This window comes from Neotabrizicola paludis (genome assembly GCF_044142105.1).
Classification (GTDB): Bacteria; Pseudomonadota; Alphaproteobacteria; order Rhodobacterales; family Rhodobacteraceae; genus Pseudogemmobacter.
The window spans coordinates 56,536-104,918 of the sequence record NZ_JBGTYM010000013.1; the positions used below are offsets into that span (position 1 = coordinate 56,536).

46 protein-coding genes and 2 riboswitches (1 of these 48 running past the window's edge) are annotated in these 48,383 nt (G+C 66.0%); of the genes, 22 read left to right on the top strand and 24 right to left on the bottom strand.

The window, feature by feature from the left end; translation table 11 throughout:
- Both ACED67_RS20330 and ACED67_RS20335 read left to right on the top strand, forming a co-directional pair.
- Positions 1-227, top strand: partial view of an ATP-binding protein gene (locus tag ACED67_RS20330; RefSeq protein ID WP_395543563.1) — the 3' portion only. 1,354 nt of this gene lie to the left of the window's left edge; the window shows 227 of its 1,581 coding nt (coding positions 1,355-1,581); its start codon lies off the left edge, out of view; its stop codon occupies positions 225-227.
- Positions 190-651, top strand: a complete 462-nt coding sequence (locus ACED67_RS20335) for a response regulator (RefSeq protein ID WP_395543564.1) — start codon at positions 190-192, stop codon at positions 649-651. The genes ACED67_RS20330 and ACED67_RS20335 overlap by 38 nt, the downstream gene beginning before the upstream one ends.
- Before the next feature lie 163 nt (positions 652-814).
- On the opposite strand, the gene ACED67_RS20340 is transcribed toward ACED67_RS20335, so the two are convergent.
- The 3 genes from ACED67_RS20340 to ACED67_RS20350 form a co-directional block, all read right to left on the bottom strand.
- Positions 815-1,147, bottom strand: coding sequence for an Hpt domain-containing protein (locus ACED67_RS20340; RefSeq protein WP_395543565.1), 333 nt, complete (start codon positions 1,145-1,147; stop codon positions 815-817).
- A 54-nt stretch (positions 1,148-1,201) separates the two neighbouring features.
- Positions 1,202-2,209 carry a response regulator gene (locus ACED67_RS20345; protein ID WP_395543566.1) on the bottom strand — a complete coding sequence of 336 codons (1,008 nt, stop codon included), beginning with the start codon at positions 2,207-2,209 and terminating at the stop codon, positions 1,202-1,204.
- Positions 2,210-2,567: 358 nt separating this feature from the next.
- Complete coding sequence (locus ACED67_RS20350; protein WP_395543567.1) at positions 2,568-3,821, bottom strand: response regulator; 1,254 nt, start codon at positions 3,819-3,821, stop codon at positions 2,568-2,570.
- Between the two features lie 411 nt (positions 3,822-4,232).
- Between ACED67_RS20350 and ACED67_RS20355 the strand changes: the two genes are divergently transcribed.
- On the top strand, positions 4,233-6,080 hold the full coding sequence (locus ACED67_RS20355) for a sensor histidine kinase (protein ID WP_395543568.1): 1,848 nt from the start codon (positions 4,233-4,235) through the stop codon (positions 6,078-6,080).
- 21 nt (positions 6,081-6,101) lie between these two features.
- On the opposite strand, the gene ACED67_RS20360 is transcribed toward ACED67_RS20355, so the two are convergent.
- Both ACED67_RS20360 and cobO read right to left on the bottom strand, forming a co-directional pair.
- A complete protein-coding gene (locus ACED67_RS20360; protein ID WP_395543569.1) occupies positions 6,102-7,547 on the bottom strand; it encodes a cobyric acid synthase in 1,446 nt (481 codons plus the stop codon).
- A 100-nt stretch (positions 7,548-7,647) separates the two neighbouring features.
- Positions 7,648-8,298 carry a cob(I)yrinic acid a,c-diamide adenosyltransferase gene (gene cobO / locus ACED67_RS20365; protein ID WP_395543570.1) on the bottom strand — a complete coding sequence of 217 codons (651 nt, stop codon included), beginning with the start codon at positions 8,296-8,298 and terminating at the stop codon, positions 7,648-7,650.
- Between the two features lie 48 nt (positions 8,299-8,346).
- Positions 8,347-8,589, top strand: a riboswitch (cobalamin riboswitch).
- A 100-nt stretch (positions 8,590-8,689) separates the two neighbouring features.
- On the opposite strand from cobO, the gene ACED67_RS20370 reads away from it, so the two are divergent.
- The 7 genes from ACED67_RS20370 to cobJ are packed head-to-tail and all read left to right on the top strand — an operon-like array spanning position 8,690 to position 16,570.
- On the top strand, positions 8,690-9,058 hold the full coding sequence (locus ACED67_RS20370; protein ID WP_225028164.1) for a DUF1636 family protein: 369 nt from the start codon (positions 8,690-8,692) through the stop codon (positions 9,056-9,058).
- Complete coding sequence (cobW, locus tag ACED67_RS20375) at positions 9,059-10,093, top strand: cobalamin biosynthesis protein CobW (protein ID WP_395543571.1); 1,035 nt, start codon at positions 9,059-9,061, stop codon at positions 10,091-10,093.
- Positions 10,094-10,100: 7 nt separating this feature from the next.
- The gene (cobN, locus tag ACED67_RS20380) at positions 10,101-13,331 is read left to right on the top strand and encodes a cobaltochelatase subunit CobN (RefSeq protein WP_395543572.1); all 3,231 of its coding nucleotides are present in this window, start codon (positions 10,101-10,103) and stop codon (positions 13,329-13,331) included.
- Entirely contained in the window at positions 13,328-14,464 is a 1,137-nt protein-coding gene (gene cobG / locus ACED67_RS20385) for a precorrin-3B synthase (protein ID WP_395543573.1), read from the top strand. The genes cobN and cobG overlap by 4 nt, the downstream gene beginning before the upstream one ends.
- The gene (locus ACED67_RS20390; RefSeq protein ID WP_395543574.1) at positions 14,464-15,093 is read left to right on the top strand and encodes a precorrin-8X methylmutase; all 630 of its coding nucleotides are present in this window, start codon (positions 14,464-14,466) and stop codon (positions 15,091-15,093) included. The genes cobG and ACED67_RS20390 overlap by 1 nt, the downstream gene beginning before the upstream one ends.
- A gap of 2 nt (positions 15,094-15,095) precedes the next feature.
- Complete coding sequence (cobI, locus tag ACED67_RS20395) at positions 15,096-15,836, top strand: precorrin-2 C(20)-methyltransferase (RefSeq protein ID WP_395543575.1); 741 nt, start codon at positions 15,096-15,098, stop codon at positions 15,834-15,836.
- Complete coding sequence (cobJ, locus tag ACED67_RS20400; RefSeq protein ID WP_395543576.1) at positions 15,833-16,570, top strand: precorrin-3B C(17)-methyltransferase; 738 nt, start codon at positions 15,833-15,835, stop codon at positions 16,568-16,570. The genes cobI and cobJ overlap by 4 nt, the downstream gene beginning before the upstream one ends.
- On the opposite strand, the gene ACED67_RS20405 is transcribed toward cobJ, so the two are convergent.
- Positions 16,543-17,295: a cobalt-precorrin-6A reductase gene (locus ACED67_RS20405; RefSeq protein ID WP_395543577.1), complete on the bottom strand. Its 753-nt coding sequence runs from the start codon at positions 17,293-17,295 to the stop codon at positions 16,543-16,545. The two genes, cobJ and ACED67_RS20405, sit on opposite strands and share 28 nt — an antisense overlap.
- Between ACED67_RS20405 and cbiE the strand changes: the two genes are divergently transcribed.
- The 9 genes from cbiE (at position 17,294) to cobF (ending at position 24,106) form a co-directional block, all read left to right on the top strand.
- On the top strand, positions 17,294-18,472 hold the full coding sequence (cbiE, locus tag ACED67_RS20410) for a precorrin-6y C5,15-methyltransferase (decarboxylating) subunit CbiE (RefSeq protein WP_395543578.1): 1,179 nt from the start codon (positions 17,294-17,296) through the stop codon (positions 18,470-18,472). The two genes, ACED67_RS20405 and cbiE, sit on opposite strands and share 2 nt — an antisense overlap.
- Positions 18,469-18,837: a cobalamin biosynthesis protein gene (locus ACED67_RS20415; protein WP_395543579.1), complete on the top strand. Its 369-nt coding sequence runs from the start codon at positions 18,469-18,471 to the stop codon at positions 18,835-18,837. The genes cbiE and ACED67_RS20415 overlap by 4 nt, the downstream gene beginning before the upstream one ends.
- Entirely contained in the window at positions 18,834-19,616 is a 783-nt protein-coding gene (gene cobM, locus ACED67_RS20420; RefSeq protein WP_395543580.1) for a precorrin-4 C(11)-methyltransferase, read from the top strand. Before ACED67_RS20415 ends, cobM begins: the two co-directional genes overlap by 4 nt.
- Positions 19,613-20,965: a cobyrinic acid a,c-diamide synthase CobB gene (locus ACED67_RS20425; RefSeq protein ID WP_395543581.1), complete on the top strand. Its 1,353-nt coding sequence runs from the start codon at positions 19,613-19,615 to the stop codon at positions 20,963-20,965. The genes cobM and ACED67_RS20425 overlap by 4 nt, the downstream gene beginning before the upstream one ends.
- Positions 20,966-20,967: 2 nt before the next feature.
- Positions 20,968-21,690: a uroporphyrinogen-III C-methyltransferase gene (gene cobA, locus ACED67_RS20430; RefSeq protein WP_395543582.1), complete on the top strand. Its 723-nt coding sequence runs from the start codon at positions 20,968-20,970 to the stop codon at positions 21,688-21,690.
- Positions 21,683-22,018 carry a DUF1636 family protein gene (locus ACED67_RS20435; RefSeq protein WP_395543583.1) on the top strand — a complete coding sequence of 112 codons (336 nt, stop codon included), beginning with the start codon at positions 21,683-21,685 and terminating at the stop codon, positions 22,016-22,018. The genes cobA and ACED67_RS20435 overlap by 8 nt, the downstream gene beginning before the upstream one ends.
- Positions 22,019-22,077: 59 nt before the next feature.
- Positions 22,078-22,299: riboswitch (cobalamin riboswitch) on the top strand.
- A 33-nt stretch (positions 22,300-22,332) separates the two neighbouring features.
- Positions 22,333-22,509, top strand: coding sequence for a CbtB domain-containing protein (locus tag ACED67_RS20440; RefSeq protein ID WP_395543584.1), 177 nt, complete (start codon positions 22,333-22,335; stop codon positions 22,507-22,509).
- A 4-nt stretch (positions 22,510-22,513) separates the two neighbouring features.
- The gene (locus tag ACED67_RS20445) at positions 22,514-23,275 is read left to right on the top strand and encodes a CbtA family protein (RefSeq protein ID WP_395543585.1); all 762 of its coding nucleotides are present in this window, start codon (positions 22,514-22,516) and stop codon (positions 23,273-23,275) included.
- 60 nt (positions 23,276-23,335) lie between these two features.
- A complete protein-coding gene (gene cobF / locus ACED67_RS20450) occupies positions 23,336-24,106 on the top strand; it encodes a precorrin-6A synthase (deacetylating) (protein ID WP_395543586.1) in 771 nt (256 codons plus the stop codon).
- Between the two features lie 99 nt (positions 24,107-24,205).
- Here cobF and ACED67_RS20455 read toward each other — a convergent pair whose 3' ends face one another.
- Together ACED67_RS20455 and ACED67_RS20460 are read right to left on the bottom strand one after the other, a co-directional pair.
- A complete protein-coding gene (locus tag ACED67_RS20455) occupies positions 24,206-24,529 on the bottom strand; it encodes a hypothetical protein (protein ID WP_395543587.1) in 324 nt (107 codons plus the stop codon).
- Positions 24,526-24,687, bottom strand: a complete 162-nt coding sequence (locus ACED67_RS20460) for a TRAP transporter small permease subunit (RefSeq protein ID WP_395543588.1) — start codon at positions 24,685-24,687, stop codon at positions 24,526-24,528. The genes ACED67_RS20455 and ACED67_RS20460 overlap by 4 nt, the downstream gene beginning before the upstream one ends.
- An 81-nt stretch (positions 24,688-24,768) precedes the next feature.
- On the opposite strand from ACED67_RS20460, the gene ACED67_RS20465 reads away from it, so the two are divergent.
- A complete protein-coding gene (locus tag ACED67_RS20465) occupies positions 24,769-24,975 on the top strand; it encodes an FCD domain-containing protein (protein ID WP_395543589.1) in 207 nt (68 codons plus the stop codon).
- Between the two features lie 131 nt (positions 24,976-25,106).
- Here ACED67_RS20465 and ACED67_RS20470 read toward each other — a convergent pair whose 3' ends face one another.
- From ACED67_RS20470 to fmdA, 8 genes are all read right to left on the bottom strand, one after another.
- Positions 25,107-26,804, bottom strand: coding sequence for a Na/Pi cotransporter family protein (locus ACED67_RS20470; protein WP_395543590.1), 1,698 nt, complete (start codon positions 26,802-26,804; stop codon positions 25,107-25,109).
- A 427-nt stretch (positions 26,805-27,231) separates the two neighbouring features.
- The gene (gene bhcD, locus ACED67_RS20475) at positions 27,232-28,191 is read right to left on the bottom strand and encodes an iminosuccinate reductase BhcD (RefSeq protein ID WP_395543591.1); all 960 of its coding nucleotides are present in this window, start codon (positions 28,189-28,191) and stop codon (positions 27,232-27,234) included.
- A 49-nt stretch (positions 28,192-28,240) separates the two neighbouring features.
- Complete coding sequence (gene bhcC / locus ACED67_RS20480) at positions 28,241-29,404, bottom strand: 3-hydroxy-D-aspartate aldolase BhcC (protein ID WP_395543592.1); 1,164 nt, start codon at positions 29,402-29,404, stop codon at positions 28,241-28,243.
- Between the two features lie 10 nt (positions 29,405-29,414).
- The gene (bhcB, locus tag ACED67_RS20485) at positions 29,415-30,377 is read right to left on the bottom strand and encodes a beta-hydroxyaspartate dehydratase BhcB (RefSeq protein WP_395543593.1); all 963 of its coding nucleotides are present in this window, start codon (positions 30,375-30,377) and stop codon (positions 29,415-29,417) included.
- Between the two features lie 34 nt (positions 30,378-30,411).
- Positions 30,412-31,596: an L-aspartate--glyoxylate aminotransferase BhcA gene (gene bhcA, locus ACED67_RS20490; RefSeq protein WP_395543594.1), complete on the bottom strand. Its 1,185-nt coding sequence runs from the start codon at positions 31,594-31,596 to the stop codon at positions 30,412-30,414.
- Between the two features lie 443 nt (positions 31,597-32,039).
- Entirely contained in the window at positions 32,040-32,336 is a 297-nt protein-coding gene (locus tag ACED67_RS20495) for an FmdB family zinc ribbon protein (protein ID WP_395543595.1), read from the bottom strand.
- An 11-nt stretch (positions 32,337-32,347) separates the two neighbouring features.
- Positions 32,348-32,860, bottom strand: coding sequence for an AmiS/UreI family transporter (locus tag ACED67_RS20500; protein WP_395543596.1), 513 nt, complete (start codon positions 32,858-32,860; stop codon positions 32,348-32,350).
- A gap of 68 nt (positions 32,861-32,928) precedes the next feature.
- Entirely contained in the window at positions 32,929-34,155 is a 1,227-nt protein-coding gene (fmdA, locus tag ACED67_RS20505; RefSeq protein WP_395543597.1) for a formamidase, read from the bottom strand.
- Between the two features lie 189 nt (positions 34,156-34,344).
- Between fmdA and ACED67_RS20510 the strand changes: the two genes are divergently transcribed.
- Entirely contained in the window at positions 34,345-35,091 is a 747-nt protein-coding gene (locus ACED67_RS20510; protein ID WP_395543598.1) for a response regulator, read from the top strand.
- Here ACED67_RS20510 and ACED67_RS20515 read toward each other — a convergent pair.
- The 8 genes from ACED67_RS20515 to ocd all read right to left on the bottom strand — a co-directional run bounded on the left by ACED67_RS20515 (position 35,064) and on the right by ocd (position 46,051).
- The gene (locus tag ACED67_RS20515) at positions 35,064-36,179 is read right to left on the bottom strand and encodes a sensor histidine kinase (protein ID WP_395543599.1); all 1,116 of its coding nucleotides are present in this window, start codon (positions 36,177-36,179) and stop codon (positions 35,064-35,066) included. The genes ACED67_RS20510 and ACED67_RS20515 overlap by 28 nt on opposite strands.
- Positions 36,176-38,818, bottom strand: coding sequence for an ATP-binding protein (locus tag ACED67_RS20520; protein WP_395543600.1), 2,643 nt, complete (start codon positions 38,816-38,818; stop codon positions 36,176-36,178). The genes ACED67_RS20515 and ACED67_RS20520 overlap by 4 nt, the downstream gene beginning before the upstream one ends.
- 343 nt (positions 38,819-39,161) lie before the next feature.
- Positions 39,162-39,767, bottom strand: coding sequence for a histidine phosphatase family protein (locus ACED67_RS20525; RefSeq protein ID WP_395543601.1), 606 nt, complete (start codon positions 39,765-39,767; stop codon positions 39,162-39,164).
- Positions 39,767-40,864: an ABC transporter ATP-binding protein gene (locus ACED67_RS20530; RefSeq protein ID WP_395543602.1), complete on the bottom strand. Its 1,098-nt coding sequence runs from the start codon at positions 40,862-40,864 to the stop codon at positions 39,767-39,769. The genes ACED67_RS20525 and ACED67_RS20530 overlap by 1 nt, the downstream gene beginning before the upstream one ends.
- Positions 40,865-40,869: 5 nt before the next feature.
- Positions 40,870-42,612 carry an ABC transporter permease gene (locus ACED67_RS20535; RefSeq protein WP_395543603.1) on the bottom strand — a complete coding sequence of 581 codons (1,743 nt, stop codon included), beginning with the start codon at positions 42,610-42,612 and terminating at the stop codon, positions 40,870-40,872.
- 69 nt (positions 42,613-42,681) lie between these two features.
- Complete coding sequence (locus ACED67_RS20540; protein ID WP_395543604.1) at positions 42,682-43,800, bottom strand: ABC transporter substrate-binding protein; 1,119 nt, start codon at positions 43,798-43,800, stop codon at positions 42,682-42,684.
- Between the two features lie 29 nt (positions 43,801-43,829).
- On the bottom strand, positions 43,830-44,666 hold the full coding sequence (locus ACED67_RS20545; protein ID WP_395543605.1) for a MurR/RpiR family transcriptional regulator: 837 nt from the start codon (positions 44,664-44,666) through the stop codon (positions 43,830-43,832).
- Positions 44,667-44,986: 320 nt separating this feature from the next.
- Positions 44,987-46,051: an ornithine cyclodeaminase gene (ocd, locus tag ACED67_RS20550; protein WP_395543606.1), complete on the bottom strand. Its 1,065-nt coding sequence runs from the start codon at positions 46,049-46,051 to the stop codon at positions 44,987-44,989.
- A gap of 539 nt (positions 46,052-46,590) precedes the next feature.
- On the opposite strand from ocd, the gene ACED67_RS20555 reads away from it, so the two are divergent.
- Entirely contained in the window at positions 46,591-48,141 is a 1,551-nt protein-coding gene (locus ACED67_RS20555) for a phospholipase D family protein (RefSeq protein ID WP_395543607.1), read from the top strand.
- The last annotated feature ends 242 nt before the right edge of the window (positions 48,142-48,383 follow it).

Consider the following 48,383-nt stretch of genomic DNA (forward strand, 5'->3'; position numbering starts at 1 on the left):
ACAGGGGGCCAGGTGTGCCGGAAGAGTTGAAGTCGCGGATCTTCGAACGCTTCACGCAGGGGCGCAGCACTGGCGCACAACCCGTGGCCGGAACGGGCCTTGGCCTGTCGATTTCCAAGGCCATCATCGAGCGGCATGACGGTCGGGTCGATTTTCACCCCGGCGCCGAAGGCGGTACAGTGTTTTACTTTGATCTCCCGGCTCTCCGCGATTCGATGGCGGCCTGATGACGAAAACCTTGGAAGAAAGATCAGTGATATGAACAAGTTGCGCATTCTGCACGTCGAAGATGATCCTGATATTCTGGAAATCTCCCGCATCGCGCTTGAAACGATCGGCGGGCATGAGGTCCATCAGTTCAACAACGGCGCCGAAGCCATCTCTCGGGCCGTTGAAATCGCGCCCGATGTCTTTCTTCTGGATGTCATGATGCCGGGGATGAGCGGCGAGCAAACCCTTGCAGCCCTGCGCCAATTGCCGGAATGCCGGCCGATCCCGGCCATTTTCATGACAGCCAAGGCCCAGGAATCGGAAGTTGCCAAGCTGCGTGCCGTGGGCGCGATCGACGTGATCGTGAAACCCTTCGACCCGATGACACTGGCCATGCAGATCAATGCTCTCTTGATCGCGGCCCGGCGCTCGACCGCCTGAACCGGCGCTTCGGCGGCCAAGCCGCCCGCCCATTCCCAGCCAGAACTCAAAGAAATGTCCTGTCTCGCAGGCAAAGGCCTGCGGGGCCGCGTCGCATTGGGAAGAGGTGGGTGACGATGGGCAGCGGGTCACATCTGCAAGCGCGTGCCGCGACCTGCGCCGATCACGGTCCGACGGCTTCGGCCAAAGCCTCGACCAGATCCTCGATACGTGAGAGATAGCCGTCGCCGAAGCCGGGCAGCGCCACATTCGCCACCAGAGCCTCCTCAGTCTCGCGCGCGACCTCGCCCAGCGTGTGCCACCCAAAGGTCGCGGCAGTACCCGACACGCGATGCGCAATGAAGATCGCCCGCTGCAACCCGCTGCGGATGTCCGAGCCATCCAGCAGCGCGTCTAGCGCATCTTCGAGATTGTCGAGGTGCTCGCTCATCGCGGCGCGAAAACGCGGCCGCAACGCTTCGATCGCGTCGAAATAAGCCGTCGGAGGGTTCTGCATTATCCGCGTTCCACTGCCCTGCGGCTTCGCCGCCCCTGCCCCATCCTGCCGTCGTCAGCCCAGCTTGCGCAGCAGGCCGGTAAGCCCCATCGAAGGCGCGCGCGACGCGACCTCAACCACACCCGAACGATCCGCCGGGTTCCGATCCAGTTGCGCCAGTGCCGCGTGCATGGTGCGCACGGCCGACGTGCCCGAACGCATCACGCCGATGCGGTGCGGGTCGCCGCAACGATAGCGCAGTTCGGCCAATGCGCCAAAACCTTCCGTGGCACCCATCAGCTCCAGCGCCCCGCCCGCAGCGAATTCAAGCTCTTCGGTCGAAGTGACTCCCGGACCGTGAATCACCACGACAAAGGCACCGCTGCCGGCATAGGACAGGAAGAACTCGCGCCCCCGCAGCGCCGTCGACAGTGCCTCGGCAACATCCGCGAGCAGGAAGTAGAAGTCAGAGGGCGTCAACGCACGGTGATAGGCTTCAAGCCCGTCCACACGAACCGCAAGCACGGTGGTCGAGAACAGGCCCGAGCGCGACATCTGAAGCAGATAGTTTTCAAGGTTCACCTGGCCAATGGCACCGGCCACTCCGAAAACCGTCACCGGGTCGCTCCAGGCAACGCGGAAATCCTGTTCCATCTGGTCGCGCAGCAGCCGGGCCTCAAGCGCCTTCTCGCGCGTGCGGGCCCCCTCCTCCACCAGCCGATGCGCCAGTCCGACACGGGTGCCCAGTTCCAGCGGATCGAAAGGCTTGGTGACGTAATCGGTGGCGCCGGCCGCAAAGGCGCGCTGGATGAAGCTGCGCTCGGACATGGCCGTGACCATGATCACCGGGGTGGACGCATAGCCCCGGCGGCGCTTGACCCAAGAGCAAAGCTCGATTCCGTCCATGCCGGGCATCTGGATATCAAGCAGAAGGCAATCATAGGGCTCGGCCGAAGCTTCGATCTTGGCCATGGCCTCGGGGGCCGACATCGCGGTCTCGATCGCATGATATCCCGAAGCCACCAGAGAGGCCTTCAGAATTTCGAGGATCATCTCGTCGTCATCAACCGCAAGAATTCGCATCTCTTCGCTCGCTCTTCTGAACGGCTAGCCCGCCACCCGACGGTCCGTTGCTCACATTGGCGGATATGCCCGCATTCTCTTCCTTAAGAGGTACGGTTCGATATGGGCCAAATTGTGACAAATTGCGTGTGTTTCCAGTGCATTTGCCGGGCGAATAGCGGCAAGCCGGGACATGCTGGCGGTTGTATCATGAAGGCCGACGCAGGCTCGGGTCTGGGCAAGACAGAGCCTTTCGGGTGACACCGGAGCGAGAACCGGGCATGAAAAGCGACGGGCCGCAGCAAATATGCGGCCCGGCGTCTCAGGAATTATCTACTTTAAGACGAGCGAATGGGGGCGCCCAAGCCGTTCGGGCCTGTCACGCGCTGCGATCGCCGATCTGGCGCCGGGCCGACAGCGCCTGGCCTTCCTTGAACAGCATTCGGTCCTGCACGGCATTCAGCGCACGACGGAAGGCCGTCTCGGCGCGCAGCGTGCGCGTGCCCCCGGTCTGGATTGGCTCACCCACCGCGACGGTGACCTTCTCGTCCGGGGCAAGCCCCGCATCGGCGCCAAGGCGCGCGAGGCGCAGGTTCATCGCCGTTTCCGGGTCGCCGGACAGGGTGATTCCGTGCCGCGTGGCCACAAGGAAGGTGCCCGCACCCGCATAGGCCATCAGAGCGCCGGTGGCACCGGGGCCTGCGCTGCCATTGGCGCCGCCCAATGTGCCCAGCACGGCTCCGATCGACTGCGCGATTTCGCGCAGCACCGTAAGCATCTGGCCGGGATGGGTCCGGGCTTCCAGCAGATGATGCTGCTCGATGCGGACAGCAAAGACCGCGACCTTGCCGGCTTCCGGCCGCGGCAGGCGCAAGATGTAATTGGCCAGCGCCCGATATTCGATCAGGTTGGCCACGCCCTCGATCTGGACATCCACCTGCCGATCGTTGCCGCGCCCGGCGGCTTCGGCCGCACCGCGCGCGCTGCCGGCATGTTCGGCCCCGGTGCTGTCGCGTCCGGGCAAGCCCAGATTCGCGGCCTTGAGCCGCGTCGCAAGATCAAGGATGTCGAAGGGCTTGGTCGCATAGTCCGTGGCGCCTGCACTGAAGGCATCGTCCATGTTCTTCATGTCGCGCATGGCCGTCAGCATGATGATCGGCGTATCGCGATAGGCCGCCATTTCGCGAATCTTGAGACAAAGCTCGATCCCGTCCATTTCCGGCATGTTGATATCCAGAAGCAGGCAGTCATAGACCCGCCCGCCATAGGTCAACAGGTCCAGCGCTTCGGCGCCGGAGGCCGCCGCCGTCACATCCGGGAAGCCGACTTCGGCCGCGATCCGCGGCAGCAATTCACGGATGAACGGATCGTCATCCACAGCAAGAATGCGCATCGTCCGCATCTGATCCTCCATGCCTTCTCCACCGCGTCTTGCGGCCGGGCGAACGGCCGTTGTGAGGGCGCTCGCCTCTTCTTTTTCGATCTCGAATTCCGACCCCGACCATTCCCGTGCAGGCAGCATGATCATCGCAACCCGGGTCAGGGCTGTCAGAAACACCGCCAGCGCCCCAAAGAGGCTATAGGCCAGCAGTGCCGTCCAGAACGAGTGACCCAAGGCGAGCGACACAATCATGGCTGCAAGTCCAGATCCGATCCCTACAAGCAGGATACCAAGCATAACCACGCCTTCCTCGTCGATTCTTGACGGCGCCCATCGCCCGAAGTCCCGAGTTACGCGGGTACTCGCCTTCGGACATGAGGCCTTGAGGAGAGGCTAAAATCCGCTCATGGCAGAACTGTGGCTAATTTTCGCCAATTGTCGGAGCCGCGATAGCGCCAGAGCAAAGTTATGTGCCCTGAACTGACAACTGTGGGAATTCTACACCATGGGTTGAAGACCAGGCCGTAGGTTCTTGTCGCGCGATCCAGAAAGATTAACTGTATCGAGGTTAATGGTTCTTGCGCAGAAGTTGCGCATCCGCGAACGGCCGCTGACATGCGGGCCAGCAGATGACAGATGGACCATAGGCCAATGAACGTGCCCATGCACAAGGACGCCCACCCGAATGAGGGATTTGCCGTGGTCGTCCTTGGCCCCAAGGGTCGGATCGAAAGCGCCAATGCAATGGCGGCGCGCCTGTTCCTTTATCCCGAGGACGAGGATGGCCTCGCGCTTGAAGATCTGATCGTCGAAGATATCCTGCCCCATACCTCCCTGAACGACCTTCTCCAGCAGGTCGGTCCCGGCCAGCGCAGTGCCGTCCTTGTCGCAATGCCGGGCCGGGGCTTCAGTGGCGAGAAGATCGAGCTGACGGTTCAGGTGACACCCTGGAGCGATCCGGCGGGCCGGATGCGCGTCACGCTGATCATGCGGGCAACCGCCGCGCCCAGCCTGACCGCGACCGAGCTGGAACATGAGCTGGCGCTGTCCAACGCCGCCGTGCGCGGCGCGGGGATCGGCGTCTTCGAGTATCGGCCAGGCACCGACAGTGTCACGGTTTCGGAAATCTGGCGCGAGCTCGTCGAAATACCTCCCGATGATCCGGTGGATGTTCAGGTAGAATGGCGCCGCCGGGTTCACCCCGACGATCTGGCGACCGCGCTTGAACCCGTCCGTGCCTGTCTTGAAGACGAGGTCGAACGCGCGAGCTGCGAATACCGCCTGCGCACGCGCGACCGCCGCCGCTGGCGCTGGATGCGCACGGATATCTCTGTTCTGGAACGCGACGCGCAGGGCAAGGTTACACGGCTTATCGGCGCGATGAGCAATATCAGCGAACAGAAGGCGGTCGAAAACGCGCTGCGCCATAGCGTCGAGCAATTCCGCTCGGCCTTCGAACATGCAACGATCGGCAAGGCCATCGTCACCCGCCATGGCAGTTTCCTTCGGGTCAACCAGTCGCTCTGCGACATGCTGGGCTTTACGCCTGAACAGATGCAGCGCACGGATTTCCAGTCGTTGACCCATCCGGACGATCTCGACGCCGATCTGGCGCAACTGCGGGCGCTGACCGAGGGCAAGGTCGCAAGCTACCAGATGGAGAAGCGCTATCTGCGTGCCAACGGTTCGGTCATGTGGGGCCAGTTGAGCGTGGGCCTGGTTCGCGATGCCGAAGGCAACCCTGAACAGTTCATCGCGCAGATCGTCGATGTCACCGAGCAGCACCGGCTGGCCGAGTTGAAAAGCGAATTCGTGGCCACAGTCAGCCATGAGCTGCGGACACCACTGACATCGGTTCTGGGGGCTTTGGGCCTGCTGAATGCGATGGACACCGAGAACTTGCCGGATTCCGCGCAGCGCCTCTTGTTCATCGCCCAGCAGAACGGCCAGCGCCTGCTTACGCTGATCAACGACATCCTTGATTTTGAAAAGTTCTCGGCGCGTCAGATGCGTTACGCGCTGGAGCAGCTCAGGATCACCGGGCTGGTCGAAGAAGCGGTGATGACGAACCTCGCGCTGGCCGATCGCTATGGCGTGCGCTTCGAGATCCTGTCGCCCGACCCGACGGTCAGCGGTTTTGTGGACGCCCGCCGCTTCCAACAGATCATGGCCAATCTCCTGTCCAATGCCGCCAAATTTGCCGACACCGACAGCGTGATCGAGATCGACATCCGCAGGGAGCAGAGCGAAATCCGCATCGCCGTGCGCAATCGCGGTCGCGGGATTCCCGACAGTTTCCGCGACCAGGTCTTCACGCCGTTCTCGCAGGCGGAACTGTCCTCGACCCGCAGCCGCGGCGGCACCGGTCTTGGCCTTGCAATCACCCGCCAGATCGTCGAGCAAACCGGCGGCCGCATCGGTTTTGACAGCGTGCCCGATGAGCTGACGACGTTCTGGTTCACCGTTCCGACCGAAGAGCCCATTGCGGCGGTCGAAGCGCTGGCATCTTAACCACGACCTCGCGGCAAGTCGTCACCGCGCCAAGGCCAGCAGACCTGCCACGTCCAGATGCGTCTCAAGATGGTCGGCCAGCGCGTCCAGCGTGACCTCGACCGTCGCGGCATGGCTCCGGGGGACCGCCGCTATTCCGATCTGGCGCAGATAGGCGGCGCGAAAGCCGTCGGCGGCGAAAAGTCCGTGTAGATAGCTGCCCGCGATGCGGCCGTCGGCGCTGACCGCCCCCTCCTGACGACCCTCGACATGGGCAAAGGGCCGGGCGCAATCCGGCCCGCCGCTGCGCCCGAGATGGATCTCATAGCCTTCAACCGGCAGGCCGCTTGCAACATGCGTTGCCTGGACCCGCGCCAGCCGCTTGTCGGGACTCATCACCGTCTCAACATCCAGCAGGCCCAGGCCCGGCGTCTCGCCTGCTGGCCCCTCGATGCCGTCCGGGTCGCGCACCACCCGCCCCAGCATCTGATAGCCGCCGCAGATGCCAAGAACATGCCCGCCGCGCCGCGCATGCGCCAGAAGGTCGATGTCCCAGCCCTGTGCCCGCAGGAAGGCCAGATCGCCCCGCGTCGATTTCGATCCGGGGATGATCACCAGCCGGGCCTCGGCCGGGATCGGCTGGCCTGGCTGGACCATGACAAGATCGACGCCCGGCTCTGCGGCGATGGGGTCAAGATCATCGAAATTCGCGATGCGCGAGAGGGTCAGGCAGGCCACGGTCACCCCGCCCGCCTTGGGATGCGAGGCAATTTCCAGCGCATCCTCGGCGGGCAGAAGATGGGCCTGCGGAAACCAGGGCAGGACACCAAAGCCGCGCCAGCCGCTGCGGGCCTCGATCATCTGGTAACCTTCGTCGAACAGCCGGGAATCACCACGGAACTTGTTGATCAGAAAGCCTTTCACCAGGGCGGCATCATCCGCGTCGATCACCGCCTTTGTGCCGATGATCTGGGCGATCACCCCGCCCCGGTCGATATCGCCCGCCAGCACAACCGGCACATCTGCCGCCCGCGCGAAGCCCATATTGGCAATGTCACCCGCGCGCAGGTTCACTTCGGCCGGGCTTCCCGCCCCCTCGACGATCACCAGATCATGCGCCGCAGACAACCTGCGGAAACTGTCCAGGACGTGCCCCAGAAGCTGTGGCTTCAGCCTGGCATACTCGGCCGCCCTGGTCGTGGTCAGCCGCCGCCCCTGCACCACGACCTGCGCGCCGGTCTCGGATTCCGGCTTGAGCAGGACAGGGTTCATGTCCGTCATCGGCTCCAGCCCGCAGGCCAGCGCCTGCAAGGCTTGCGCCCGCCCGATCTCACCGCCATCCGCAGTCACGGCGGCATTGTTCGACATGTTCTGCGGCTTGAACGGCGCAACCGACAGCCCCCGCCGCCGCGCCGCCCGGCACAGGCCCGCCACCAGCAGCGACTTGCCGACATTCGAGCCGCAGCCCTGGATCATCAGCGCGGGCATGCGCCCGCCCCCACATCCTGCCCCTGCCAGACTACATCTTGGCAGAAATACTTCGGGGTCCGGGGTAGCGCCCCGGGGGCGGCGACAGGATGCCGTCGCATCAGAACTCCACCCCGGGCTGGCCCTTGATGCCAGACCGGAACGGATGCTTGACCAGCGTCATCTCGCTGACCAGATCCGCCGCCTCGATCAGCGCCTCCTTGGCGTTGCGCCCGGTCAGGCAGACATGGGTCAAGGGTGGCTTTTCGTCGCGCAGGAAGGCCAGCACCTCATCAATGTCCAGATAGTCATAACGCAGCGCGATGTTGATCTCGTCCAGCAGGACGAAGCGGATCTCCGGGTTGCGGATCAGCTCTTTCGCCTTTTCCCAGCCCTTGCGGGCGGCGGCGATGTCGCGCGCCTTGTCCTGCGTCTCCCAGGTGAAGCCCTCGCCCATGGCGTGGAACTGGCACAGATCGGGGAAATGCGCCTCGATCAGACGCCGCTCGCCCGTGTCCCAGGCGCCCTTGATGAACTGCACCACGGCGCAGTTCATGCCATGGGCGATGCAGCGCAGGATCATGCCGAAGCCGCTGGAAGACTTGCCCTTTCCCGTGCCGGTATGAACGAGGATCAGCCCCTTCTCGCCGGATTTCCCGGCCATGATCCTGTCGCGCGCGGCCTTCTTCTTGGCCATCTTGGCGGCATGCCGGGCCAGATCGGCGTTTTCGGCCGGATCGGTTGCGGTCGGCCTGTCGGTTGCGTCGGTCATCCTGCCGGTCCTTCTTCTTGACTCCCCCACGCGTTGTGGCATGGAGGGGGCGAGTAGCGCTGGTGCCTGTCGTAAGGCAGGCCAAAAGGGAATGCGACAGGATTTGCGACCGTCCGGGATTTCCCGGCGCCGCAGGCCCCAAGCGCAGCCGCCCCCGCGACCGTGACCGGAAAGGTCTGTCCAATGCCACTGGCCGCAAGGCCGGGAAGGCGGGCAGAGCGCCGGGGAAGGGCCCCTCGCCCCGCCCCGATATCCGCAAGCCGGGAGACCTGCCAGCGCCCAGACTGAAACGCGCGGACGGGGTGTGCCGCGACCTTTCGGACAGGGATCCTTCCCTCCGGATGGCCGATTGCGCCCTGTTGCCGCGCCCCGCGCTGTGAAGGAGGGGCCGATGGGCGCCGTGCTACATGTCTGCATGACCTGCCGGGCCGGCCAGCCGGTGCCCGAGGGCGAGACCTGCCCCGGCGCGCGCCTGCATGCGGCGCTGCTGGCAGAAGGGGCGCCCGATGGGGTGGAAATCCGCCCGGTCGACTGCCTGTCGGCCTGCGACCATGGCTGCAATGTCGCGCTTACGAAGCCCGGCGGCTGGTCCTATGTCTACGGCCGGCTGACGGCCGAGGACGTGCCCGAAATCCTGCGCGGGGCGGGGCTTTATGCCGGCGCCGATCAGGGGATCGTGCCCTGGCGCGACCGCCCGGTGATCTTCCGCAAGCAAAGCATCGCCCGCATCCCCCCGTTCGTCACCGCCGAGGAGGCCTGAATGACCGACCTGACCAAGATCCCCGTCACCGTGATCACCGGCTTTCTGGGCGCGGGCAAGACCACGCTGATCCGCCATCTGATGCAGAACCCGCAGGGCAAGCGGCTGGCGATCCTCGTCAATGAATTCGGCACCGTGGGCGTGGATGGCGAGATCCTGAAATCCTGCGCCGACGCCAATTGCCCGGTGGAAAACATCGTCGAACTGGCGAACGGCTGCATCTGCTGCACCGTGGCCGATGATTTCATCCCGACGATCGAGGCGCTGATGGTCCTGCCGCAGCGCCCCGACCATATCCTGATCGAGACTTCGGGCCTTGCCCTGCCCAAGCCGCTGTTGAAGGCTTTCGACTGGCCCGCGATCCGGTCAAAGATCACCGTCGACGGCGTGGTGGCCCTGGCCGATGCCGAGGCCGTGGCGGCGGGCCGCTTTGCCCCCGATGTCGCGGCGGTCGATGCCCAGCGCGCGGCGGATGACAGCCTTGACCACGAGACGCCGCTTTCCGAAGTCTTCGAGGACCAGATCGCCTGCGCCGATATCGTCCTGCTGTCCAAGGCCGATCTGGCGGGCGAGACCGGCCTGGCCGCCGCTCGCGCCGTGATCGACGCCGAGGCGCCGCGCAAGCTGCCCGTTCTGCCGATGACCGATGGCGTGATCGACCCCCGCGTGATCCTGGGCCTGAATGCGGCGGCCGAGGATGACCTTGCCGCCCGCCCCAGCCACCATGACGGCGCCGATGATCATGAGCATGACGATTTCGATTCCGTCGTGGTCGACCTGCCCGAAACGGCCGATGTCGAAGACCTCGTCGCCCGCGTCCAGCTGCTGGCGCGCGAGCAGCATATCCTGCGGGTGAAGGGCTATGTCGCGGTTGCGGGCAAACCGATGCGGCTGCTGCTGCAAGCCGTGGGCGAACGGGTGCGGCATCAGTTCGACCGGCCCTGGGGCGCCAGCCCGCGCCAGACCCGCCTTGTGGTGATCGCCGAACATCACGACATCGACGAAACCGCCATCCGCGCCGTTTTGGGGGCCTGACTCCGCAATGCATGTGGTCTTTCGCGAAAGCCATGGTCTGGAAGCGGCGGAAACGCCCTTCGACCCCGGGCAGGACCCGGGCGACCTGGTGGTGCTGTCCTTTTCCGACAGCGACCTTGGCGCTTTCGCGGCGGGCTGGCACCGGGCAGCGGGCCAACTGCCCTCGACCCGGTTGCAGAACATCGTCGCGCTGAAACATCCCGTTTCGATCGACACCTATGTCGAGCGCACGCTGTCGGGCGCCAAGGCGATCCTGATCCGCCTGATCGGGGGCGAGGCCTATTGGCCCTATGGCATCGCGTCGATCCGCGATCTGGCGCAAAGGCAGGGCATCGCGCTGGCCGTGCTGCCCGCCGACGGGCGGCCCGATCCGGCGCTGGATGCGGCGTCCACCCTGCCGGTCTCGACACTGCGGCGGCTGGCCGAGCTGTGCGATGCCGGGGGCGCGGTGGCGGCGCAGGCGGCCTTGGCGCAGCTTGCCCTGGCGGCGGGGCTCTATGCCCCTCCAGTGCCGGGGCTGAAGCGGGTGCCGGATTTCGGCTTCTACGACCCGGCGCGGGGCGTGATCTCTGCACCGCCTGCGGGCGATCTGGTTCTGGTCAGCTTTTACCGCAGCTACCTGACCGCCGCCGACACCGATCCTGTCGATGCCCTGATCCACGAATTGCGCGCCCGGGGCTTCGCCGCCTGCGGCGTCTTCGCGCCCTCGCTGAAAGCCCCCGGCTTTGCCGACTGGCTTGGCGCGCAGCTTCCCTGCCCGCCTGTCGCCATCATCAATGCCACGGCTTTTTCCGCCAAGGATGATGCCGGCGCGACCCCGTTTGACGCTTTCGACGCCCCCGTCTTCCAAGTCGCCCTTTCCACCGCCCAGCGCCGTGACTGGCAGATCTCGGATCGCGGCCTTTCGCCCGCCGATCTGGCCATGCATGTCGTCCTGCCCGAGGTCGACGGGCGGCTTTTCGCGGGGCTGGTGTCCTTCAAGGCGCCGGGCCGCCGCGACCCCGACCTGCAATTCGCCCGCTTCGCCCATGGCGCCGATCCGGCCCGGGTCAGGGCAGCCGTCGCCCGCATCGCCGCCTGGCATCTCCTGGCCAGCACCCCCATCGCCCGGCGCCGTTTTGCCCTGATCCTGTCAACCTATCCCGGCCGGGTGCATCAGATGGCCCATGCGGTGGGACTTGACGCCCTCGCCTCTTCCGAGGCGCTGCTGGCCGATCTGGCCGCCGAGGGCTATGATCTGCCCGCGCCACCGCTCCTTGCGCCGCGGTTGCAGGCGGAGACGCTGGATTGGCCGCTGGCCGACTATCTTGCCGCGCTGCAAACCCTGCCTGACGCCCTGCGGCAAGAGCTGACAGATGCCTGGGGCATGGCCCAAGACGATCCGGCCTGCCGCGACGGCGCCTTCCATTTTCCCGCGCTTCACCATGGCGCAGCGCTGATCGCGCTTCAGCCCGAGCGCGGCAGCGCGATGGATCGCGACGGCGATTATCACGACCTCAGCCGCACGCCCCGCCATGCCTATGTGGCCTTCTATCTCTGGCTGCGGGCGCAGGGTATTCATGCCCTGATCCATATGGGCGCGCATGGCACGCTGGAATGGCTGCCGGGCAAGGCCGTCGCCCTGTCGGATACCTGCTGGCCCGAGGCGCTGACCGGCGCGCTGCCGGTGATCTATCCCTTCATCGTCAACGACCCCGGTGAGGCGGCGCAGGCCAAGCGCCGCATCGGCGCGCTGACACTGGGCCATCTGCCGCCGCCCCTGGCCACCGCTGCCCTGCCCGAGGGGCTTCTCCGCCTTGAGCGGCTTTTGGACGAATATTCAACCGCCGACGGGCTTGACCCTTCGCGCCGCGACCGCCTGATCGCCGCCATTAGGGGAGAGGCGCAGGCTGCAGGCGTCGAAGCTGACCTTGGCCTGCCGCAAGGCGCCAGCGCCGCCGAGGCGGTGACGCGGATCGACCGTTTCGTCTGCGACATCAAGGAAAGCCAATATGGCGAGGGGCTGCATGTTCTTGGTCGGGGCGCCTGCGGGACCGAAGAGCGCGCGGGGCTTCTGGCGGCACTGGCAGGCCGCCGTGTCGCGCCCGGCCCCTCTGGCTCGCCCGCCCGCGGACGCAGCGATGTGCTTCCCACCGGCCGCAACCTCTTTTCCGTCGATCCCCGTGCCGTGCCCTCGCGCGCCGCCCACGCCCAGGGGGTGAAGCTCGCCGAAGAACTTCTGCGCAAGCATCTTCAGGATCAGGGCGATTGGCCGCGCGGGCTGGTGGTCGATCTCTGGGGCAGCGCCACGATGCGCACGGCGGGCGAAGATTTCGCCATGGCGCTGCATCTGGCGGGCCTCGCGCCAGTCTGGGATGAAGGTTCTGGCCGGGTCTCGGGCATCGAGGTCACCCCCCTTGCCCTGCTGGGCCGCCCCCGCATCGACGTGACCCTGCGGGTCTCGGGCCTGTTCCGCGATGTATTTCCCGGTCTTGCAACACTCTTCGAGACCGGCACCGCCGCCCTTGCCGCCCGCAATGAGCCGCCCGAGGACAACCCCTACCGCGCCGGTGAGGCCCGTGTCTTTGGCCCGCGCCCCGGCCAATACGGGCTTGGCATGGGTGTGGCGATGGACAGTTTCACGCCCGAGGCCCGCGTTGAAGCGGGCGAGGCCTGGCTTGCCGCGTCAAGCTGGGCGATCGGCGTCGACGGCAGCGCGCGCGCCGATCGCGCGGGGCTTGAGGCGCGGCTGCGCGGGGCCGACGCATTCGTCCATTCGCAGGACCTTGCCGAAAGCGACCTTCTGCTTGCCGCCGACTATGCCGCGCATGAGGCGGGCTTCGCCGCCGCGCTGGCCCGCCTTGGGACCGCTGCCCCCGCGCTCTACCATCTGGATGCCACGCAGCCTGACCGCCCCCGCGCCCGCACCCTGACCGAAGAAATCGCCCGCGTGACCCGTGCCCGCGCCGCCAATCCGGCCTGGGCGGATGGGATGCTGGCCCATGGCTTCCGGGGGGCTGCGGAGATCGCTGCCACGCTCGACCACATGGCCGCCTTCGCCCATCTGGCCGGTGTTGTGCCACCGCATCTGTTTGACCTCTATCACGACGCCACCCTGGGCCGCCCCGAGATCGCTGCCTTCATGGCGCGCGAGAATCCGGCCGCGCTGGCGGCACTGCGCGATCTGTTTCAGCGCCTGCATGACGCGGGTCTCTGGGTCACAAGGCGCAATTCCATTGCGGCGGGGTTGGCGGGATGACCGGCTTTGCCATCCAGGGCTGGTGCCCCGGCGCGCTGCGCCCGATGCTGTCGGGCGACGGGCTGGTCGTGCGCCTGCGCCCGCCCGCCGGGCGGCTGTCGCCGCCGCAGGCCCGTGCCATTGCCGCAGCGGCCACAGCCCATGGCAACGGGCTGATCGACCTCTCCGCCCGTGGCAATCTACAGCTGCGCGGCGTGACCGAGGTCAGCCACCCCGCCTTGATCGCGGACCTGCGCGCCTTGGACCTGATCGACGCCAACCCGCAGGCCGAGGCGGCGCGCAACCTGCTTGTCACCCCCTTCGCCGATGCCCGGACCGAGGCGCTGGCCGAAGCCCTGTCGCGCGCCCTGATCGCGGGCCCGGTCCTGCCGTCGAAATTCGGCGTCGTCCTCGACACCGGGCCCGCGCCTCTGATGCAGGATATTGCGGGCGACATCCGACTTGAGCGCGACGCCATGGGCAGGCTTCTGCTGCGCTGCGACGGGCTGCCGCTTGGCGCCCCGGTCAGCGCATCCGACGTACCGATGCTGGCCCTACGCCTTGCCGCATGGTTCCTTGCCGCAGGCGGGGTGCAGGACGGGCGCGGGCGAATGGCCGCGCTGATCGCCTCGGGCGCGCAGCCCGATGGCGCGCTGTCCCCAAGCACCCCCCCGGCCCCGGCCCAGCCTGCCCCTGGCCCCGGCCTGCATCCGCAGGGCGCGCTGGTCGGCTTCGAATTCGGCCAGCTGACCGCCGCCCAGCTGGCCAGCCTTTCCGCCCTGGGCCCCCTGCGCCTGACCCCCTGGCGGATGCTGCTGGTCGAGGGGCTGACCGCCCTTCCTGCCCTGCCCGGCCTGATCCTGCGCGCCGACGATCCGCTGCGTCGGGTCGAGGCCTGCCCCGGCGCGCCCGCCTGTCTTCAGGGCCGCGCCGCCACCCGTCCGCTGGCCCGCCGCCTTGCCGCGCAGGTGCCGCCGGGTCGCCGCCTGCACGTTTCGGGCTGTGCCAAAGGCTGTGCCCATCCGGTCCCCGCCGATCTGGTGCTGGTGGCCAGCGACAGGGGCTTTGACCTGATCCACCAAGGCCGCGCCGGGGATGCCCCGCAACGCCGCGACCTCTCTGCAACCGATATCGACCTCAAGGGGCTTTTCTGATGCCTTATGCCTATGAAACCGACGGGGCGCGGATCTATGAGCAATCCTTCGCCACGATCCGGGCCGAGGCCGATCTGGCCCGCTTCACCCCGGAAGAAGAGGTCGTCGCCGTCCGCATGATCCATGCCGCGGGCATGGTTGGGCTGGAACGCCATATCCGCTTCGCCCCCGGCATGGCCCTGACCGCCCGCGCCGCGCTGGAAGGCGGCGCCCCCATCCTCTGCGATGCCCGCATGGTCAGCGAGGGCATCACCCGCCCCCGCCTGCCCGCCGGGAACCGGGTAATCTGCACCCTGCACGATCCCGGCGCGGCGGAACTTGCGGCCCGGATCGGCAATACCCGGTCCGCCGCCGCGGTCGAGCTGTGGCGCCCGCATCTGCAGGGTGCAGTGGTCGCCATCGGCAATGCGCCCACCGCGCTGTTCCACCTTCTGAACATGCTGGAAGACCCCGCCTGTCCCCGCCCCGCCGCCGTCATCGGCTGCCCGGTCGGCTTCATCGGCGCCGCCGAATCCAAGGCCGCGCTGGCCGACGCCGATCCCCTGCCCTGGCTCATCGTCGAGGGTCGCCTCGGCGGCTCGGCCATCACCGTCGCCGCGGTCAACGCCTTGGCCAGCCGGAAGGAGTGAACATGTCGCGCCTCATCTGCGCGGGCCTTGGCCCCGGCGATCCCGATCTGATCTCGGTGCGGTCGGACAGGGTGATCCGCGCCGCGCGCCACATTGCCTATTTCCGCAAGGCGGGCCGCGCCGGCCAGGCCCGCCGCATCGTCGAGGGGATGCTGGCGCCGGGCGTCACCGAACATGCGATGGAATATCCCGTCACCACCGAGCTTCCCTTTGACAGCCCCGACTACAACCGCCTTCTGTCAGCCTTCTACGACAGTTGGGCCGCCCGCCTTCAGGCGCTGGTGCAGGGCGGAGCCGAAGTCGTGGTGCTGTGCGAGGGCGATCCCTTCTTCTACGGTTCTTTCATGCACCTCTATGTCCGGCTCAGGGATCAGATCCCGGTCGAGGTGATCCCCGGCATCCCCGGCATGGTCGGCTGCTGGACCGCCACCGGCCAGCCTGTCACCTGGGGCGACGATGTGCTGACCGTGCTGATGGCGACCCTGCCCGAGGAAGAGCTGGTCGCCCATATGCGCCGTGCCGATGCGCTGGCGATCATGAAGACCGGGCGGAACCTGCCGCGCGTGCGCCGGGCGCTGGCGGCGGCGGGGCGGCTGGGCGATGCCTGGCTTGTGGAACGCGGCACCATGCCCGGGCAAAGACTGGCCAGGCTGGTCGAGGTGGATGCTGCCGATTGCCCCTATTTCGCGATCGTGCTGGTGCATGGTCATGGCCGCCGCCCGGTGGCGGAGGCTGCAGAATGACCGGCTGGGTCATCGTGGCAGGGCTTGGCCCCGGCGCCGAAGACCTGGTGACGCCAGAGGTCTCGACCGTGCTGGCACTGGCCACGGATGTGGTCGGCTATATTCCCTATGTCGCCCGCATCGCGCCGCGGACGGGCCTGACCCTGCACCCCTCCGACAACCGGGTCGAGCTGGACCGCGCCCATGCCGCGCTTGAGATGGCGGCGGCGGGCAGACGGGTGGTCGTGGTCTCGTCGGGCGATCCCGGCGTCTTCGGCATGGCCTCGGCCTTGTTCGAGGCGCTTGAGACTGCGCCGCAGCATCAGGGGTTGGAGATCCGCATCCTGCCCGGCATCACCGCCATGCTTGCCGCCGCCGCCCGGGCGGGCGCGCCGCTTGGCCATGACTTCTGCGCCATCAACCTGTCGGACAATCTGAAACCATTTGCCGAGGTCGAGCGCCGGTTGCGCCATGCCGCGCGCGGCGGCTTTGCCATGGCCTTCTACAACCCGCGCTCAAAATCGCGCCCCCTGCAATTCGCCCGCGTGCTGGAAATTCTGCGCGAGGAATGCGAGCCCGGGCGCCTGATCACCTTCGCCCGCGCCGTCAGCACACCCGAAGAAGTGCTGACAACCGTGGCCCTGTCCGACGCGATGCCGGAAATGGCCGACATGCGGACAGTGGTGCTGGTCGGAAACGAGGCGACACGGCGCGTCGGGCGCTGGGTCTATACCCCTCGCTCGGTCCCGGCATGAGAAAGCCAGTCAATCACCTCGGCCACGCTTGCCACCTCGCTGCGCGGCGGCAGGGTCGGCCGGTCGATCAGGATCACTGGCAAGCCCAGCGCGCGGGCTGCGATCAGCTTGGCTTCGGCGCCAAGGCCTCCGGCATTCTTGGCGACAAGATGGGTGATCCGATGGCCGATCATAAGCGCCTTGTCGCCCTCGGCATCGAAAGGCCCCCGTGCGATCACGACGCTTGCATGCGGCAGGGGCAAGGGCGCTTCGGGCGGATCGACAAGGCGCAACAGGTACTGGTGCTGCGACTTCAACGCGAAGGGCAGCAGGCCCTGCTTGCCGGTGGCCAGAAAGACGCGGGCGGGCGCATCGGGCAGCGCCGCGACAGCGGCCGCCGTGTCGGCGACGCGGGTCCAGCGGTCGCCGTCCTGAGCGGTCCAGGCCGGGCGCTGCAGGGCGATCAGCGGCGTCCCCGTCTCGGCACAGGCGGCGACGGCATTGGCGCTGATCTGCGCGGCGAAAGGGTGGGTCGCATCGACCAGATGGGTGAAGCCCCCCTCGCGCAGCGCCTTGGCCATAGCCTCGGCCCCGCCAAAGCCGCCGATGCGCGTCGGCAAGGGCTGGGCGATCGGCGCGCCGGTGCGACCTGCATAGGAAAAGACCGCCGCGATCCCCGCCTGCGCAAGGGCCTGCGCCAGAAGGCTGGCTTCGGTCGTGCCGCCCAGAAGAAGGACGCGGGTCATGGGTGAAGCTTGGCTTTCGATCATCGGTCTGGGGGAAGATGGACCGGCGGGCCTGTCAAGCACAAGTCGCGCCGCGCTGGCCGGGGCCGAACTGGTCTTCGGCGCGCCCCGTCATCTGGCCCTGGCGCAAGCGGGGGATCGCGGGCGCGACTGGCCCGTGCCCTTCGACCTTGCCCCCCTGCTTGCCTGCCGGGGCCGCCGCGTGGCGATGCTGGTTTCCGGCGATCCCTTCTGGTTCGGCGCGGGCGGGTCGGTCGCGGCGCATCTTTCGCCTTCGGAATGGCAGAGCTTCCCGGTGGCCGGAACCTTCTCGCTTGTCGCCGCGCGGTTGGGCTGGCGGCTTGAGGACACGCTCTGCCTTGGCCTTCATGCCGCGCCCTTCGCCCGGCTGCGCCCGCTTCTGGCGCGCGGCACAAGGGCGATCTGCACCCTGCGCGACGGCGCGGCGGTGGCCGAACTTGCCGCCTGGCTGGCCGCCAACGGCTTTGCCGAAGCTCGCATCACGGTCTGCGAGGCGCTGGGTGGCCCGCGCGAGCGCCTGCGGCCCGGCGCCGGCTGGCCCGATATCGCCGCCCCGGTCGCCGTGGCGCTGGACGGGGCCGACCTGCCGCGCGGTGCGGGCCTGCCCCGCGCCTCGGCCCTGCCGGATGACATGTTCCGCCATGACGGCCAGATCACCAAACGCCCGGTGCGGGCCCTGACACTTTCGGCCCTTGCCCCGCGTCCGGGCGAGGTGCTGTGGGATATCGGCGGCGGGTCTGGCTCGATCTCGGTCGAATGGGCGCTGGCCGGGGGACGGGCCTTTGCGGTCGAGGCCCGCGCCGAGCGCGCCGCGAACATCCGCGCCAATGCCGAAGGTTTCGGCCTGTCGCACCGCATCACCGTGGTCGAAGGCCGCGCGCCCGACGCGCTTGCCGCCCTGCCTCCGCCCGATGCCACCTTCATCGGCGGCGGCGGCTCTGCCGCGCTGCATGACACGCTGTGGGGCCTTCTGCCGCCCGGCACCCGCCTTGTCGCCAATGGCGTCACGCTGGAAACCGAAGCCTTGCTCGCCAGCCTTCACGCCGCCCATGGCGGAAGCCTGATGCGGATCGACCTTGCCGAAGCGGCGCCTCTGGGCGGCTTTCGGGGCTGGCAGGCCGCAAGGCCCGTCGTGCAATGGAGCGTCACGCGATGAGGGTGGCTGGCCTTGGCTTTCGCAAAGGCGTAAGCCTTGCCGCGCTCGAGGCGGCGCTTGCGGCCGTCGAGGCGCAGGGCGGCCGCGCCGAGGCGCTGGCGACCCTGCCCGCCAAGGCGGCCGACCCTACGCTGGCCGACCTCGCCCGCCGCACCGGATTGCAAATCCGTGCCGTCGAAGTGGCAGGCATTGCAACCCCCACCCGCTCGGCCCGGATCGAGGCGCTGCACGGCACCGGCTCGGTCGCCGAAGCGGCGGCTCTGGCCGCCGCCGGACCGGGCGCCACACTCAGCGTGACGCGGATTTCCGCGCCCGACGGCATGGCGACCTGCGCCATGGCCGCAACCCAAGGACCCCACCCATGACCGTCCATTTCATCGGCGCCGGCCCCGGCGCGCCCGACCTGATCACGCTGCGGGGCCGCGACCTGATCGCCGACTGCCCCGTCTGTCTTTATGCCGGCAGCCTTGTGCCGCAGGCTCTGCTGGCCCATTGCCCGCCCGGCGCGAGGATCGTGAACACCGCCCCGATGGACCTTGACGGGATCGTCGCCGAAATCTCTGCCGCCCATGCTGAAGGCAAGGATGTGGCGCGGCTGCATTCCGGCGACCTCTCGGTCTGGTCGGCGATGGGCGAACAGCTGCGCCGCCTGCGCGCGCTGGACATTCCCTTTGACATCACCCCCGGCGTTCCCGCCTTTGCGGCCGCAGCCGCCGCGCTTGAGGTCGAACTGACCCTGCCGGGCCTTGCACAGTCGGTCGTCCTGACGCGGACTTCGGGCCGCGCCTCGGCCATGCCCGAGAGCGAGACGCTCGAGAACTTCGCCCGCACCGGCGCGACGCTGGCGATCCATCTTTCTGTCCATGTCCTGGCCGATGTGCAGGCACGGCTTCTGCCCGCCTATGGGCCCGATTGCCCGGTCGCGGTGGTCTTCCGTGCCTCCTGGCCCGACCAGCGCCTGCACCGCGCCACCCTCGCCACGATCGACCCGGCCATCGGCGCGGGCGAGCGCACGGCGCTGATCCTTGTCGGCCCCGCGCTGGCGGCGGAAGGTTTTGCCGAAAGCCGTCTTTACGCGGGCGATTACGACCGCCGCTACCGCCCGGTTGGGGCCGAGCCGCGCTTTCCGGCGGGAAGCGAATGACACCGACGCCGCCTCCCGGCCTTCTGATCTCGGCCCCCGCTTCGGGCACGGGCAAGACCACGGTGACGCTGGGCCTTCTTGCTGCCTTCGCCGCGCGCGGACTGACCGTACAACCGTTCAAAAGCGGGCCGGATTACATCGATCCGGCCTTCCACGCCGCAGCCGCAGGCCGGCCTTCGGTGAACCTGGACAGCTGGGCCATGGCACCGGGCCGCATCGCCGCTCTGGCGGATGTGGCGGCGGGGTCCGATCTCGTGCTGGCCGAAGGCTCGATGGGCCTGTTCGACGGCGTCGCCGCAGCCGGTGAAACCGGAACCGGCGCCAGCGCCGAAGTGGCGGCGCTGATGGGCTGGCCCGTCGTTCTGGTGCTCGATGTCTCTGGCCAGGCCCAGACGGCGGCCGCGGTGGCGCAGGGATTGGCCCGGTTCCGCGCCGGGCTGACGGTCGGCGGCGTGATCCTGAACAAGGTCGCCTCGCCCCGGCATGAGGCGCTGGTGCGCGCCGGGATGGCGGCGGCGGGCTTGCCCGTGCTGGGCGCCCTGCCGCGCCGGGCCGAGGTCGCCCTGCCCGAGCGCCATCTGGGCCTTGTGCAGGCCGAGGAACTGCCGCGCCTGCAGGCGATCCTGGCCGAAGCCGCCGCTTTCGTCGCCGCCCATTGCAACCTTGATGCGATCCGCGCGCTGGCCGCCGCCCATGCCCTTCCGCCCGCGCCCAGCGCCCCAGTTCCCGCCCCGGGCGAACGCATCGCGCTGGCCCGCGACGCCGCCTTTTCCTTCGTCTATCCGCATCTCCTGGCCGATTGGCGGGCGCAGGGGGCAACGATCCTGCCCTTCTCGCCCCTTGCCGATCAGGCCCCGGACCCCAGCGCCACGGTCTGCTGGCTGCCGGGCGGCTATCCGGAACTTCACGCCGCGCAACTGGCCGCGTCCGAAGGCTTCCGCGCTGGTCTGGCCGATTTCGCCCGGACCCGCCCGGTCCATGGTGAATGCGGCGGCTACATGGCGCTTGGCGCGGGGCTGGTCGCCGCCGATGGCGCGCGCCACCGCATGGCCGGGCTGCTGGGGCTTGAGACCAGCTTCGCCAAGCGGCGCATGCATCTGGGTTATCGCCTTGCTCGCCCGCATCGTGCCCTGCCCGGTCAGGGGACGCGCCCCTTGCGCGGCCATGAATTCCACTATGCCACGATCCTCTCGCAGCCCGACGCGCCCTTGGCCCGCGTGACCGACGCGACAGGGGCCGAGGTGGCGGAGACCGGCTCATTCGCGGCCCAGCCGGGCGGTGGCACCGTCTCCGGCACGTTCTTCCACCTGATCGCTCCCGCCGCCTCTCTTGCCCCGCAGGACCCCTAGCCATGACTGGCTTCGTCTCTTTCGTCTCCGCCGGCCCCGGCGATCCCGAGTTGTTGACCCTCAAGGCCGCGCGCCTTCTGGCGGGGGCCGATGTCATCCTGTTCGATGACCTCGCCTCAGGCCCGATCCTTGCCCATGCCGGACCGGGCACGGAACTGGTCGCGGTGGGCAAGCGCGCCGGAAAGCCCTCGCCCAAGCAGGATCATGTCAGTCGCCTTCTCGTCGATCATGCCGCCACTGGCGCACGGGTGGTACGGCTGAAATCCGGCGATTCCGGTCTGTTCGGGCGGCTGGAAGAGGAGATCACTGCCCTGAAAGCCGCCGGGATCGGTTTCGAAATCGTGCCCGGCGTGCCTTCGGCCTGCGCGGCGGCGGCGGCGGCGGGGATTCCGCTTACCCGCCGGGTGACCGCGCGCCGGGTGCAATTCGTCACCGGGGCCGATGTGACCGGCAGCCTGCCCGAAGGCCTTAACTGGGCCGCGCTGGCCGATCCGCAGGCGACGACAGTGGTCTTCATGGGGCGGCGCAGCTTTCCTGCCCTTGCCGCCCGGCTTCAGGCCGAGGGCCTGTCGCCCGAAACATCCACCCTTCTGGCCGAGGCGGTGGGCCATCCCGACCAGCGCCTGACCCGCAGCACGCTGGCCGGGCTTGCCGCAATGCTCGTGGACGCGCCCCCCGCCGAAAGCCCGGCGCTGATCCTTTACGGTCCGCTGGCCGATGCCTGAACCCGCCGCCCTGACCGTCACGCTCTGCACCTCTTGCGCCCTGGGCCGCACGGGCTTTGCCGCGCCCTTGGCGCAGGCGCTGGCAGAGGCGGGCGTGGCGGCAAAGGTCCAGACCGCCGATTGCATGTCGGGCTGCGCCCGCGCCTCGACCTGCGCCTTCCGCAGCGCGGGCAAGACCGCCTATCTCTTTGGCGATCTTGGTGAAAGCGACCTTGCCGATCTTGTCAACTTCGCCCGCCGCTATGCCGTTTCGCCCGATGGCACCTTTGCCGATGCCCGCATCCTTGGCGCGCTGCGCCTAAAGGCGCTGGCGCGGATTCCGGGCTGATTCCGTCGCAATCGCCGACCCGCAGGCCGCAATCGCGCTTGACCCTGACAGCATCCTGATGGCAACTGGCGGGGCATGGCGTCCGATCAGGCGCAAAGCGCTCGGACTGAAACGGGAATGGGGAAAGGGCGGACCGAATACGGCGCCCAAAGCCCCAACCGCCCCCGCGACTGTATGCGGAGAGCGGCTTTCCAACGGCCACTGGCCCCTCACCGGGCTGGGAAGGCGGAAAGCAGCTTCGACCCGCGAGTCAGGAGACCGGCCAGGCACGAAAGCAACAACCGCCGTCGGGTGTGACGGTAAGGAGACTGAAGATGACCAATACCCAGACCGCGCTGCGCGCGTCGGACAAATCCTCGGCCTTGATGGCCGTTCTTTTCGTGGCCCTTCTGGGCGGCGCGACCCTGTTCGTCGCAGGCCATGCGCAATCGGCCGCGCTGCATGACGCCGCGCATGACATGCGTCACGCCACCGGCTTCCCCTGCCACTGACATCATGATCCAGAAAATGCTGGCCAGCGCGCTGTTCGCTGGCGTTGCGGCGGGGCTGCTGGCGGCCCTGCTGCATTTCGCATTCGTTCAGAAGTCGATCCTTCTGGCGGAAGAGTATGAATCCGGCAGTCTGACCCATTTCCAGGGCACGGCGGCTGAGGGTCATGACGCGTCTGAAGACCATGATCATGGCGCCGCTGCCGAGGCCGAAGCCGGGCATGACCACGGTGCGCATGACCATGGCACGGCGGGGGAAGAGCCGTCCGAGTTCCAGCGCAATGCGCTGACCGGGCTGTTCTCGATCCTGATCTACAGCGCCTATGCGCTGATCCTGGTCGCGGGATTCGGCCTTGCCATGGCCTATGGCCGCCGAGTCGGCGCGCGCGAGGGGCTTTTGTGGGGGATCGCGGGCTTCGCGGCCTTCCAGCTTGCCCCGGCCCTGGGTCTTGCGCCCGAACTGCCCGGCACAGCGGCGGCCGAGCTGGCCACCCGGCAGGTCTGGTGGTGGGGCACGGTGCTGTCGACAGCGACCGGCATCGCGCTTCTGGCCTATGGCAAGGGCGCGGTCTATGCCGCGCTTGGCCTTGCCCTCCTCGCCGCGCCACATCTGATTGGCGCACCGCATCTGGAAGGCTTCGCCGGCGTCGCCCCGCCCGAACTGGCCGCCACCTTCGCCGCACGCGTGCTGGGTGTCGGGCTTGTGGTCTGGGCGGTGCTGGGCTGGACGGCTGGCGCGCTCTGGTCGAAGGAAACCGCCACTGTCTAAGGTGACAACCCCTGCCGTCGCGCTGTTCGGGCGCGGCGGCTTCTCCTGCAGGAAAGCCCGATGATCACCCTCGACCTGATCGGCATCGGCAGCGGCAATCCCGACCATGTCACCGCCCAGGCCGCCAAGGCGATGGACCGGGCCGACCTGATCCTTGTCCCGCTCAAGGGCGAGGACAAGGCCGACCTTGCGGGCCTGCGCTACCGTATAATCGAAAGTTGCGTGACCAATCCCGCGACCCATGTGCAGGGTTTCGATCTGCCCGTCCGCGACCCTGCAACGCCCGATTACCTCGCCCGCGTCAGCGACTGGCATGATGCCATCGCACTGGCCTGGGAGGCGGCCATCCGCCCCCATCTCCGCCCCGAGGTTCCGCTGAAGGTGGCGCTTCTGGTCTGGGGTGACCCCTCGCTGTACGACAGTTCCCTGCGCATCGCCGAGCGTCTGGCCAAACGCCTGCCGCTGACCCTGCGGGTCACCCCCGGGATCACGGCGATTCAGGCGCTCTGCGCCGCCCATGCCATTCCCTTGAACGGGCTTGGCGCCCCCGTGACCATCACCACCGGCCGCGCCCTGCGCGAGACGGGCTGGCCCGCGGGCAGCGACACGGTGGTCATCTTGCTGGATGCGGGCGGTGCCTTCGGCACGCTCGATCCGACAGGCATCTCGATCTGGTGGGGGGCCTATGTCGGGATGGAAGAGGAAATTCTGATCTCTGGCCCGCTCGCCGAAGTCGCGTCGCAGATCCTCGAGACCCGCAGCAGCGCCCGCGCCGCCCATGGCTGGATCATGGACATCTACCTGATGCGGCGCGAGCCTGCACTGCCCTAGGCGACGCGCCAAAGCGCTTGCGATCGCAAGTGTCTCGCCGCCGCCATGCCATTGGCGCGCGCCGGAAACGGGCAAGGCCGATGAAGCTGCTGCCAACGATCATTTTGCGAATGTCCTAAGATGTTTCGGGTCGGCCTCGATCTGGGCAAGGCAATGCACCGTCGCGGCGATGGCGAAGACCGGCAGGATCAGCCAGAACCAGACCTTGCGGATGCCCAGCGTCACGGTCGGCTCCTGATAGATGAAGTTGAAACTCTGGGCCGAAAAGGCCTCGAGCGAGGCCGCCGCACTTGCGGCCAGGGGGTCGAACCAGACCCAGACCATCCAGCCCAACAGCAGCGTGAACACCAGCAAAAGCAGATCGGCGAGCAGCCGCAGGACGGCGGCGCTGCGGGGCGAAAGGCAGTCGGGCAGCAGCGTCACCGCGATATGCTGGCGCCAACGATCGCCGCAGCCGCGGCCAGAAAAGTCGCGATCACCATCAGATTGACCGCAACCTCATCGACCCAGATCAGCGGAGCGCCGAAGAAGCGGCCTGCCACATTGGCCAAGAGCAGCGTGAAGAAAATGAATGTCAGCACGGCGGCCAGAAAAATCTCGGCCCGCGCGGGGATCGGGCCTGGGAGGAGCGGCTGATCGCGGCCTGGTATCGGCTGGAGCGGATGGGGCGCAGCGCCGAACCGCGCGATCTGACCGAATGGGAAGGGCTGAACACCGACTTCCACCCAGCGCTCGTCGGTGCGGCCGGTTCGGTCTGGCTTTTGCGGATGCGGGGCATGATGTATCAGCACCATGAACGCTATCGACAGTTGTCGCGCAGGCAGCCCGCAAACCAGCGCGATGTGCATGAGGAACATCGCGCTGTTTGAAAGCGCCATGGATCGCGATGTCCCCCGCACGACCGAGGTGATCCGCCCCATATCCAGCGCACGACAGATGCCGTCAGCCGGGCGCTGGAGAGCGGCGCGCATCGCGCCTGACCGGGGCCTTTCGTGCCCGATCAGACCTCGGGAAGCGGAACGGTCTTGGCCTGCGCGCTGCGCAACCGGCTTTCGCGCAGCAGCCCAAGATCTTCAAGGATCGGATAGGCGACCGAGGCCAGATGCGCGTTGACCCGCTTGAGGTCGCGCAGCAGATCAAGATGGATCGAGCTGGTTTCCAGCGTTTCCTGCCGCCCCGCGCGCATCCGCTCCAGATGCGCTTCGGCCGATTGCGCCTCCAGCTTGCGGCTGACGATCTTCTGATCCATCAGCCGCCGCGCGAGGGCGGCGTCGCGGGACAGGAAGATGGCCTGCGCGAGTTTAAGGTTCTCGGCCGTATGGTCGTAAAAGGCGCGGATCTCGGCCAGGCCCTCGGGCGAGAGCATGAGTTTCTTGCGGGCCTTCTTGACCGCAATTTCCGCAAGTCCGCTTTCGATGATGTCGCCGACATGCTCAAGGTTGATGGCGTAGGAGATCACTTCGCTGGCACGCGCGGCATCAGCCTCGTCCAGTTCGGCGCGCGACAGACGGGCGACGTAGAGCTTGATCTTCTCGTGCAGACGGTCGACCTCGGTTTCCAGCCTGGCCACCTCGGCGCAGGGGGCGGCATCCGCCTCGGTCAATGCCTGGCGGCTGCGCTCCAGCATCTCGGCAACCATGTCGCCCAGACGCAGGGTTTCGCGGGCGGCGACGGCCAGCGCCATCTCGGGCAGCGCCAGCAGACTGTCGTCCAGGTAGCTGGGCGCCGAAGGGCGTTGATCCGCGCGGTCAGGCAGCATCCAGGCGGCGAGATGCGCGACAGGCCCAAGAAGCGGCAGAAAGATCGCCAGAAGCGCCAGGTTGAACCCGATATGCGCGCCCACGACCAGATGACCCGGCTGCGGCAGCAGATCCTGCAGCACCTGGCCCAGCGGCGCAGCCGCCACCAGCACGGCCCCTGCCCCGATCGCGCGCACCAGCAGATTCGCCAACGCCACCCGGCGCGCGGCCAGCCCTTCGGCCTGAACCGCCAGGAAGGGCGGCACCGCGCCGCCAAGATTCGCCCCGGCCACCAGCACGAGCGCAAGGGCCGGCCCGACAATCCCCGCCGACGCCAGCAGCATCACCAGCACCACGACAGCAAGGCTGGAGGACGCCAGAACCGCGAGGCCCGCCGCCAAGAGAAGAGCGAAGATGGGCGCCGTCTCAAGCCCGCGCAGCACCAGCGCCAGGGTGGTGGATTGGCGCAGGGGTTCTGTCACGCCGCCCAGCAGGTGCAGCGCCAGAAGCATCAGACCCAGACCCAGAAGCGCGCGGCCGGTGTTGCGGCTGCGCGAGGCATGGCCAAGGTTGAAGGTCAGCACGCCCGCGAAGATCAGCGCCGGGGCCAGCCAGGAAATGCCGCTTGACAGCAGAAGCGTCACCACGGCCGTGCCAAGATTGGCGCCCAGCATCATCGCCTGCGCTCGCCGCGGGGTCACGATGTCGCGCGCCGTGAAGGCTGCAACGATCACGGCCGTCGCGGTGCTGGATTGCAGCCCGAGCGTCGCAAGGAACCCCCAGAAGGCAGCGGCAACACGGTTGCCCTTGCCCCGCCCAAGCCAACGTCGCAGCCCCGCCCCATAGGCGCGCAGCACGCCGGTCTTGATCATCCGCAAGCCCCAGAGCAGCAGCGCGACCGCCCCGAGAAGATCAATGAACTCTGCCGTCCCGCCCAAGATCACCGCACCTCTGTTCACGCGCCCGCCCCTGCAGGCGGATCATTTGATCCCAGACCCTGCCACTCCATGCACATGAGTGCAACAGAAGTGTTACAAATCTTTTACAATCGGCGAGAAACCGGGCGTGTGCGGCCGGAAAGCTACTCCACTTGCAGATTGAGAGCGGTTTTCGTTAGGATTTTCGCGATCCCTTCACCCTGAACAGACTGTGCGACCCTTGCACAGGGCTTGCACAGACCGGGGGAGCAGCCTCGCCAAGGGCAAACCGAAGACATCCGCGATCCGTGCAAGCCGGGTGTCGGAACCTGCGAGCATGCCGCTTTCGGCGGCGTCGCGACATTTCTGATGCGCGATGAACATTGCGCCGGTCGGCATCGCCCGCCCGGTTCAGGCTGTCGGCAAGCCCAGCTTTCTGTCCTGGAGCGGCGGATTTTGCCCCGGCCTCTCACACTTCGATGGCGCTTCCCTCGGCAATCGCCCGCTCCAGAACGGTGGCCGCCACGGCGAGATCCTGCAAGGCCACGCCCGTGCCATCGAAGAGTGTAATGTCCTCGGGTGCGCGACGGCCTGGGTGACCGCCGTCGATCACCCGGCCCAAAGGCACGATGTCTTCGGGCCTGATCAGCCCCGCCTGAACCGCGTGCTGGCATTCGCCGATGCTGACGGATTGCGCCACTTCATCGGTGAAAAGACGCGCGGCGGAGACAAGATCCGTGCCAACTTCCTGCTTGCCGCGTGTGTCGGTGCCCATGCAGGCAAGGTGGGTGCCCGGCTTGATCTGTGTAGCCGTCAGAACCGGGGCGAAGGAGGAGAGGATCGTGATGATCACATCGGCCTCGGGCCCCAGCCGGTCAAGCGAGACCGCCTCGAAGGGCAGGCCGAATTCGTCGGCGACGGCGGCCAGGCGATCCAGCCGGTCAGGGCTACGGTTCCAGGCGATCACACGGCGGAATTTGCGCTGCTCTAGGGCAGCCCGAAGCTGGAACGTCGCCTGATGGCCCGCGCCGACCATGGCCATAACTTCGGCATCCGGGCGCGCCAGATGGTGGATCGACACGGCAGATGCGGCGGCGGTGCGCAGGGCTGTCAAAAGATTACCGCCGATCACCGCCTTGATCTGCCCGGTATCGGCATCAAAAAGAAAAATCGAGGACTGGTGGTTGGTAAGGCCCTTCGCAGCATTGCCGGGCCAGAAACCGCCTGATTTCAGACCAAGCGCCAGTGAGTCACGGTCGAAGCCCGATTTGAAGCCGTAAAGCGCGTCGGCATGGCCGAGCGCCTCGCGAATGACCGGGAAATTCCGCGCAGAGCCACGCGCCATTGAGGCGAAGACCGCCTCGACCGCCCGGAAGCTCTGGTCGCGCGTCATCAACCCGGCAATCGCCGCTTCGGGAACAATATGCATTCACGTCTCCCTGGGGTCTGGAGGCGGCGGCGCGCCTCCGCCTGACACATCAATAGGCGCGGCCACGGGCCGACACCGGCCAGATCACCTCGACCTTGCCGCCGCGGACGCCGACATACCAGTCATGGACATTGCATGTCGGGTCGCAATGGCCGGGGACGAGCCGCAGCTTGTCATTGACTTTCAGCACCGCGCCGGGATCGTCGATCACGCCATGCTCGTCCGAGCATTTGACATATTTCACATCGCTGCGGCCAAAGACGACCGGCAGGCCGCTGTCGACCGATTGCGCCTTGAGCCCGGCATCCACCACCGCCTTGTCGGCCTTGGCATGGCTCATCACGCTGGTCAGGATGAACAGCGCGTTCTGCCATTCGCCCTGATCGATGCGGTTGCCATCCTTGTCGCGGATGCGGCCGTAGTCGGCATCCATGAAGGCGTAAGAGCCGCATTGCAGCTCGTTATAGACCCCGGAGCCGCTTTCGAAATAATAGGACCCCGTGCCGCCGCCCGAGACGAGATCGGGCTTCAGGCCGACGGCCTCCAGCGCGGCGACCGCATCCTTGACCATCGCAATCGCGACATCCAGCTTGGCGCGGCGTTCGTCATAGCTTTCGATATGCTGCATCGCGCCCTGATAGGCTTGCAGGCCCTTGAACCTCAGGCCCGGCGCGGCCGCGATGGCCCGGGCGATCTCGACCACGGCGGGGGTCTTGGTCACCCCGCAACGTCCTGCACCGCAATCGATTTCGACAAAGCAGTCCAGCACCGTGCCGTGTTTCTGCGCCGCCGCCGACAGGTCGGCGACATTTGCAGGATCGTCGACGCAGACGATGACGCTGGCGCCCAGTTTCGGCAGGCGGGCAAGCCGGTCGATCTTGGCCGGATCGCGCACTTCGTTCGAGACCAGGATGTCGGTGATCCCGCCCCGGGCAAAGACCTCGGCTTCCGAGACCTTCTGGCAGCAGACGCCGATGGCATGGCCGATCCGCATCTGAAGCTTGGCTACGTCGACCGATTTGTGCATCTTGCCATGTACCCGAAGCCGCATCCCCCTGTCGCGGGCATAGTCGCCCATCTTGCGGATATTCGCTTCCAGAGCATCCATATCCAGGATCAGGCAGGGGGTCTGAATATCCTTCTCGTCCATCCCGGGCAGGGCCGGAACGTCATATCCGACCTCCAGGTCGGTCAGTTTGACATCCATATTCATGTCGCCCCCTTCAGAAAGGCAGTTTCCTGAGATCGACGTTGCCGCCGGTGATGATCACGCCGACGCGCTGGCCGATAAAGATCTTTGGGTTCTTCAGAATAGCCGCCAGCGGCACCGCGCTGGACGGCTCCATGACGATCTTGAGCCGCTTCCAGATAAGTTCCATCGCCGCGACGATTTCCGCCTCGGATACGGTCAGGATATCGGCAACATGGTTGCGGACAAAGTGCCAGGTCAGTTCTTTCAGCGGCACTTTCAGCCCGTCGGCGATGGTTTCGGGCGCGTCATCGGCGATGATATGCCCGGCGCGAAAGCTGCGGGCGGCATCGTCGGCCTGTTCCGGTTCGGCGGCATAGATGCGGATCTGCGGGGAGATGGTCGACAGGGTCAGGCAGGTGCCCGAGATCATGCCACCGCCACCGATCGGCGCGATGACCGCGTCAAGGTTCGCGACCTGATCCACCAGTTCCAGGGCGCAGGTGCCCTGCCCCGCGATGACGCGCGGGTCATTGTAGGGATGCACGAATTCCGCGCCAGTTTCTGCCACGACCTCGGCAAAGACGGCTTCACGGCTGGAGGTCGAGGGTTCGCATTCCACCACACGCCCGCCATAGCCGCGGACGGCATCCTTTTTGGCCTCCGGCGCCGTGCGCGGCATGACCACAGTGCAGGGAATGCCGCGCCGCCCGGCGGCATAGGCCAGGCAGGTGCCGTGATTGCCACTGGAATGGGTGGCGACGCCACGCGCCGCCTGCGCATCGGTCAGGCCGAAGACGGCGTTTGATGCCCCTCTGGCCTTGAATGCACCGGCTTTCTGAAGATTCTCGCATTTGAAGAACAGCGTCGCGCCGGACAGCCCGTCCAGCATGCGCGAGGTCAGGACCGGCGTCCTGTGCACGTGCTCGGCGATCCGATCCCGTGCAGCCAGAACGTCATCGAAGCAGGGGATATCCGTCGGTGTGATGTCCGTCATCGCTTGATCCTTGGTTCTCTTGCCCGGCGCAAATTCATGCGGCTCTTTGAATCTGCGCAGCAGCGGTGGAACGATAGACCTCTTGCGCGGCAGCAACGCCGCTGCCGAGCCTTATGGGGAGTCCCAGATCGACCATGCACATTTCAAGAACAGCCAGACCGGACAGCGCGGTAAGATCGCTCATCCTGCCAAGATGGCCGAAGCGGAAGACCTTGCCCGCAAGTTCGCCCAGGCCGGTGCCGAACGCCGTATCATAGACCGTCGCGGCGCGGGTAACGATATCCGTCGCGTTGAACCCTGTGGGCGTGCGCACCGCCGTCACGGTCTGCGAATACAGATCGGGAGAGCGCGCGCCAAGGGGAAGCCCCCAGGCCGCCGCCGCCGCACGGACGCCATTCGCAATCCGCGCGTGGCGGGCAAAAACGGCCTCCAGCCCTTCGTCCAGCAGGTAATCGCAGGCCAGTTTCAGCCCGCAGATCAGCCCGACCGGCGGGGTATAGGGATAAAGCCCGGCGGCATTCGTCCGCCCCATGTCGCGGATGTCGAAGAAGCAACGGGCCAGACGCGCGGTTTCAGCGACTTTCATCGCGCGCGCGGAATGCACGGTGATCGCAAGACCGGGCGGCAGCATGAAGCCCTTTTGCGACCCCGTGACCGCGATATCCACGCCCCAATCGTCAAAGCGGAAATCCATGGACCCGATCGAGCTGACGCCATCGACCATCAGCAGCGCCGGATGGCGTGCCTTGTCCAGCGCGCGCCGCACGGCGGCGATATCGGACACCACGCCGGTCGCAGTTTCATTATGCGTCGCCAGCACCGCCTTGATCCGGTGATCGCGATCCGCGCTCAGGATTTCCAGATAGGCCTCGGCGGGCAGGCCCGCGCCCCATTCCTCTTCGACGATCTGTACGTCAAGACCGTGACGCTGGCACAGGTCGATCCAGCGATGGCTGAACATGCCATGCCGGGCCGCGAGAATCCTGTCGCCGGGCGACAGAGTGTTGGTGATCGCGATTTCCCACCCGCCCGTGCCGGTCGAGGGAAAGACGAACACGGCGGCGGTAGCCGCCTTCACAACCCGGCGGACGCCCTCAAGGGCGGGGGTCAGCACCTCGGCGAAGGCTGCCGAACGATGATCCATCGTCGGGACGTCCACGGCCTTGCGCAGGGCCTCGGGCATGTTTGTGGGACCTGGAATGAAGACGGGATTTTGCATGTCGGCCCTTCCTCCTGATGTGTTCTGAACACCATACAGGCGGCAAGCAGCAGCGCATATTATTTTGAAAATGTTTTTTGACTGTAGAAAAAATTCTATTTATCGTTAATTATTAGATATTTATGATTTTTCATCGCGTGGGAGCGGCCTCAAAACCGAAAGATTGCAGCCCGTGGCCAATATGGTCCAAGGCACTGCGAACGCGACGCCGTCGGCCAAATGATCAAGCTTGCTGACGCCATTGAGCAAGCCCAACAGACGGGGTGAAGCCTCTGTGGGCCGGATCGGAGGGCCCTTTGCGATGCGCCGCGGCGCGGGGGCCGTACAGGCAAAGCGCCGCCTCAAGCGGCGCGGAGGCGAATGTCAGGCAGGCCCGGATCAGCCCGGCGACAGGGTGGTAGGCCGGGCGGGGTTGTCGCCCCACCCGGCGCCAAAGGTTGAAGCTAGCAGTTCCCGATCATCCAGCGCCGCGACGTGGGCGGCGCCTTGCGATTGCATAGTTTGCAGCCGCAGCTTGGCAGGTGCTTGCGCTTCATCACTTTCGGCTCGCCCGAGGTCGTCTCAGCCCGGGCTTCGGCCCGGCGCAGGCCACTGGAAAGCCGACTGATCTGGGGCAGCGCCACCAGAACGGAGCTGTGGCGGCCGCAATGCGGGCATGCCAGACCTTTTCGACTGGCGTCGTAGCTGGCCCAGCCGCTGAAGATGCCATGATCGTTGCATTGGAAGTCATAGATGGGCATCGCAGCCTCCGTTACATCATGCCATCGAGAAGGAGCCAGCCGGGCAGCCAGCCGTTGAAGATCCCCGAAAGGAGCGTCACCCAAGCGGTCTGTTTCAGGATCGGCTTGCCCAGGGCCAGAAGCAGAAAGTACATGAACCACAGGATACCCCAGACCAGCCAATTGCCGGCAAGCCAGAAATCGCGCCCGGTCGCGGCGGCCGAGAAGCCGGAGACAATGACCGGAACCGTGCTGACCGCCACAAACAGGCTGAACCAGCCCAAACCCCGCCCATCGACCCCAGCGAAGCGGTTATAGGCGACCCAGAAATAGGTCGCCGCGAACAGCAGGGTCAGCGCTGCGGCGCGGATGCTGGCCGCATCGGCCGCAGCCCCGAAGGCGCCCTGTATGACCACGGCCCCGGCCACGAGGCCGGAGACGACGTTGATTACGACAATCTCGCGGTCCTGAATCCGCCCCATCAGCCATAGGCCATTCAGGAAAAGCACCGCCCCAACGTAGAACAACAGAAATCCAAGTATCATGATCCCTCCTCCCAAGGGCCCGCCCCTCTCTGGGGGCGGGAATGTTGTGCTTTTCGGGACTGATCGCGTCAGGACGTCCGCGCGACATCGACCTGCGCAACCGACCGCTTCGGCCCATCGGCATTGGGCCGGATGTCGAAGTCGAAGATCGCGGTCGGAATGGCCAGCGTCGCGCAGACGTTGGGAATATCGACGATTCCGGCGATGCGTCCCTCGACCGGGGCCGTGCCCAGGATCATGTAGGCCTGTTCACCGGAATAGCCGAACTTCTTGAGATATTCGATCGCGTTCAGGCAGGCCCGGCGATAGGCGACATGGGCGTCAAGGTAATATTGTTCGCCCGTGTGCTCGTCGACCGAGATGCCTTCGAAGATCAGGTAATCGTCGAAATGCGGATCGACGGGCGAAGGCCGGAAGATCGGGTTGATCACGCCGTATTTCGCCATGCCGCCCTTGATGACGTCGACCTTGATCTCGATCCAGCCCGCCATCTCGATGGCACCGCAGAAGGTTATCTCGCCGTCGCCCTGGCTGAAGTGGATATCGCCCATGGAAAGGCCACCACCCTTGACGTAGACGGGGAAATACACTTTCGAACCGCGCGACAGGTTCTTGATGTCGCAATTGCCGCCATGCTCGCGCGGTGGCACCGTGCGCCAGGCCTCTTTTGCTGCGCTGCCCGCTGCCGAAGCCGACATCTGCCCCATCAGTGCGGTTGCGGCGTGCGGCGGGGCAGCCAGCGGCGGCACGCGGTTCGGGTCGGTGGCGATCAGCGCGGCCTCGCGGCGGTTTGCCTCGGCCAGAAGTTTGTGATCGGGCAAGCAGCCGATCAGTCCCGGGTGGATAAGGCCGGGATAGCGCACGCCGGGCACATGCCGCGACTTGGCGTAGATGCCTTCAAAATCCCAGATCGACTTGGTCGCATTGGGGTAATGTTCGGTAAGGAAACCGCCGCCATTATCTTTGGCAAAGAGGCCGTTGAAGCCCCATTGCGAATCCGGCAGCGTGCCGATGTCAAGAATATCCACGACAAGCAGGTCGCCCGGTTCGGCACCTTCAAAGCCGAAGGGCCCGGAGAGATAGTGCACCCGGGTCAGGTCGACGTCGCGGATATCGTTGGCGCTGTCATTGTTGCCGATCTGACCGCCGGTCCAGTCATAGCATTCGACCCGCAGGACTTCGCCGCGCTTGAAGGTCTCGACCATCGGAATGTCAGGGTGCCAGCGGTTGTGCGTCTTGATCGCGGCATCCTCGGGCGCTTTCTTCAGATCGACCTGGAACACGTTTCTTGCCATTGTCTTCCTCCCTATTGAGCGCAGGCCACGGGCAGGTCCGCACCGCCCTTGCGCGAAAGGAAGCTTCCAACCATTATGTAAGCAGAGTTCATTGAAGTGCTGGAAGTCGTGTAACTTTTTGTAATCGGCCCGTGTTTGCCGGTTACAGAATCCAAATGCCAGACGCAGCCCATGATGCCAGGCCAGACCATGACCAAGACAGCGGCCCCTGCTCAATCGTTGGGTCGGCGGCACAACATCCTTTTTGTCGAGGACGACCGGCGGCTGTGCAGCTTCCTGTGCCGCTATTTCGACTCCGAAGGATATGGCACCGAGGCCGTTCACGACGGCGAAGAGATGTGGCGCGCCATCCGGCGCGGCGCGCGCGATCTGGTGGTGCTCGACGTCGGCCTGCCCGGACCCGAGGATGGCTACAGCCTGGCGCGGGCGCTGAAGGCGCAGGCCAATATCGGCATCCTCTTTCTGTCGGGCCGGCACGAGCCGGTGGACAGGATCGTCGGGCTTGAGGTCGGTGCCGACGATTACCTGTGCAAGCCCTTCGAACCGCGTGAGTTGTTGGCGCGGGTACGGGCGGTGTTGCGACGCGTTGGTCCGGCAGCGGCGCAGCCCCGCGCTGCGGCCAGCCGCTGCATCAGGTTCGACGGCTGGTCGCTGGACCTCGAGTCCCACGTACTGACCGACGAAAAGGGTCGGCCGCAGCGCCTGACCTCACAGGAGTTCAACATGCTGGCCGTCCTGGCCGAACGTCCGGGCCGGGTGTTGAGCCGCGATCAGCTTCTGGATCTGACGGCGAACCGGCACTGGTCGCCGCTCGACCGGTCGATCGATGTGATGATCGGCAAGATCCGCCGCAAGATCGGCGACACCGGCCCCGTCCATCGCCGCATCCGGACGATGCGCGGTGCGGGTTACATGTTCATCCCGCCATCCTCCTGATCGGCAGGAAGACAAGGCAGATCCAGCACAGCCTCGGCGCCGCCCTGTGCGGCATTGGCCAGACGGAAACTGCCCCCCGCCGACAGCGCCATCTGGTGGATCATCGCCAGACCAAGGCCGCTGCCTTCGGCTTTTGTCGTGAAGAACGGCTCAAGCGCCCGGGAGGCCGCTTCCGGCCCCAGACCCGGACCATCGTCGCGCAGCACCAGCCGGGCATAATCTGCCCCGCGCGAGACCCGCCGCAAGCTGAGCGCCACCCTGCCCTGCCCGCCGGTGGCATCGCGGGCGTTGATCAGCAGGTTCACGAGCGCGGTCTCGATCAGATGGCGGTCCACCTGAACCATCAGCGGCGCCTCGGGCAGATCGCTGTGCAGCGTCATGCCGACACAGAGAGTGCGGCCGATCATCGCCAAGGTCTCGGCCACCGGCGCCCGCAGATCCACCGGGGCGACCGGAAGCGGCCGCCCGCGCAGAAAACCCGACAGTTGCACCAGCACATCAGCGGCGGTCCCGGCTGCCTCATGCGCGTCGGCAGCATAGGGCTTCATCGGATGATCTTGGGTCAAGCGCTGATCAAGCACCGCCAGATTGGCCCGGATCACCGCCAGCATATTGCGAAAATCGTGAGACAGACCCATCGCAAGCTGGGCGATTGCCTCATGCTGGCGCAGCAGGTGCAACTCGCGCTCGGTCTCGGCCTTGGCCCGGCGCAGGTCGCAGATGTCAAAGCAGCGTCCCAGCGCACTGAGCAGCTCGTCAAGGAAGAAGGGCTTGCGCAGATAGTCGAAGGCACCTGCCTTCAACGCCGCGACGGCGCTGTCGACCGAGGTATAGGCGGTCATGATCACCACGATCACCTGGGGATGCGCGGCGCGCAGCCGCTGCGCCAGTCTGATGCCATCCTCGCCCTTCAGCCGGATGTCCAGAAGGGCGACCTCAAGATCCTCGGCCTCGAGGATCTTGAACGCGCCGTCGCCATCATGGGCGATCGCACAGTTGATCCCTTCCAGCCGCAACATGCGCGCGGTCGAGACGGCAAAGTCCTGTTCGTCGTCGACGATGAGGATTCGGCGGGCCTGGACTGTCATGACGTCTGCTCCGGCAAGGACAGGCGCATGAGCGTGCCCTCGGCCCCGGTCCTGACGATACTGGCCTCGCCGCCGTGGATCTGCGCAACGCGCCGGACCAGCGGCAGACCAAGGCCCACGCCCATCGGCCGCCCGGTCACAAGCGGATCGAAGGCGCGGGCGATCAGGTCGGTCGCAAGGCCGGGTCCGTTATCCTCGACCTCGATCAGCACGCGCCCGCCCGCGCGATAGGCCCGCAGGGCGATATGCGGGTCGAAATCGGGAACCGTCTTTTCCTCGACCGCCTGCATGGCATTGTCGAGCAGGTTGCAGACGGCGAATTGCAGCCGGGCCGGGTCGCAGATCAGCTTTAGCCCGGGATCGACCTCGACCTGCGCCACCGTCCGGGCGGAATGGTCGGCCAGGACCGAGCGCAGCCAGCCATCGACCCCGATGACCTGACGCTCGTGCTGTTCCTGACGGGCGAAATCCAGCAGCATGTCGATGATCCGGCCGCAGCGGCCGATGTTGCGGCGGGCGCGGTCGACGTCTTCGGCCACCTCCGGCCCGAGGCCCGGGCTGCGGGCCAGAACCTCGATCGAGCCGGCCACGGTGCCAAGGGGGTTGCGCAGCTCATGGCTGATGGTCGCCGCGACCTCGCCGATGGCGGCAAGGCGCTGGTTCAGGGCCAGTTCGTGCTGGGCGGAATTCAGGCGGATCAGGGCGCCGATCAGGTCTTCTTCGGTCAGCCGCCGCCGTTCATAGGTCATCACCAGCCAAAGAGCCAGGAGCAGCACCAGGGGCAGCGCCGCGAACAGAAGCTGCGGCAGAAGGCTGGTCTCGCGCCCACTGGCGAGCAACAGCCGCAGCCCTGCATAGCACAGGGCAAGCCCCGCCATCAGCATCACGAAGACCGCCAGAACCTGCCAGATCCGGCGGCCATTCTGCGGCGGTACGTTCAGCGGCAGGATCCCGCCCGACCGCGCAGCGCCCGCCGTCCGCTCGCCTCCTGTCGATGGGGCGCGTTTGCAATAGTCGCGGCAATGCGGCTCAAGGCTGCAACAGAGCGAGCAGATCGGCTTGTGGTAGAAGGTGCAGTAGGCCAGGTCCTGCACCTCGTAGCCATGGCTGCAAATCGCGCAATTGCAATTGGCCAGCGGCGCGAAATCCTGCGGCCTGCGCGCCAGATAGCCGCGCCCGCGCACCAGTGCCGCGATGGCGAGGGCGGCCAGCACCGAGGTGCCGAACGCGATGACCGGCGACCAGGCCTGCGGCCCTGCCCCGCCCGCGCCAAGATACAGAACGCAGCCCACAAGCCCGCCCAGCGCCATGCCGCCGCAGCCGACGGGGTGGAAATCCGGCAGATGCGCGCGGCGGAACTCGATCCGCGCGGGCGACAGGCCCAAGGGCTTGAGCACCGCCAGATCGGCAAGGATCGCGCCCAACCAGGCCATGGCAAGATTGGCATAAAAGGCCAGAACCGCCTCGAGCGTCGCGAAGACGCCCAACATCATCAGCGCACAGGCGATGGTGACATGCAGCACCAACCATACCAGGCGTCCCGGATGATAGCGCGCCACGCGGACGAAGAAGTTGGACCCCGCCAGCGACCCGGCATAGGCATTGGTCACATTGATCTTGAGCTGCGCGATTAGGATGTAGACGGTGGCGACAAGCAGCGCCAGCGTCGGCCCGAACAGATATCCGAAGGCATGGCGGAACATGCCGATCGGCTCGGCCGCCATGGGGGCATCCATGCCCGAGGCCAGGGCGAGCGTCACCAGGAAGCTGCCCATCACGATCTTCAGGCCGCCGATAAGGATCCAGCCCGGGCCCGCCATCAGCAGCGCCCCCCACCAGCGCCAGGACGGGGTCGTCTCTTTCGGCGGCAGGAAGCGCAGGTAATCGACCTGCTCGCCGATCTGCAGGGTCAGCGCGCAAAGGACGCTGATCGCCCCGCCCAGCGCCAGCATCGTCACCCCCGGGTCCGGCGCCAAAAGCCAGACCGTCAGCGGCTGCGGTTCGACCAGGGCGATGGCCAGGAATGGCAGCAGTCCCAAAATCAACCAAGGCGCCTGTGTCACCTTCTGGAACCACGAGATCGCCGTCATCCCTCGAATGGCCACGGGCAGGATGGCCAGTGTGGACAGCAGATAGCCCAAGGGCAGCGGGAGCCCGAAGCAGACCAGCAACGCTTGGGCGATGATGGCCCCTTCCAGCGCGAAGAAGATCACCGTGTAGGTCAGATAGATCAGCGAGGTGATGGATGATCCGATGTAGCCGAAGCCTGCGCCGCGGGTCAGAAGGTCCATATCCACGTTCGACCGAGCGGCGTGATAGGCGATAGGAAGGCTGGTGATGAAGATGAAGACCGTGGCGATCAGCACGGCGAGGATGGTGGTCGTCGCACCGAAAGACAGGGTCAGCACGGCGCCGATCGCCTCGAGCGCGAGAAAGGAGATACCGCCTAAGGCCGTGTGCACGATCGTGGCCGGTGTCCAGCGCCTGTAGCTGCGCGGCGCATAGCGCAGGGCGTAGTCCTCGATCGTCTCGTCGGCGACCCAGGACTGATAGCTGCGCGGCGCCGGGTCCAATCCCAGGAAGGGCGGCCCATCGTCAAAGCGGGCTGACGCCTCGGGGGTGACATTGGCCGGCTGCATGGGTTCTTCCGATCGGGGATGTTGACCGTACTATGGCCGAGATGGCTGCCTTGCGTCACTAGGCAGCCTTCCTTCGAACCAGACGCTATGGGCACCGATGCAACGCGCCCGTCTCCGTCTTTGCTCGCCTACCGGTCCGGGCAATGCAGCATTCTATCGGCCAGACCGTTCCTGCCCGGGCCTTCGCGCACCGCGCAGGCGGGTGGCACGCATCAGATCTGCGGTAGCAAAGGCCGAACTGATCCGATGTATATCGCACGGAAGATCTTGAAAAAGCGTCGCGCCGGGGCAGCCGCAGCGGGTGCCCCAGGCGCGTCCACGCCGCTGCAAACCATGCGCGTTCTCAATCCGCGACGGAAAGATCCGGGACGACAGCGCCGATATTGTAGCCTTCCAACTGCGCCTGGGCGAACTGGTCGGGTGCGAAGCTGAGGATGGTGCCCGTGCCGGGTGTCACCGGAATAACCCGGGCAGGCGGCAGTTGCAGAAAGACGTCCAGCGCGGCGCGGATCACGCCACCATGCACCACAGCCAGCAGATCCCCTTCGCCAGCGGCCAGCCAATGGCGCAAGCCCCCTGCCACGCGGTCCCGAAATGCCCCCCAGGGCTCGCCCCCTTCGGGCGTGTAGGTGCCGGCACGCCAGGCGTGATACAGGTCGGCATGGGCGGCGATCAGTTCGGGCTTGGTGCGCCCGGTCCAACTTCCCATATGCCATTCGCGCAGACGCGCGTCGCTGGGGCAGTCGCCATGGCCGATCAGCGCGACCGTTTGCCGGGTGCGCCCCAGATCCGAGGACACCACCCGCGCCGGCTTCAGCGCCCGCACGAAGGCGCCAAAGCGGCGGGCCTGCTCGACCCCGCGCTCCGACAGGTCGGAATTGTCCTGGCCCTGAAGGCGGGCTTCCGCATTCCAGGTGGTTTCGCCATGGCGCATCAGGATAAGCCGCATCATTCGATCCTTTCGCCGGTCATGGCAAAGACGGCGTCAGGCGCGCCGGAAAGTGAAAACTCGATCGGGTCGCCCGGGCGGGCGTCGGGGAACTGATCCACGATGGCCGACAGGCGCAACCCGCCCGTCGCCGCCGTCACCATCACCCGCCCGGCCATGGGCGCGGCCTCGGCGAATTCGGCCCTCAGGACGGGTCGGCCTTCGGCGCGGCCAAGGCCGATCTGCTCGGGCCGGTAAAAAAGCTGCGCCGCGTCGCGCCCCAACGCCAGCGCGGCGGGGGCCAAAGGTACATCGCCATGGACCAGGCTGTCCCCCCGGCGGGTGACGGGCAGAAGATTGCCCGGCGGCGTGCCCAGGAAGGTCGCGACAAAGGTGGTGGCCGGGCGGTCCAGCAGCGCGCGCGGCGGCCCGAACTGTTCGACCCGGCCCTGGTTCATCACCGCGACATGGGTGGCCATGGTCATCGCCTCGACCTGATCATGGGTGACATAGACCGAGGTGGCCCCCGTGGCGCGATGGATCCGCATCAGCTCGCTGCGCATCTCGATCCGCAGTTTGGCATCCAGGTTCGACAGCGGCTCATCGAACAGCAGGATTGCTGGCTTCGGGGCAAGGGTGCGGGCGATGGCCACCCGCTGTTGCTGCCCCCCCGAGATTTCCGCCGGGTAGCGGTCCCGCAGCGCCGAGATTCCCAGCATCTTCAGCACATCCTCGATCCGCGCATCGCGGGCCGCCTTGTCCCAGCCCGCCACCTTCAGCGGCCAGCCAATATTCCCGGCCACCGTCATATGCGGCCAAAGCGCATAGGATTGGAACACCAGCCCGGCATTGCGCATTTTCGGATCGGCGATCACGCCCCCGGTCCCGGAAGAGACGGTGTTGCCCATAAAAGCGATGTCTCCGCCGGATGGCTCGTCCAGCCCCGCCAACATGCGCAGAAGGGTGGATTTGCCGCAGCCCGAAGGACCGACCAGCACAAGGAAAGACCCCGGCGGCACCGCGAGCGACAAGTCGGGAATGGCGGTAAAGTCGCCAAAACGTTTCACAAGATTTGTGATGCGGATGGCATCGCCTGGTTCGGTCTGGACGGAAGCCACGGTTGTTACTCCTTCCATTTCTGCACCCGGTTCTGCAGGGCTTGCGCAATCAGCGAAGCGGCAAGGCAGATGACAAGGATCAGAACGGTGATGGCATTGGCGAATTGCATGAACCCTTCGGCGGCATAACGGTAGGCAACCATCGAAAGGACAGGAGAGGTGGCGCTGAACAACAGCACGACCAGCGACAGGTCCCGCACCATCTTGACGAAGACAAGGATGGCCCCGGCGAGGAGGCCCCGGATCGTCAGCGGGAAGATGATCGCCCACATCCGGCGCAGCGGGCCTGCCCCGGTCAGCCGCGCGCTTTCTTCCAGATCGGTGGCGATCTGGCCCAGCACCGACCGGCCCGCCTGCACCGCATAGGGCAGGTTATGCGCCGCTGCGGCAATCACCAGCAGCGTGAAGGTGCCGTAAAGCGAAGGCAGCGGCCCAAGAGGTGCCCCGAACAGCGCGATATAGGCCGCCGCAAAGGCGATCGAGGGGATCAGAAGCGGCAGGAAGGCAAGCTGCGACAGGATATTGGCCAGAACGGTGCCCTTGTTGCGGGTGATCGTATGAGCCAGCGCCAGCCCCAGGATCATCGAGATCAGCGCGACCACGACCCCCAGTTTCAGCGTGTTGAACAGCGCGCCGATGAGCACCGGGTTGCGGAAAATTCCCGCTGTGCCCTGGGCGATCTGCCCGCCCCCCTCGCCGATCCAGAAATGCAGCGTCCAGTTCGAGAACAGCGCCCCGGTCTGCGGCGCAAGGCTGGAGGCGATCAGCACAACCACCGGCACGACCGTGGTGAGGAAGGCCAGGCCGAAGCCCGCAGCAAAAAGCGGCCAGCGCCATTTTCCTAGGGGAAAGCGACGGGTTCGACCGCCCTTGCCGGTGACAGTAACGAAGGCGCGCCGCCCCGAGACCAGCCGGTCCGACAGGAACAGGAACACGCCCGACACCGCGATCAGCAGCAGCGCCAGCACGAAGCCGCGCTCGGCCTGGCCGATCTCGATCATGCCGAACAGGCGGGTGGACAGGGTCTGCATGCGGACCGGCAGGCCCAGAAGCGCGGGTGCGGCGAAATTCGACACCGCCCCCGCCAGCGTCAGCGAGGCGGCCGACACCAGCGCCGGCGTCACCACTGGCAGCACGATGCCAAAGAAGATGCGCGGGCGGCGGGCGCCGGTCATCTGCGCCGCCTCGACCAGATCGGCACCCACCGAGGACAGCGCGGCGGCGATGATTGTGAAAGCCAGCGAATAGTAGTGCGCGATCAGCACGATCAGCACCGGGACGATGCCCCAGGCCAGCCAGTCCGGGATGATGAAGCCGTTCGCTTCGAAAAATCCTGATGATCCGCCCATGCGGCTGTTGCGAAACAGCGTCCCCCAGGCAAGCGCGGCCGCGAAGCTGGGGATCATGAAGGGCAGCGTGTGCATGATCCCAAGGATGCGGCGGCCCGGCACATCGGTCATCACCACCAGCCAGGCGGTGAAGCCGCCCAGCAGCAGACAGCCGGCCGAGACACCCAATCCCAGGATCAGCGTGTTCATCAGCGGCCGCCACCACAGGTTCAGAGACATCGGACTGGCCAGAATGGCCGTCCAGGCCTCCAGACCCGACGGGGTCAGCGTCGCAAAAAGAATGCGCAAGAGCGGGGCTAGAACCAGCACGCCGACGATCAGGATCATCAGCAGCGGCACCAGCCTGCCCGCGGTCAATCGCCTGCGCCAGGAGGGCGCGGCGGTGTCGGACAGGGACATGAGGAAACTCTCTGGCGGTCAGGACCAGAGCCCGGGCGCAGCTTCGAAGGGCTGCACCCGGGCAACGGGTCACTGAAGGGTGATGATCAGATCGGCGATCCGGGCACGATGTTCGGCCACAGCCGCAGTATCGATGGTCCAGGCATTCAGCTGTTCCAGCGGCACAGAATCCGGGTCATCGGCGATCGTGCTGCGTGTGGCATAGTCGCCCGGGACGTTGAAGGGCGCGAAGGCGGGCCCGCCATCAGCGCTGTCATCGCCGAACATGAAGTCGATCACCAGTCGCGCCGCCGCCGGGCTGGGCGCCTTGTCGGCCAGGGCAAGCACGGCGGGGAACAGGATGCCATTGGCAGGCTCGACATCATTGGCCACTTGAAGCGCCCAGCCTTCCTCCTCATTGTCGCGGCGGTCCGAATAGGTGCCGAAGGCCACGGGAGGGTTCGTCGCGTCCTTGGTGCCGACGGCCTTGTTCAAGTCATCGCTGTTCGAGACCAGGACAAGGTCATTGAGGAACAGGTTGCGGATGAACTGCTCACCCGCGCCATTCAGGTCACTGTCCACCGCGATATCGCTGCCGAACTGCGCCTTGTATGCGGCGGCCATCTCATCAGGATGCAGCGCGATCTCGGTCAGAAGATCCAGCAACTCGCCGCGCTGGGTCGGGTCAACCATCATCACCCGCCCCTTCCATTCCGGCAGGGTCAACTGCCACAGATTGGTGATCGGGCTGCCATCGGGATGCGCCTGTTCGTTGTACATCAGGACTTTGGTCGACAGGCGATGCACCAGAAGAGGCGCCTTGAACCGATCATCGAGCTGGTCGGTCAGGCGCGGCGGCACATAGGTCTGGATGCGGCCCGGGGCCAGCAGGTCGCGCAGCACGACGGGCGCGTCGGCCATGTACAGCACATCCACGGCATAGACGCCGGCCTGCTGTTCTGCCACCACGCGCGCAATCTGCTTGGCCGAGCTGAGATCCAGCCCGATCAAGTCTACGCCGGGATAAGCCTCCTCAAAGGCCTTCTCCACCCGGGCGATCCTGCTGGAGAGCGAAAAGACCGTGACCGTCTTTTCCTCTTTCGCCTTCTCATAAAGTTCGGCGGCGGTCATCTTATCCAGATCCTGCGCCGCAGCCAAAGCAGGGACGCAGGCTGCCGCAAGCAGCGCGGCCTTCAAGGTCTTGAACATGCTCTCTCCTCCCAGAGATGATCGCGCGGTTACGCGAAGCGGTCGAACAGGCCCGCCAGCTCCTCCAGCTTGGCGACAACCTGCGGCTCATGCCGACCGACAATGGTCAGCAGAATGGCGTTGACGATGGTCATGGGGACGATCGGGGTTTGGAATTCGGTACCCGACCGCCCCCTGGGCGCCGCCAGCAGATGCCCTGCCGGTGGCGCCATGGTCGGCCCCGCCAGATCCGAGATCAGCAGCGTGGCCGCCCCCACCTGCGCGGCATGGCCCATAACTGCCGCGTAGTCGGCCGGTTGCTTGCGAAAGGCCAGAACCAGCACCAGATCCCCGGCAGCAAGGCCGGTCAGTCTTTCCGCAATGTCGCGCCCGCGCCCGGTCAGCATCACCGTGGTCATGCCGAAACGGTCCAGCCGCCGCTGCAGGAAGGCCGATACCGCGGTGGCATGCCCCTGGGCAAAGATGAAAACCTTGCGCGCCGCAAAGATCATGTCGGAGGCCGTATCGACATCGCGCTGGTCGATGCTGCGGGCAAGTTGCTCCAGCGCGGCCAGTTCGCTTTGCACCACATCGGCCAGATAGCTGCCATCCGCCACTTTCGCGACCGACCGGCGCATCCGCGCGGCGGCGTCCTGGCCCTCCATCACTTCCCGCTGAAGCTGCGCGCGCAACTCCGGGTAACCACTGAAACCCAGTTTCTGCGCCAGCCGCGTCGCGGTCGTCTCATGCACCTGCGCGCGTTCGGCAAGCTGGGCGGCGGACAGGAATACCGCTTCTCCCTGCTGGCCCAACAGCACCTCGATGATGCGGCGATCCGAGGCAGTCAGCCGTTCGGATGTGTCCTGAATGCGCGTCAGCAAGGTCACTGCCGGAACCTCCCTCTCCTCGGTTTGATAGTTCAGCAGGAAATCCTGCAAGTCAAATGATTCTTGCAGGATATCCAGAATCATCGACGATGCGGCTGTGGGAGGGACGTCGCACCCAGATGGCACCGCAACGAGCGGTCGGCACATCTGGCCAAGGAGACCGGCCCCGAGCGCCTGTTCAAATGGGTTCGGCGCGACGGGGTGATTGGAAATTGGCGGCGCTTTCGAAGGTGCAAATGTCCTGCGCACTTTCTGGCGGCCATCGTCGTGACCGGATCCAGAGCGGCCCCCTGCTCCCGGAGGCTTCGCAAGCCTGAAGTTTAGGCCGTCGAGCGCTTTGCTTTGGCCCGCTTCAACATGCCATACAGATCTTTGGGATCGTCAGGATCAGCGATGATGTCCAGCATCTCGCGGCGGGTCGAGGTCTCCAGACGGTCGCGCAACCAGCGCAAAGCCGAAAAATCCTCGATCGCAAAGCCAACGCCGTCGAACAGGGTGATCTGGCGGGCGTCGGTTCGGCCCGGAGCGGCGCCGGTCATCACCTGCCAGAGCTCTGTGACGGGGAAGTCGTCCGGCATCTGCTGGATTTCGCCTTCGATGCACGTCTGCGGCGTGTATTCGACAAAGACCGCTGCGCGCTTCAGGATATCTACCTGAAGCTCCGTCTTGCCGGGACAATCCCCGCCAATGGCGTTGATGTGAACACCGGCGCCGACCATATTGTCATGCAGAACCGTGGCATTCTGCTTGTCGGCGGTACAGGTCGTGATCACGTCAGCCCCCTGGACTGCATCTTCGGCGGATCGGCAGGCGATGACGGTCAATCCGCTGTCGGCGAGATTGGCGGCGCATTTGCTCTCGGCTTCCGCGTCGTTATCGTAAAGCCGAACGGTTGTGATGCCGCAGATCCGTTTCAACGCCAGGGCCTGAAACTCCGACTGTGCGCCATTGCCGATCATGGCCATGATCTTTGCGTCCGGCCGCGCGAGGTGTTTCGTCGCCACAGCCGAAGCCGCCGCGGTCCGTAGCGCCGTCAGGATGGTCATCTCGGTCAGAAGCACCGGATATCCCGTATCGACCGAGGCCAAGAGCCCGAAAGCCGTCACGGTCTGAAGGCCCTCGCGGGTGTTCTTGGGATGACCGTTCACATATTTGAACCCGTAGTCGATGCCATCTGAGGTGGGCATCAGTTCAATCACGCCATCCCGGGAATGCGATGCGACGCGCGGCGTCTTGTCGAACAACGGCCAGCGCCGAAAGTCCTCTTCGATATAAACGGCGATCTGCGCCATCGCCGCTTCGACGCCTTCGTCCAAGATGATCTGCATCATGTTCTCGACGCTGACGAAGGGTATCATCGAAAGGTTGGATGCGACTTTGGTCATGTTGCCCTATCCACGGCATACTCTGGGGTTCAAGCGGGATGGAAGGCTACAGTGGCCCCACTATCCGAAGCGATCAATAAGGTATGGCGCACCATCCCCGCCAGAGCGGCCGCGCGCGCTCGGATCACGGATGATCCCGTCGGTCGTCCCGGCCATGGTGAGACCCGGAACCGGGGCGAGCGATCCGCGTCACGATCCTCTCGTGAGGGGCGTAGCCCCTCGAAGACCCCGGCCCCGTGCGACGCCCCGCAACGGGCGCCGATGCTGCGCAAGCCGCAAAACCTCGCGTCAGTCCTGTGCCCCTACCGGCCTAGATTGGCAAAATCGCGATCTGGACCTGCGCGCCCCCGGGGCAAGGCCTGGAAGCAGTATTTCCGAGCAGATTGGTTCCGCATCGTTTGCTTGCTCGCGTCGCGGCGGCTATCACATACTTCTCTTGTCGAAGGTCACGGCACTCAACCGGCGATCAGAGCCACAGGAACCGCGATGACCCTTGTCTCCGCTGCTAAGAAATTCGGTCGCATCGCGGGGTAGAGATCATGCTCAAGCTATTGAAAATACTTATGATCATTGTTCTCGTGACGGTTGCGGGCATCTATTTCGCGCGTCTTGTCCTTTTCCCGTTGCCTGACATCGCCGGAAGGCCAGTGGAGCAGTTCATAGCCGCAAGCGCCGAGACAAAACTGGGCAAGCTGACGAGTCCCGGGTCGGACGGGCATCCCGGCTTGACAGGCGTTGCACCGCTGGCCGGTGGCCTTGATGCGCTGGCCAGCCGCATGGCGATCATCGACGCGGCGGAGGTCAGCATAGATGCGCAGTATTACATCTGGCACGATGACACCTCGGGTATCCTGCTCCTGGACGCCCTGGATCGGGCCGCGAAACGAGGCGTCCGGGTGCGGTTGCTTCTGGACGACAATGGCGTTCCGGGCCTTGATTCCACCTTGGCGACCCTGAACGCAGAGCCGAATTTTCATATCCGCCTGTTCAATCCTTCGACGGTGCGTCACCCGAAAATGCTGGGTTATGCGTTTGATTTCATGCGCATGAACCGGAGGATGCACAACAAGTCCCTGATCGTGGATGACGTGATAACCATCCTAGGTGGTCGAAATATCGGCGATGAGTATTTTGAGATCGGCGAGTCCTTCTACAAGGACATGGATGCAATCCTGATTGGCGCCACCGTTCGCGAAACCAGCATCGTGTTCGATTCCTACTGGAACAGCGGCTCGGTGTTCGCGATCGAGACGATCATTGGCGGCAAGGGGGATCGCGCCGCCTTCGACGCGAGGGTTTCCGCGGTAAAAGCCAGCGAGGAGGCCACGACGCTGTTGAGCGACCTGCGCAGCACCGCGACGCGCTTTCTCCAGAACGCAATTTCGCTTGAATGGACCAAGGTTCATTTGGTCGCTGATGATCCGGTCAAGGGTCAAGGCGTGGCGCGACGCGACCAGTTGATGATCACGCGGCTGGTCGACATTCTGGGCGAGGTGAAATCGCGGCTGGATCTGGTCAGCGCCTATTTCATCCCGGGAGCGGAAGGAACCGACTACTTCACCACGCTGGCGCGCTCGGGCAAGACGGTCAACGTCCTGACCAATGCCATGAACACGACCGATGTGCTTCTGGTCCATGCCGGCTACACGAAATACCGCCGAGCCTTGCTGGAAGCCGGGGTGACGCTTTACGAGTTGAAGCTGCGCGGCGGGCTCAGCCCGGAATCCGAGATCCAACTCAATCCGCTTGGACTTTCAGGCGCATCGCTTCACGCCAAGACATTCGCTGTGGACGATGAGCGGGTCTTCATTGGGTCGTTCAACTTCGATCCGCGCTCGGCGATCTTGAATTGCGAGATGGGTGTGCTGATCGACAGCCCGGCCATGGCGCGGCAGGTGCGCGGGCTGTTCGACGGGCAGGTCGGACGTTTCAGCTATCGCCCCGAGATCAGCGCCGATGGGCGCATGGTCTGGCGCGAAACCGAGGCCGACGGTCGAGAGCGTATCTGGCAGCAAGAGCCGGGGACAGGCTGGTTCAAGCAGGCCGCGCTGACCGTGGTGGGCTTGCTTCCCGTCGAATGGATGCTCTGATCCTGCGGAACATCAGGTCTGGCGCTGCAGGCATGCGGTCGTATCCGCTCGCCTGCACCACGCTCTTTCGCTCCGCAGTGGCACTATTGCGGAACTCCAACCGGGAAGGATTCGCATCATGAATCCATGCGCTTTGTGGACTTGCCCGGGTTTGGTGGAGAGCGTTTAGCTCAGTTCCCGGCCCTTTCGCTCGAAGTCGATGGGGCTCTTGAAGCCGAGTGATGAATGCCGCCTGACGGGTT

Coding starts and splice junctions, on each gene's coding strand:
- ACED67_RS20555 (WP_395543607.1), top strand. CDS start 46,591: ATGCTCAAGCTATTGAAAATACTTATGATCATTGTTCTCGTGACGGTT.
- cobN (WP_395543572.1), top strand. CDS start 10,101: ATGCATGTGGTCTTTCGCGAAAGCCATGGTCTGGAAGCGGCGGAAACG.
- ACED67_RS20495 (WP_395543595.1), bottom strand. CDS start 32,336: ATGCCCATCTATGACTTCCAATGCAACGATCATGGCATCTTCAGCGGC.
- fmdA (WP_395543597.1), bottom strand. CDS start 34,155: ATGGCAAGAAACGTGTTCCAGGTCGATCTGAAGAAAGCGCCCGAGGAT.
- ACED67_RS20500 (WP_395543596.1), bottom strand. CDS start 32,860: ATGATACTTGGATTTCTGTTGTTCTACGTTGGGGCGGTGCTTTTCCTG.
- ACED67_RS20520 (WP_395543600.1), bottom strand. CDS start 38,818: ATGCAGCCGGCCAATGTCACCCCCGAGGCGTCAGCCCGCTTTGACGAT.
- ACED67_RS20525 (WP_395543601.1), bottom strand. CDS start 39,767: ATGCGGCTTATCCTGATGCGCCATGGCGAAACCACCTGGAATGCGGAA.
- cobM (WP_395543580.1), top strand. CDS start 18,834: ATGACCGTCCATTTCATCGGCGCCGGCCCCGGCGCGCCCGACCTGATC.
- cobO (WP_395543570.1), bottom strand. CDS start 8,298: ATGACCGACGCAACCGACAGGCCGACCGCAACCGATCCGGCCGAAAAC.
- bhcA (WP_395543594.1), bottom strand. CDS start 31,596: ATGCAAAATCCCGTCTTCATTCCAGGTCCCACAAACATGCCCGAGGCC.
- ACED67_RS20465 (WP_395543589.1), top strand. CDS start 24,769: ATGGGGCGCAGCGCCGAACCGCGCGATCTGACCGAATGGGAAGGGCTG.
- cobI (WP_395543575.1), top strand. CDS start 15,096: ATGTCGCGCCTCATCTGCGCGGGCCTTGGCCCCGGCGATCCCGATCTG.
- cobJ (WP_395543576.1), top strand. CDS start 15,833: ATGACCGGCTGGGTCATCGTGGCAGGGCTTGGCCCCGGCGCCGAAGAC.
- ACED67_RS20415 (WP_395543579.1), top strand. CDS start 18,469: ATGAGGGTGGCTGGCCTTGGCTTTCGCAAAGGCGTAAGCCTTGCCGCG.
- ACED67_RS20435 (WP_395543583.1), top strand. CDS start 21,683: ATGCCTGAACCCGCCGCCCTGACCGTCACGCTCTGCACCTCTTGCGCC.
- ACED67_RS20535 (WP_395543603.1), bottom strand. CDS start 42,612: ATGTCCCTGTCCGACACCGCCGCGCCCTCCTGGCGCAGGCGATTGACC.
- ACED67_RS20405 (WP_395543577.1), bottom strand. CDS start 17,295: ATGACCCGCGTCCTTCTTCTGGGCGGCACGACCGAAGCCAGCCTTCTG.
- cobG (WP_395543573.1), top strand. CDS start 13,328: ATGACCGGCTTTGCCATCCAGGGCTGGTGCCCCGGCGCGCTGCGCCCG.
- bhcC (WP_395543592.1), bottom strand. CDS start 29,404: ATGAATATGGATGTCAAACTGACCGACCTGGAGGTCGGATATGACGTT.
- ACED67_RS20350 (WP_395543567.1), bottom strand. CDS start 3,821: ATGATTGTGTCGCTCGCCTTGGGTCACTCGTTCTGGACGGCACTGCTG.
- bhcD (WP_395543591.1), bottom strand. CDS start 28,191: ATGCATATTGTTCCCGAAGCGGCGATTGCCGGGTTGATGACGCGCGAC.
- cobA (WP_395543582.1), top strand. CDS start 20,968: ATGACTGGCTTCGTCTCTTTCGTCTCCGCCGGCCCCGGCGATCCCGAG.
- bhcB (WP_395543593.1), bottom strand. CDS start 30,377: ATGACGGACATCACACCGACGGATATCCCCTGCTTCGATGACGTTCTG.
- ACED67_RS20340 (WP_395543565.1), bottom strand. CDS start 1,147: ATGCAGAACCCTCCGACGGCTTATTTCGACGCGATCGAAGCGTTGCGG.
- ACED67_RS20360 (WP_395543569.1), bottom strand. CDS start 7,547: ATGCCCGCGCTGATGATCCAGGGCTGCGGCTCGAATGTCGGCAAGTCG.
- ACED67_RS20445 (WP_395543585.1), top strand. CDS start 22,514: ATGATCCAGAAAATGCTGGCCAGCGCGCTGTTCGCTGGCGTTGCGGCG.
- ACED67_RS20540 (WP_395543604.1), bottom strand. CDS start 43,800: ATGTTCAAGACCTTGAAGGCCGCGCTGCTTGCGGCAGCCTGCGTCCCT.
- ACED67_RS20355 (WP_395543568.1), top strand. CDS start 4,233: ATGCACAAGGACGCCCACCCGAATGAGGGATTTGCCGTGGTCGTCCTT.
- ACED67_RS20515 (WP_395543599.1), bottom strand. CDS start 36,179: ATGACAGTCCAGGCCCGCCGAATCCTCATCGTCGACGACGAACAGGAC.
- ACED67_RS20510 (WP_395543598.1), top strand. CDS start 34,345: ATGACCAAGACAGCGGCCCCTGCTCAATCGTTGGGTCGGCGGCACAAC.
- ACED67_RS20345 (WP_395543566.1), bottom strand. CDS start 2,209: ATGCGAATTCTTGCGGTTGATGACGACGAGATGATCCTCGAAATTCTG.
- ACED67_RS20370 (WP_225028164.1), top strand. CDS start 8,690: ATGGGCGCCGTGCTACATGTCTGCATGACCTGCCGGGCCGGCCAGCCG.
- cbiE (WP_395543578.1), top strand. CDS start 17,294: ATGGGTGAAGCTTGGCTTTCGATCATCGGTCTGGGGGAAGATGGACCG.
- ACED67_RS20390 (WP_395543574.1), top strand. CDS start 14,464: ATGCCTTATGCCTATGAAACCGACGGGGCGCGGATCTATGAGCAATCC.
- cobF (WP_395543586.1), top strand. CDS start 23,336: ATGATCACCCTCGACCTGATCGGCATCGGCAGCGGCAATCCCGACCAT.
- cobW (WP_395543571.1), top strand. CDS start 9,059: ATGACCGACCTGACCAAGATCCCCGTCACCGTGATCACCGGCTTTCTG.
- ACED67_RS20440 (WP_395543584.1), top strand. CDS start 22,333: ATGACCAATACCCAGACCGCGCTGCGCGCGTCGGACAAATCCTCGGCC.
- ocd (WP_395543606.1), bottom strand. CDS start 46,051: ATGACCAAAGTCGCATCCAACCTTTCGATGATACCCTTCGTCAGCGTC.
- ACED67_RS20425 (WP_395543581.1), top strand. CDS start 19,613: ATGACACCGACGCCGCCTCCCGGCCTTCTGATCTCGGCCCCCGCTTCG.